This is a genomic window from Pseudolysinimonas sp., from assembly GCF_044239695.1.
GTDB lineage: Bacteria > Actinomycetota > Actinomycetes > Actinomycetales > Microbacteriaceae > Pseudolysinimonas_A.
The window spans coordinates 1-55,144 of the sequence record NZ_JBIIAW010000005.1 but is presented as its reverse complement, the minus strand read 5'-3'; the positions used below and the strand labels follow the sequence as shown (position 1 = coordinate 55,144).

At 70.2% G+C, this 55,144-nt stretch carries 54 protein-coding genes (1 of these 54 cut by a window edge); 29 read left to right on the top strand and 25 right to left on the bottom strand.

Features of this window, described 5'->3' with window-relative positions; all coding sequences use genetic code 11:
- Positions 1-545, bottom strand: partial view of an ABC transporter substrate-binding protein gene (locus ACILQS_RS01835; protein WP_395638392.1) — the start only. The gene continues 784 nt to the left of window position 1, outside the view; the window shows 545 of its 1,329 coding nt (coding positions 1-545); the start codon lies at positions 543-545; its stop codon lies off the left edge, out of view.
- A gap of 134 nt (positions 546-679) precedes the next feature.
- Positions 680-1,684: a LacI family DNA-binding transcriptional regulator gene (locus tag ACILQS_RS01830; protein WP_395638391.1), complete on the bottom strand. Its 1,005-nt coding sequence runs from the start codon at positions 1,682-1,684 to the stop codon at positions 680-682.
- Positions 1,685-1,827: 143 nt separating this feature from the next.
- Here ACILQS_RS01830 and ACILQS_RS01825 point away from each other — a divergent pair, with 143 nt between their 5' ends.
- The 7 genes from ACILQS_RS01825 to ACILQS_RS01795 are packed head-to-tail and all read left to right on the top strand — an operon-like array spanning position 1,828 to position 9,333.
- Positions 1,828-2,784, top strand: coding sequence for a carbohydrate ABC transporter permease (locus ACILQS_RS01825; RefSeq protein ID WP_395638390.1), 957 nt, complete (start codon positions 1,828-1,830; stop codon positions 2,782-2,784).
- The gene (locus ACILQS_RS01820) at positions 2,774-3,673 is read left to right on the top strand and encodes a carbohydrate ABC transporter permease (RefSeq protein WP_395638389.1); all 900 of its coding nucleotides are present in this window, start codon (positions 2,774-2,776) and stop codon (positions 3,671-3,673) included. The genes ACILQS_RS01825 and ACILQS_RS01820 overlap by 11 nt, the downstream gene beginning before the upstream one ends.
- Positions 3,674-3,683: 10 nt before the next feature.
- The gene (locus ACILQS_RS01815) at positions 3,684-5,030 is read left to right on the top strand and encodes a Gfo/Idh/MocA family protein (protein ID WP_395638388.1); all 1,347 of its coding nucleotides are present in this window, start codon (positions 3,684-3,686) and stop codon (positions 5,028-5,030) included.
- Positions 5,027-5,926 carry an NAD-dependent epimerase/dehydratase family protein gene (locus tag ACILQS_RS01810; RefSeq protein ID WP_395638387.1) on the top strand — a complete coding sequence of 300 codons (900 nt, stop codon included), beginning with the start codon at positions 5,027-5,029 and terminating at the stop codon, positions 5,924-5,926. The genes ACILQS_RS01815 and ACILQS_RS01810 overlap by 4 nt, the downstream gene beginning before the upstream one ends.
- Positions 5,919-6,854 (top strand): 5-dehydro-4-deoxyglucarate dehydratase, encoded by a 936-nt coding sequence (locus ACILQS_RS01805; RefSeq protein ID WP_395638386.1) that lies wholly within the window; start codon positions 5,919-5,921, stop codon positions 6,852-6,854. The genes ACILQS_RS01810 and ACILQS_RS01805 overlap by 8 nt, the downstream gene beginning before the upstream one ends.
- Complete coding sequence (locus tag ACILQS_RS01800) at positions 6,851-7,921, top strand: mandelate racemase/muconate lactonizing enzyme family protein (RefSeq protein ID WP_395638385.1); 1,071 nt, start codon at positions 6,851-6,853, stop codon at positions 7,919-7,921. Before ACILQS_RS01805 ends, ACILQS_RS01800 begins: the two co-directional genes overlap by 4 nt.
- The gene (locus ACILQS_RS01795) at positions 7,918-9,333 is read left to right on the top strand and encodes an aldehyde dehydrogenase (NADP(+)) (protein WP_395638384.1); all 1,416 of its coding nucleotides are present in this window, start codon (positions 7,918-7,920) and stop codon (positions 9,331-9,333) included. The genes ACILQS_RS01800 and ACILQS_RS01795 overlap by 4 nt, the downstream gene beginning before the upstream one ends.
- Positions 9,334-9,418: 85 nt before the next feature.
- Here ACILQS_RS01795 and ACILQS_RS01790 read toward each other — a convergent pair whose 3' ends face one another.
- From ACILQS_RS01790 to ACILQS_RS01780, 3 genes are read right to left on the bottom strand one after another with little or no spacing between them, the layout of a single operon-like run.
- Positions 9,419-10,588 carry a GDSL-type esterase/lipase family protein gene (locus ACILQS_RS01790; RefSeq protein ID WP_395638383.1) on the bottom strand — a complete coding sequence of 390 codons (1,170 nt, stop codon included), beginning with the start codon at positions 10,586-10,588 and terminating at the stop codon, positions 9,419-9,421.
- A gap of 36 nt (positions 10,589-10,624) precedes the next feature.
- Positions 10,625-11,947 carry an MFS transporter gene (locus tag ACILQS_RS01785; RefSeq protein ID WP_395638382.1) on the bottom strand — a complete coding sequence of 441 codons (1,323 nt, stop codon included), beginning with the start codon at positions 11,945-11,947 and terminating at the stop codon, positions 10,625-10,627.
- Positions 11,944-12,363: a MarR family winged helix-turn-helix transcriptional regulator gene (locus tag ACILQS_RS01780; protein WP_395638381.1), complete on the bottom strand. Its 420-nt coding sequence runs from the start codon at positions 12,361-12,363 to the stop codon at positions 11,944-11,946. The genes ACILQS_RS01785 and ACILQS_RS01780 overlap by 4 nt, the downstream gene beginning before the upstream one ends.
- Before the next feature lie 81 nt (positions 12,364-12,444).
- Here ACILQS_RS01780 and ACILQS_RS01775 point away from each other — a divergent pair, with 81 nt between their 5' ends.
- Positions 12,445-13,317: an alpha/beta hydrolase gene (locus ACILQS_RS01775; RefSeq protein ID WP_395638380.1), complete on the top strand. Its 873-nt coding sequence runs from the start codon at positions 12,445-12,447 to the stop codon at positions 13,315-13,317.
- Positions 13,318-13,368: 51 nt separating this feature from the next.
- On the opposite strand, the gene helR is transcribed toward ACILQS_RS01775, so the two are convergent.
- Positions 13,369-15,483 (bottom strand): RNA polymerase recycling motor ATPase HelR, encoded by a 2,115-nt coding sequence (gene helR / locus ACILQS_RS01770; RefSeq protein WP_395638379.1) that lies wholly within the window; start codon positions 15,481-15,483, stop codon positions 13,369-13,371.
- A gap of 113 nt (positions 15,484-15,596) precedes the next feature.
- Here helR and ACILQS_RS01765 point away from each other — a divergent pair, with 113 nt between their 5' ends.
- The 3 genes from ACILQS_RS01765 to ACILQS_RS01755 are packed head-to-tail and all read left to right on the top strand — an operon-like array spanning position 15,597 to position 18,443.
- Positions 15,597-16,646, top strand: a complete 1,050-nt coding sequence (locus tag ACILQS_RS01765) for a biotin/lipoate A/B protein ligase family protein (RefSeq protein ID WP_395638378.1) — start codon at positions 15,597-15,599, stop codon at positions 16,644-16,646.
- A 4-nt stretch (positions 16,647-16,650) separates the two neighbouring features.
- On the top strand, positions 16,651-17,679 hold the full coding sequence (locus tag ACILQS_RS01760; RefSeq protein ID WP_395638377.1) for a FecCD family ABC transporter permease: 1,029 nt from the start codon (positions 16,651-16,653) through the stop codon (positions 17,677-17,679).
- A complete protein-coding gene (locus ACILQS_RS01755) occupies positions 17,676-18,443 on the top strand; it encodes a heme ABC transporter ATP-binding protein (protein WP_395638376.1) in 768 nt (255 codons plus the stop codon). The genes ACILQS_RS01760 and ACILQS_RS01755 overlap by 4 nt, the downstream gene beginning before the upstream one ends.
- A gap of 50 nt (positions 18,444-18,493) precedes the next feature.
- Here ACILQS_RS01755 and ACILQS_RS01750 read toward each other — a convergent pair whose 3' ends face one another.
- Entirely contained in the window at positions 18,494-19,798 is a 1,305-nt protein-coding gene (locus ACILQS_RS01750) for an MFS transporter (RefSeq protein WP_395638375.1), read from the bottom strand.
- 302 nt (positions 19,799-20,100) lie between these two features.
- On the opposite strand from ACILQS_RS01750, the gene ACILQS_RS01745 reads away from it, so the two are divergent.
- From ACILQS_RS01745 to ACILQS_RS01730, 4 genes are all read left to right on the top strand, one after another.
- Positions 20,101-20,400: a hypothetical protein gene (locus ACILQS_RS01745; RefSeq protein WP_395638374.1), complete on the top strand. Its 300-nt coding sequence runs from the start codon at positions 20,101-20,103 to the stop codon at positions 20,398-20,400.
- Between the two features lie 91 nt (positions 20,401-20,491).
- Positions 20,492-21,415 carry a hypothetical protein gene (locus ACILQS_RS01740; RefSeq protein WP_395638373.1) on the top strand — a complete coding sequence of 308 codons (924 nt, stop codon included), beginning with the start codon at positions 20,492-20,494 and terminating at the stop codon, positions 21,413-21,415.
- The gene (locus tag ACILQS_RS01735) at positions 21,412-22,305 is read left to right on the top strand and encodes a hypothetical protein (protein ID WP_395638372.1); all 894 of its coding nucleotides are present in this window, start codon (positions 21,412-21,414) and stop codon (positions 22,303-22,305) included. The genes ACILQS_RS01740 and ACILQS_RS01735 overlap by 4 nt, the downstream gene beginning before the upstream one ends.
- 478 nt (positions 22,306-22,783) lie before the next feature.
- Complete coding sequence (locus ACILQS_RS01730; protein WP_395638371.1) at positions 22,784-23,437, top strand: hypothetical protein; 654 nt, start codon at positions 22,784-22,786, stop codon at positions 23,435-23,437.
- Positions 23,438-23,482: 45 nt separating this feature from the next.
- Here ACILQS_RS01730 and ACILQS_RS01725 read toward each other — a convergent pair whose 3' ends face one another.
- Both ACILQS_RS01725 and ACILQS_RS01720 read right to left on the bottom strand, forming a co-directional pair.
- Positions 23,483-23,770, bottom strand: a complete 288-nt coding sequence (locus ACILQS_RS01725) for a GNAT family N-acetyltransferase (RefSeq protein WP_395638370.1) — start codon at positions 23,768-23,770, stop codon at positions 23,483-23,485.
- A gap of 96 nt (positions 23,771-23,866) precedes the next feature.
- A complete protein-coding gene (locus ACILQS_RS01720) occupies positions 23,867-24,910 on the bottom strand; it encodes a LacI family DNA-binding transcriptional regulator (protein WP_395638369.1) in 1,044 nt (347 codons plus the stop codon).
- Positions 24,911-25,102: 192 nt separating this feature from the next.
- Here ACILQS_RS01720 and ACILQS_RS01715 point away from each other — a divergent pair, with 192 nt between their 5' ends.
- The 5 genes from ACILQS_RS01715 (at position 25,103) to ACILQS_RS01695 (ending at position 30,425) form a co-directional block, all read left to right on the top strand.
- A complete protein-coding gene (locus ACILQS_RS01715) occupies positions 25,103-26,452 on the top strand; it encodes an ABC transporter substrate-binding protein (RefSeq protein WP_395638368.1) in 1,350 nt (449 codons plus the stop codon).
- A gap of 140 nt (positions 26,453-26,592) precedes the next feature.
- Positions 26,593-27,429: a carbohydrate ABC transporter permease gene (locus ACILQS_RS01710; protein WP_395638394.1), complete on the top strand. Its 837-nt coding sequence runs from the start codon at positions 26,593-26,595 to the stop codon at positions 27,427-27,429.
- Positions 27,426-28,250, top strand: coding sequence for a carbohydrate ABC transporter permease (locus ACILQS_RS01705; protein ID WP_395638367.1), 825 nt, complete (start codon positions 27,426-27,428; stop codon positions 28,248-28,250). Before ACILQS_RS01710 ends, ACILQS_RS01705 begins: the two co-directional genes overlap by 4 nt.
- Before the next feature lie 49 nt (positions 28,251-28,299).
- Positions 28,300-29,259, top strand: a complete 960-nt coding sequence (locus tag ACILQS_RS01700) for a glycosyl hydrolase family 32 (RefSeq protein ID WP_395638366.1) — start codon at positions 28,300-28,302, stop codon at positions 29,257-29,259.
- A complete protein-coding gene (locus ACILQS_RS01695; RefSeq protein WP_395638365.1) occupies positions 29,256-30,425 on the top strand; it encodes a serine hydrolase domain-containing protein in 1,170 nt (389 codons plus the stop codon). Before ACILQS_RS01700 ends, ACILQS_RS01695 begins: the two co-directional genes overlap by 4 nt.
- Before the next feature lie 10 nt (positions 30,426-30,435).
- On the opposite strand, the gene nhaA is transcribed toward ACILQS_RS01695, so the two are convergent.
- The 5 genes from nhaA to ACILQS_RS01670 form a co-directional block, all read right to left on the bottom strand.
- A complete protein-coding gene (gene nhaA / locus ACILQS_RS01690) occupies positions 30,436-31,740 on the bottom strand; it encodes a Na+/H+ antiporter NhaA (protein ID WP_395638364.1) in 1,305 nt (434 codons plus the stop codon).
- Positions 31,741-31,841: 101 nt separating this feature from the next.
- Positions 31,842-32,252 (bottom strand): arsenate reductase ArsC, encoded by a 411-nt coding sequence (locus tag ACILQS_RS01685; protein ID WP_395638363.1) that lies wholly within the window; start codon positions 32,250-32,252, stop codon positions 31,842-31,844.
- The gene (locus ACILQS_RS01680; RefSeq protein WP_395638362.1) at positions 32,249-32,911 is read right to left on the bottom strand and encodes an arsenate reductase ArsC; all 663 of its coding nucleotides are present in this window, start codon (positions 32,909-32,911) and stop codon (positions 32,249-32,251) included. The genes ACILQS_RS01685 and ACILQS_RS01680 overlap by 4 nt, the downstream gene beginning before the upstream one ends.
- Before the next feature lie 10 nt (positions 32,912-32,921).
- The gene (locus ACILQS_RS01675; RefSeq protein WP_395638361.1) at positions 32,922-33,593 is read right to left on the bottom strand and encodes a helix-turn-helix domain-containing protein; all 672 of its coding nucleotides are present in this window, start codon (positions 33,591-33,593) and stop codon (positions 32,922-32,924) included.
- 32 nt (positions 33,594-33,625) lie between these two features.
- Positions 33,626-34,474, bottom strand: coding sequence for a universal stress protein (locus ACILQS_RS01670; protein WP_395638360.1), 849 nt, complete (start codon positions 34,472-34,474; stop codon positions 33,626-33,628).
- A 112-nt stretch (positions 34,475-34,586) separates the two neighbouring features.
- On the opposite strand from ACILQS_RS01670, the gene ACILQS_RS01665 reads away from it, so the two are divergent.
- Positions 34,587-35,474: a pyridoxamine 5'-phosphate oxidase family protein gene (locus ACILQS_RS01665; RefSeq protein ID WP_395638359.1), complete on the top strand. Its 888-nt coding sequence runs from the start codon at positions 34,587-34,589 to the stop codon at positions 35,472-35,474.
- 8 nt (positions 35,475-35,482) lie between these two features.
- Here the strand turns inward: ACILQS_RS01665 and ACILQS_RS01660 are convergent, their stop codons facing one another.
- Positions 35,483-36,271 carry a universal stress protein gene (locus tag ACILQS_RS01660; protein WP_395638358.1) on the bottom strand — a complete coding sequence of 263 codons (789 nt, stop codon included), beginning with the start codon at positions 36,269-36,271 and terminating at the stop codon, positions 35,483-35,485.
- 114 nt (positions 36,272-36,385) lie between these two features.
- On the opposite strand from ACILQS_RS01660, the gene ACILQS_RS01655 reads away from it, so the two are divergent.
- From ACILQS_RS01655 to ACILQS_RS01640, 4 genes are all read left to right on the top strand, one after another.
- Entirely contained in the window at positions 36,386-38,083 is a 1,698-nt protein-coding gene (locus tag ACILQS_RS01655; protein WP_395638357.1) for a GAF domain-containing protein, read from the top strand.
- Positions 38,080-38,724: a response regulator gene (locus tag ACILQS_RS01650; protein ID WP_395638356.1), complete on the top strand. Its 645-nt coding sequence runs from the start codon at positions 38,080-38,082 to the stop codon at positions 38,722-38,724. The genes ACILQS_RS01655 and ACILQS_RS01650 overlap by 4 nt, the downstream gene beginning before the upstream one ends.
- A 61-nt stretch (positions 38,725-38,785) precedes the next feature.
- Positions 38,786-39,346 (top strand): flavodoxin family protein, encoded by a 561-nt coding sequence (locus ACILQS_RS01645; RefSeq protein WP_395638355.1) that lies wholly within the window; start codon positions 38,786-38,788, stop codon positions 39,344-39,346.
- Positions 39,333-39,767: a DUF1003 domain-containing protein gene (locus ACILQS_RS01640; protein ID WP_395638354.1), complete on the top strand. Its 435-nt coding sequence runs from the start codon at positions 39,333-39,335 to the stop codon at positions 39,765-39,767. The genes ACILQS_RS01645 and ACILQS_RS01640 overlap by 14 nt, the downstream gene beginning before the upstream one ends.
- Here the strand turns inward: ACILQS_RS01640 and ACILQS_RS01635 are convergent.
- On the bottom strand, positions 39,758-40,216 hold the full coding sequence (locus ACILQS_RS01635; protein WP_395638353.1) for a pyridoxamine 5'-phosphate oxidase family protein: 459 nt from the start codon (positions 40,214-40,216) through the stop codon (positions 39,758-39,760). The two genes, ACILQS_RS01640 and ACILQS_RS01635, sit on opposite strands and share 10 nt — an antisense overlap.
- Positions 40,217-40,347: 131 nt before the next feature.
- Here ACILQS_RS01635 and ACILQS_RS01630 point away from each other — a divergent pair, with 131 nt between their 5' ends.
- On the top strand, positions 40,348-41,244 hold the full coding sequence (locus ACILQS_RS01630; protein ID WP_395638352.1) for a universal stress protein: 897 nt from the start codon (positions 40,348-40,350) through the stop codon (positions 41,242-41,244).
- On the opposite strand, the gene ACILQS_RS01625 is transcribed toward ACILQS_RS01630, so the two are convergent.
- Positions 41,182-41,610, bottom strand: a complete 429-nt coding sequence (locus ACILQS_RS01625) for a conjugal transfer protein TrbL (RefSeq protein ID WP_395638351.1) — start codon at positions 41,608-41,610, stop codon at positions 41,182-41,184. The two genes, ACILQS_RS01630 and ACILQS_RS01625, sit on opposite strands and share 63 nt — an antisense overlap.
- 55 nt (positions 41,611-41,665) lie before the next feature.
- Positions 41,666-43,513, bottom strand: coding sequence for a heavy metal translocating P-type ATPase (locus ACILQS_RS01620; RefSeq protein ID WP_395638350.1), 1,848 nt, complete (start codon positions 43,511-43,513; stop codon positions 41,666-41,668).
- A 97-nt stretch (positions 43,514-43,610) separates the two neighbouring features.
- On the opposite strand from ACILQS_RS01620, the gene ACILQS_RS01615 reads away from it, so the two are divergent.
- Both ACILQS_RS01615 and ACILQS_RS01610 read left to right on the top strand, forming a co-directional pair.
- Complete coding sequence (locus ACILQS_RS01615; protein WP_395638349.1) at positions 43,611-44,411, top strand: SDR family NAD(P)-dependent oxidoreductase; 801 nt, start codon at positions 43,611-43,613, stop codon at positions 44,409-44,411.
- Between the two features lie 50 nt (positions 44,412-44,461).
- On the top strand, positions 44,462-45,181 hold the full coding sequence (locus ACILQS_RS01610; protein WP_395638348.1) for an aquaporin: 720 nt from the start codon (positions 44,462-44,464) through the stop codon (positions 45,179-45,181).
- On the opposite strand, the gene ACILQS_RS01605 is transcribed toward ACILQS_RS01610, so the two are convergent.
- From ACILQS_RS01605 to ACILQS_RS01580, 6 genes are all read right to left on the bottom strand, one after another.
- Positions 45,138-46,163 carry a LacI family DNA-binding transcriptional regulator gene (locus tag ACILQS_RS01605; RefSeq protein ID WP_395638347.1) on the bottom strand — a complete coding sequence of 342 codons (1,026 nt, stop codon included), beginning with the start codon at positions 46,161-46,163 and terminating at the stop codon, positions 45,138-45,140. The genes ACILQS_RS01610 and ACILQS_RS01605 overlap by 44 nt on opposite strands.
- Positions 46,160-47,626 (bottom strand): glycoside hydrolase family 1 protein, encoded by a 1,467-nt coding sequence (locus tag ACILQS_RS01600; protein ID WP_395638346.1) that lies wholly within the window; start codon positions 47,624-47,626, stop codon positions 46,160-46,162. The genes ACILQS_RS01605 and ACILQS_RS01600 overlap by 4 nt, the downstream gene beginning before the upstream one ends.
- Positions 47,626-48,531 carry a carbohydrate ABC transporter permease gene (locus tag ACILQS_RS01595; protein ID WP_395638345.1) on the bottom strand — a complete coding sequence of 302 codons (906 nt, stop codon included), beginning with the start codon at positions 48,529-48,531 and terminating at the stop codon, positions 47,626-47,628. The genes ACILQS_RS01600 and ACILQS_RS01595 overlap by 1 nt, the downstream gene beginning before the upstream one ends.
- A complete protein-coding gene (locus tag ACILQS_RS01590; protein WP_395638344.1) occupies positions 48,528-49,523 on the bottom strand; it encodes a carbohydrate ABC transporter permease in 996 nt (331 codons plus the stop codon). Before ACILQS_RS01590 ends, ACILQS_RS01595 begins: the two co-directional genes overlap by 4 nt.
- A 92-nt stretch (positions 49,524-49,615) precedes the next feature.
- Entirely contained in the window at positions 49,616-50,896 is a 1,281-nt protein-coding gene (locus tag ACILQS_RS01585) for an ABC transporter substrate-binding protein (protein ID WP_395638343.1), read from the bottom strand.
- A gap of 153 nt (positions 50,897-51,049) precedes the next feature.
- Entirely contained in the window at positions 51,050-52,981 is a 1,932-nt protein-coding gene (locus tag ACILQS_RS01580) for an MDR family MFS transporter (protein ID WP_395638342.1), read from the bottom strand.
- Between the two features lie 103 nt (positions 52,982-53,084).
- On the opposite strand from ACILQS_RS01580, the gene ACILQS_RS01575 reads away from it, so the two are divergent.
- The gene (locus ACILQS_RS01575; RefSeq protein WP_395638341.1) at positions 53,085-53,906 is read left to right on the top strand and encodes a D-alanyl-D-alanine carboxypeptidase family protein; all 822 of its coding nucleotides are present in this window, start codon (positions 53,085-53,087) and stop codon (positions 53,904-53,906) included.
- Here the strand turns inward: ACILQS_RS01575 and ACILQS_RS01570 are convergent.
- The coding region (locus ACILQS_RS01570; RefSeq protein ID WP_395638340.1) for a phosphoglucomutase, alpha-D-glucose phosphate-specific at positions 53,903-55,144 on the bottom strand (1,242 nt) is incomplete at its 5' end. The genes ACILQS_RS01575 and ACILQS_RS01570 overlap by 4 nt on opposite strands.

Here is a 55,144-nt window from a genome sequence, read left to right as displayed (position 1 = left end):
CCGTTCTCCGGGATGTCGACGCCCGCCTGCTCGAGGATGTCGACGTTCACGAAGGCCGCGGTCGCGTTGCCGCCGGTGGGCAGGCCGTACACGGTCCCGTCGACGGTCGCGCTGGTGAGGGAGAACTCCGGGTAGTCGGCGACGTGCGCGTACTCCTCGACCTCGGAGAGGTCGTAGAGCGCGCCGGCCGAGCCGTACTCCTGCGGCTTCGCGCCGCCGAGCGCGAACAGGTCGGGCGCGGTCGTGCCGCCGCCGCCGAAGTCGGTCGCGAGGCGGTTGAAGAGGTCGTCGGGGCTGCCGACGGGGGTCTGGGTCACCGAGACGTTGGGGTACTCGGCCTCGAAGGCGGTGATCACCTCGTCGAAGAGCGCGGCACGGTTGTCGTCACCCCACCACGACATCTCGAGGGTGATCTCCTCGTCGGGGTCGAACGTGGGGCCGCTGGGGGCGTCGGTCTGGCTGGTGCATCCGGCCAGGACGATCGTCCCCGCCAGGGCGGCTCCGAACGCCGCCTTGGCGGCCGTGGAGCGTGCTGTACGCGTCATTGCGCCTCTTGTTTCTCTCGTGGTGGCGGGCCACCGGGGATGTGGGTTCGGTGTCCGACGCGTGCGGGACCTCGTCGTGAAACCGCTTTCACGGAAAGTAGCAGCGAGTTCCGCGACTGTCAATCGCGGCACGCTCAGGCTCGCGGGGCCGCGGTGGAGGCCCGCAGCTCGAGCCGCGGCTGGAAGACGACATCCGCGTCGGGCTCCTCGCCGTCGAGCAGCGCGCGCATCCGCTGCCAGGCTTCGGCGCCGAGTTCGGTGTGCGGAACGGACGCCGTCGTGAGGGTCGGCGTCGTGTAGCGGGCGAACGGGATGTCGTCGAAGCCGGCGACCGAGACGTCGTCCGGCACGCGGACGCCGAGTTCGAGCAGGCCGTTCATCAGCCCGATCGCGACCAGGTCGTTGTAGGCCAGCGCCGCCGTCGCCCCCGAGTCGCGCACGCGTTCCGCGGCCGCGACGCCGTCCTCGCTCGTGAAGCCGCCGGGGATGCGATCGATCGTCACGCCCGGAGTCGAGCGCTCGAACTCGTCGAGGGCGCGCAGCCGGTAGCGGTTCGAGACGCTCCGCTCCGGACCGCCGAGGTAGATCAGGTGACGGTGGCCGAGGTCGTGCAGGTGCTCCGCGAGATTGCGCACGCCCGACTGGTAGTCGACCGACAGCGACGGGACGTCGATCTGCGGCATGGCCCGGTTGATCAGCACGAGCGGGCGGATGCCGGCGGCGTGCACGATGAGCTCGTCGTCGGGCATGCGGGGGGCGCAGAGCACGACGGCGTCGCAGCGGCGCCGCACCTCGTCGACGAGGAGGGGCTCGTCGTCGGGCGACTCGACCGAGTCGGCGACGAGCACGCGATAGCCGTCGCGGGCCGCCGACTTGCTGAGGCTCGAGAGGATCGCCTGAAAGGCCGGGTTCGCGAGATCGGGCACGACGAACGCGATCGCGCGGGTGCGTCCGAGCGCGAGACTGCGGGCGTGGTGGTTGGGCGTGTAGGCCAGGGCGACCGCCGACGCGCGGACGCGATCCGCGACCGCGGGATCGCCCACGAACCGGTTGTTGAACACCCGCGAGACGGTCGCCGGGGAGACCCCCGCGTGCTCGGCGACCTCGGCGATCGTCGCCGTGTCGGATCGGCGTGCCACCCGAGCCCCTTCCGTCGACGCTGAAGGCCCAGGATAGTGGGGGCGCGGGCCGCGTTTGACGATCCCGGTCTCGCGGGTCATAATCGTTCGACGTTCGAGAAACCGCTTTCTCGAACATTCCGTACGCCGACGAGGAGGTTGACGTGAGCAGTCTCGGTGAACTGCGGTCGCTCGCCCTCGGGCGACGTGGACGCGGCCCCAAGCTCAAAGAGAAGACACCCGACAACAAGGCCGCCTACCTGTTCCTGGCTCCGTGGATCCTGGGCATCGCGACCTTCACCATCGGCCCGATGCTGGCGTCGCTGTACCTGTCGTTCACCGACTACAACCTGCTGAAGTCGCCGATCGACGACCCGCCGCCGTTCGTCGGTCTCGACAACTACGCCTTCATGCTGCAGGACCCGTCGTTCTGGAACGCGTTCCGGGTGACCGTGACCTACGTCATCGTCTCGGTTCCGCTCCAGCTCGCCGTGGCCCTCGGTCTCGCCCTGCTGCTGGACAAGGGCATGCGCGGTCTGCCGCTCTACCGTTCGATCTTCTACCTGCCGAGCCTGCTCGGCGGCTCGGTCGCGATCGCCATCCTCTGGCGCCAGGTCTTCGGCAAGGACGGCATCTTCAACGGCTTCCTCGCCATCTTCGGCATCGACGGCCCCGGCTGGATCGGGCATCCGGACTACGCGCTCGGGACGATCATCATCCTGCACGTCTGGACCTTCGGGTCGCCGATGGTGATCTTCCTCGCCGGGCTCCGGCAGGTGCCGGAGATGTTCTACGAGGCGGCGGCGATGGACGGCGCGGGGCGCATCCGCCGCTTCGTCAACATCACGCTGCCGCTGCTGACGCCGATCATCTTCTTCAACCTGGTGCTCCAGATCATCTTCGCGTTCCAGACCTTCACGCAGGCCTACGTCGTCTCCGGCGGAACCGGCGGGCCGGCGGACTCGACGATGTTCTACACGCTGTTCCTCTACCGGACCGGCTTCCTCCAGTACGACATGGGTTACGCCTCGGCGATGGCCTGGTTCCTGCTGATCGTGATCGCCGCCTTCACGGCGTTCAACTTCTGGCTCTCGAAGTTCTGGGTGTTCTATGACGACTGAAACCGCGCTCCCGCCCCTCGCGACCCGCCCGACCGCGCGCTCCAGCGCGTCGTACCGGCGCCGCCGCATCGGATCCTCGATCGCCAAGCACGCGGGCCTCATCCTGCTCTCGGTCGTGATGATCTATCCGCTGCTGTGGCTCGTCGTGTCGAGTTTCAAGCCGAACGATCAGATCTTCCGCGACCTCAGCCTGTTCACGACCGACCTGACGATCGAGAACTACGTCAACGGCTGGAACGACCTCCAGTTGCCGTTCGGCGCGTTCCTGGCGAACTCGAGCATCATCGCCATCGGCGCGATCCTCGGCAACCTGATCTCGTGCTCGCTCGCGGCCTATGCGTTCGCACGGCTGAAGTTCACCGGCAAGCCGATCCTGTTCGCGGTCATGCTGATGACGATCATGCTGCCGTTCCAGGTGGTGCTCGTGCCGCAGTTCACGATCTTCAAGGAGCTGGGCTGGCTCAACACCTTCCTGCCGCTGATCGTGCCGAAGTTCCTCGCGACCGACGCCTTCTTCGTCTTCCTCATGGTGCAGTTCATCCGCGGCATCCCGAAGGAGATCTTCGAGGCGGCGCGGATCGACGGCGCCGGCCACTTCCGCAGCTTCGTGCAGATCACGCTGCCGCTGATGGTGCCCGCACTCGCGACGACCGCGATCTTCACCTTCATCTGGACGTGGTCGGACTTCTTCGGCCCGCTCATCTACCTCCGCATTCCGGAGACGTTCCCGGCATCCGTCGCCCTCAAGGGGTTCCTCGACGTGCAGTCGAGCTCCGACTTCGGGTCGATGTTCGCGATGTCGGTCGTCTCGCTCATCCCTCTGTTCATCGTCTTCCTGGTCGGTCAGCGCTACCTCATCAAGGGCATCGCAACCACCGGGATCAAGTAGTCGGACTCCCATGACCCGCCACCGCTACGCCCTCGTCGGCGTGGGCTCCCGTGCCCAGATGTACCTCGACGCGATCGCCGGCGACCACGCCGACGTCGCCGAACTGGTCGCCTGGTCGGACCCGAATCCCGGCCGCCTCGACTGGTCGCTGGCCCGCGTCCCCGCCCTCGGCGACCCGGTGCGGTTCGACGCCGCGCGGCTCGCCGATGTGGTGCGCGAGCAGGCGATCGACCGGGTGATCGTGACCTCGCCCGACTTCACCCACGCGGAGTACCTCGTCGCCGCACTCGACGCGGGGGCGGACGTGGTGGTCGAGAAGCCGCTCACGACGAATGACGAGGGGGTGCGCGCGATCGCCGAGGCGGTGGCCCGCACGGGCCGTTCGGTGACGGTCACGTTCAACTACCGCTACGCGCCGCGCAACACCGCGCTCAAGCAGCTCATCGCGTCGGGCGAGATCGGCACGCCGACCTCGGTGCACTTCGAGTGGGTGCTCGACACCGCGCACGGCGCCGACTACTTCCGTCGCTGGCACCGCGACAAGGCGAACTCCGGCGGGCTGCTCGTGCACAAGTCGACGCACCACTTCGATCTCGTGAACTGGTGGCTCGACTCGCTCCCGACCCGGGTGTTCGCCAGCGGCGGCCTCCGGTTCTACGGCGCCCAGGCCGCCGCGGAGCGCGGACTCGGGGAACGGCCCGAGCGCGGCACGACCGACTCGCCGCTGCGCGACGGGTTCAGCCTCGACCTGCGCCGTGACGAGCTGCTGCGCGGCCTCTACTACGAGCAGGAGTCGCACGACGGCTACCTCCGCGATCGCGACGTCTTCGATCCGGGCATCACGATCGAAGACAACCTGTCGCTCGTCGTCGACTACGCCGCCGGAGCGACGATGTCGTACTCGCTCAACGCGCACGCGCCGTGGGAGGGCTACACGGTCGCGGTGAACGGCACGAAGGGCCGCGCGGAACTCACCGTCGTCGAGCGCGGCGCCGTGCTGCTGGATGCCGACGGCCACGCGGTCGTCGACCCGTCGGCCCGACCCGACGACGTGATCGCCGAGGACACCCGCCCCGTGGGCGAGCGCCTCGTGCTGCAGAAGCACTTCGGCTCCGCGGTCGAGGTGGAGATCCCCGTCGGCGACGGCGGCCACGGGGGCGGCGACTCGCTGCTGCTCGCCGAGGTGTTCGCCGGCCCGACCGGCGATCCGCTCGGCCGCGCCGCGACCTGGACCGACGGCATCCGCTCGGTCGTCGTCGGTCTCTCCGGCAACCGCTCGCTCGAGACCGGGCAGGCCGTGCGGCCGCGCGATCTCGACCTCGGGCCCGCCCTGGCCGAGCTGGAGGAGCGGTCGTGAAGTACCTCGTCACCGGGGGTGCCGGGCGGCTCGGCCGCAGCGTCGTCGCCGTGCTCGCGGCCGCCGGTCATGAGGTGACGTCGGTGGATGTCGCCACCGTCGACGGGCTCCCCGCGCAGCAGGTCGTCGCCGACCTCGCCGCCGACGGGGTCGCCGCGGCTCTCGTCGCCGAGCACCGACCCGACGGCATCGTGCACCTCGCCGCCATCCCGTATCCGGGACTGCTGCCCGATGCCGAGACGTTCGCGATCAACACCGGCCTCGCCTTCGCGGTGCTCGAGGCCGCGGCAGCCTCCGCGGTCGGCGGCGTGCTGCTCGCGTCGAGCCCGACGGTGATGGGCTACGGCGCTCCGTCGGGGTGGCGGCCCGACTATCTGCCGCTCGACGAGAAGCACCCGGTCGCGCCGTGGAACGGCTACGCCGCCTCGAAGGTCGCCGTCGAGCAGCTCGGGGCGATGTTCGCCCGCCGCGACCCCTCCGGCCCGCGGATCGGATCGTTCCGCCCGTGCTACGTCATCGCGCCCGAGGAATGGGCCGGCGCGCCGACCCAGCAGGGGCACACCATCCTCGAGCGGCTGGACCACCCGGCGCTCTCCGCGGTGGCGTTGTTCAACTACGTCGATGCCCGGGATGTCGGCGACTTCGTGCTGCGCTGGTTCGAGCGCGCGGCCGAGCTGCCCAACGGCGGGGTGTTCTTCGTCGGCGCCCCCGATTCGCTCGTGCGCGGCCCCGTCGGGCCCGCCCTCGCCGAGTTCGTCCCCGCGGCGGCCGACGCCGCCCGGGCGCTCGACGCGGAGTCGGCGGTGTTCTCGAGTGCTCTCGCCGAGCAGCTTCTCGGCTGGCGGGCGACGCGCACCTGGCGCACCGAGCTGAACAGGATGGTCGAGAATGCCTGAGTCGTCGAACGTGCCGAGCCTGACCTTCGCCGACGGCGTGCTGTTCTTCCCGGTCACCGCTTTCGGTGCCGAGGGCGCGGTCGACCCGGTCGTCACCGCCGCCCACGTGAGCGCGGGCGTCGACGCCGGCCCGGGCGGCGTGTTCGCCGTCTGCGGCACGGGGGAGTTCCACGCGCTCGGGATCGACGAGTACGAGGTCGCGCTCGCCGCCGGCATCGCCGGCACGGCGGGACGCGTCCCGGTCGTCGCCGGCGCCGGAGGCGCCCTCGGACACGCGCTCGCCTGCGTGCGCACCGCCGAGCGGCTCGGGGCCGACGGCATCCTGCTCATGCCGCCGTACCTCGTCGCCGGGCCGCAGCACGGCCTCGTCGCCTATGTCGAGGCCGTGCTCGCCGCCACGTCGCTGCCCGTGGTCGTCTACCACCGCGGCTCCGCGAGCCTGAGCGTGCCCACGGCCGCGAAGCTCATCGCGAACCCGCAGGTCGTCGGCATCAAGGACGGTGTCGGGGATGTCGCGCTCGCGCAGGCGTTCGTGCTCGAGGCCGAGCGGGCGGGACGCGGCGACCTGCTGTTCTTCAACGGGCTGCTCACCGCGGAGCTGAGCCAGGCGGCGTACCGCGCGATCGGGGTCCCCCTCTACTCCTCGGCGGTGTTCGCGATGGCCCCGCAGATCGCGAACGCGTTCTACCGCGCGTACGTCGCCGACGACCTGACCGCCCAGCGACGGCTGCTCGACGGGTTCTACGCGCCGCTCGTGCGGCTGCGCGACGAGACCCCGGGATTCGCGGTCGCGCTCATCAAGGCCGGGCTGCGCCTCGCCGGACGCGAGGTCGGTCCCGTGCGTCCGCCGCTCGCGGATCCCGACGAGCGGCAGACCGCGCGGCTGCGCGAACTGCTCGCGATCGGGCACGACCTCGCCGCCTCGTGAGCACCCTCGTCCGGGTCGACACCCGGCTGCGCCGCATCCCGCTCACCCGCCCGTGGGGGCCCGACGTCACGGAGATCCACGTCGTCGCCGTCGACGTGCACGACTCGGACGGCGGCGTCGGGCACGGGTTCTCGTGGACGCCGTCGATCGGCGCCCGCGCGGTGCAGGCGATGCTCGACGACCACCTCGCTCCCGCCGCCCTCGGCCGTCCCGCGGACCCCGCGATCTGGCCGGGCCTCTGGGAGCACGTGCACGAGGCGGGCGGGGGCGGCGTCACGACGATCGCGCTCGCCGGGATCGACCTCGCGCTCTGGGATCTGCGCGCGCGGCGGGCGGGGGTCGGCATCCCGGAGCTTCTCGGTCGGCGGCACGATCGCCAGCCGGCCTACGGCTCGGGGGTGAATCTGCACTACCCGCTCGACGACCTCGTCGCGCAGGTGCGGCGCTGGGTCGACGCCGGGTTCTCGGCCGTGAAGATCAAGGTCGGCAAGCCCGACCCGCTCGAGGACCTCGACCGGCTTCAGGCGGTGCGCGCGGTGCTCGGCGACCGCGGCCTGATGATCGACGCCAACCAGCGCTGGGACGTCGACCGGGCGGCGACCGCGCTCGAACTCTTCGCGCCCGTCGATCCGCTCTGGATCGAGGAGCCGCTCCGCGCCGACGACCTCGCCGCCCACCGCGAGTTGCGGCAGCGCACCGGCGTCCCGATCGCGCTCGGCGAGAACGTGCACACCCTCCACCGCTTCCGCGACTTCCTGGATGCCGGGGTGGTCGACGTCGTGCAACCGAACGTCGTCCGCGTGGGCGGCATCACCCCGTTCCTGACGATCGCCGACCTCGCGCGCGAGCGCGGCGTCGAGCTGGCGCCGCACCTGCTGCCCGAACTGTCGGCCCAGCTCGCGTTCGCGCTACCCGAACGCACCTGGGTCGAAGACGTCGAGGAGGCCGGCTTCGGCGACCTCGGGGTGCTCGTGGCGCCGTCGGGCGTCGTCGTCGAGGACGGCTGGGCCTCGGGAGGACCGGCGCTCGGGCTCGGGCTGCAATTCACCGAAGGAGACCCCTCATGACCGACGTCGACACCGCCGCCACCTCCGCGGCCCGGGCTTTCGAGGCCACCCGCTCCGCGAGCGACGCCGCGCGCGCCGGCTGGCTCACCGCGATCGCCGACCGCCTCGACGCCGCCGCCGACGAACTCGTGGCGATCGCCGACGAGGAGACCGGGCTCGGCGAGACCCGCCTGCGCGGCGAGGTCGCCCGCACCACGGGACAGTTGAGGATGTTCGCGGCCGTCGTCACCGAGGGCTCCTACCTCGAGGCGACGATCGACCACGCCGTGCCCGACGCCACCCCGCCGCGCCCCGACCTGCGGCGCATGCTCCGGCCGACCGGGCCGGTCGCGGTCTTCTCGGCCTCCAACTTCCCGTTCGCGTTCTCGGTGGCGGGGGGCGACACCGCCTCCGCGCTCGCCGTCGGGTGTCCGGTGATCGTCAAGGCGCATCCGGGGCATCCTCGGCTGTCGCGGCGCACGGCGGATCTGGTCACGGAGGCGCTCGCCGCCGCCGGAGCGCCCGCCGGGGCCTTCGCCCTCGTGGACGGGTTCGAGGCCGGGCTGGAGCTCGTCGACCATCCCGCGATCACGGCCGTCGCGTTCACCGGGTCGCTCGGCGGGGGTCGCGCCCTGCACGACCGCGCGGCGGCGCGCCCCGCGCCGATCCCGTTCTTCGGTGAACTCGGCAGCATCAACCCCGTCGTCGTCACCGCGGAGGCCGACGCCGCCCGGGGTGCCGAGCTCGCGGCCGGGTTCGCCGGCTCGTTCCAACTCGGCGCGGGCCAGTTCTGCACGAAACCCGGCGTCGTCTTCCTGCCCGAGGGCTCCGCGCTCGAGGCGGCGCTCGCTCCGCTCGTCGGCGCCGACACCCCGCGGATGCTCACTCCCTCGATCGCCGACGGATTCCAGTCGGGCAGCGAGCGGGTCGAGTCGGTGCCCGGTGTCTCCCTCGTGGCGGGCTCGACGGGTGGGCCGGCCGTCGCGGTCACCGATGTCGCGACCCTCCGCGCCCATGCCGACGAGCTGCTCGCCGAGGTCTTCGGGCCGTTCGCGCTGCTCGTGCGCTACGCCTCGCGCGCCGAGCTCGCCGACGCGCTCGACGAGCTCGAGGGCAGCCTCACCGCGACCCTCCACGCCGCCCCCGACGAGCCGGTCGACGACCTGCTGCCGCGGCTCGAGGCGATCGCCGGACGGGTGCTGTTCGCCGGCTGGCCGACGGGGGTCGCGGTCACCTGGTCGCAGCACCACGGCGGGCCGTGGCCGGCGACGACCTCCCAGCACACCTCCGTCGGGGCGACCGCGGTGCGGCGCTTCCTGCGTCCGATCGTCTATCAGGATGCGCCCGACGCGGTCCTGCCCCCCGCCCTGCGCGACGCCAACCCCCTCCGCATCCCCCGCCGCATCGACGGAGTCCTTTCCCCCGCGGGTTGAGTGCCCGCGCGCAGCGCGGGTGTATCGAAACCGCCCCCGGGTTCCTCGGCGGTGGGTTTCGATACACCGCGCTGACGCGCGGCACTCAACCCGCGGGGGTGGCGGCGAGGAACGCGCGGCCGAGGGGATGCCCGGGGTCGCGCGCGAGGGCGACGAAGCGGCGCGCCATGAGGTCGTACCCCGCCGGGTCGGGATGCAGGCCGTCGTAGAGGTGGTGCACGTCGTCGGGGCCGAGCAGGTCGCGCCCGTCCATCCCGAACAGCCGCGGGTCGTCGGTGCGGGCGGCGAGCACTTCGGCGATCGCGTCCCGGGTGGCCGAGAGCGAGAGGGCGCCGGCATCCCCCGGTCGTGAGGTGCCGGTGAGTCGTCCGTTCTCGTCGAGACGCCGCGGCCCGGGGAGGTCTTCGAACCCGGGGCAGGAGATCGCCGAGATGACGACGATCGGCACCTCGGGATGCGCGTCGCGCACCGTGTCGAGGAAGCCGTGCAGCGCGGGCCCGAAGACGCGGCGCCGCATCGCATCCCCGGTGACGATGTTGATGCCGAAGCTCAGGGTGATGACGTCGGCGTCGAGGCGCGCGATCGCGCGCGCGACAGGCGGGTCGATCATCGCGTTGCCGCCGAAGCCGAGGTTGGTGCCGGCGAGCCCGAGGGCGCGCGCCGCCTGCGCGGGCCAGGTGGAGCGGGCGTCGGCGGCATCCCCACCGTGGCTGATCGACGATCCGTGGTGCACCCAGCGGGGAAGGGTGAGCGTCGGAGCCGCGACGACCTCGGCGGTCGCCTCGAGGGCGAGGATGCGCACGCCGGCGTCGGCCGGCAGCCAGAGCACCACCTCCCGGGGCTCCGACGCGGAGCCGAGCGTGAGTTCGAGCATGGACTCGACCGCGGCGCCACGTTCGAGCGGGGCGTCCTTGCGTTCGGCGACGAGGGCGGTCGGGTCGGCCACGGCGCGGTCGACGACGACCCCGTCGATCTCGGCGAGCACTTCGGCGCGGGAGACCGCGTGGTCGAGGTGTGCCATCACGTACCGCGTGAAGACGGCGGTCAGCCGCAGTCGGTCGGCCGCGGTGACGAGCCGAAGCCGCACTCCGCTGGTGAACTCGGCCATGAGCGCGAGCCCGTCGGGTGACCGGCGCAGGAGGTCGGGATGCAGGCGCAGCGGCGTGATCCCCTCGGGCGCGGTCTGCACGGCGGCGACGCCGGTGAAACCGCTTTCCAGCACGGCCGTCGACACAGGAACCCACGCATCCGCCATGGCTCCATCCAACCAGGCGCCCGCGCGCCGGTCGCGTTAGACCTTCGTGGTCTCGGCCTCCACGATCGCGATCTCGGTGGTCGCGAGCTCGCGGCCGAACGAGCTGTTGCCGTACTCCACCCGTAGCGGCCAGACGCGCCGCACGAATCGCAGGCGCACCTGCCGGGTGCGCACGAAGAAGGCGGCAGCGATCACCGCGGCGAGCAGGCAGCCGGCCGCGCCGACCAGCAGGGCCCAGCGCGGTCCGGCGACGTTGGCGATCGCGCCGAGCAGCGGCGCGCCGATCGGGGTGCCGCCGAAGAGCACCGCGAGGTAGACCGCCATCACCCGGCCGCGGAACGCGGGGCTGGTCATCGTCTGCACGTAGCCGTTCGCCGTGGTGAGCATCGTGAGCGACGCGAAGCCGGTGACGACGGCGGCGGCGGCGAACGTGACGAGGTTCGGCGCGGCGGCGCAGGCGACCAGGCCGAGCGCCAGCCCGGCACCCGCGATCGTCACGGTGCGCAGGCGGGGGCGTTCCCGGCGGGCGGAGAGCAGTGCGCCGATCACCGACCCGACCGCCATGATCGACGACACGATGCCGAGGGCTTCCGGCCCCGCCTCGAATTCGATGCGCACCATCGTCGCCAGGAAGAGCGCGAAGTTGAGTCCGAAGATGCCGATGAGGAACACCACGACGAGAACCAGACGGATGTCGGGTCGTTTGCGCAGATAGCGCAAGCCGTCGCGGAATCCGCTCGCCGAGCGCGGCGACCGCCGTCGCTCCGTGAAGTCGTCGCGGCGGAGCAGGCCGAGCACGAGGATCACCGCGAGGTAGGTGGCGGCGTTGATGAAGAACACCCACCCGGTGCCGATCGCGGCCACGAGCAGCCCGGCGAGCGCGGGGCCGATCAGCCGCGCGCTGTTGAAGGCCGTGGCACCGAGGGCGACGGCGTTGCCGAGCCGGTCGACGGGTACGAGATCGCTGACGAAGGCCTGCCGCGCGGGGGCGTCGAAGGCCGACGCGATGCCGAGGGCGAGGGCGAAGCCGAACACCATCCAGAGTTCGACGACCCCGGTGACGGTGAGCACGCCGAGGCCGACCGCGAGCACCGCCATCGCGATCTGCGTGACGACGAGCAGCGCCCGACGGCTGACCCGGTCGGTGATCACGCCCGCGAACGGGGCGAGCAGCAGTTGGGGCCCGAAGTTGAGGGCCATCGTCAGCCCGACGGCGCTCGCGTCGTCGTCGGTGAGCTCGGTCAGAACGAGCCAGTCCTGCGCGATGCGCTGCATCCACAGTCCGACGCTCGAGACGAGGGTGCCGGCGAACCACAGTCGGTAGTTGCGCACGCCGAGGGCGCGGAACATCGCGCTCATGCGCCGGCGAGTTTTCGCAGAGCAGGCAGGGCGGTCTCCAGCGCCGCGCGCTCGTCGGCGGTGAGGGCGGCGAGTTCGTCGGAGAACCAGGCCGAGCGCAGCCGCCGCGTCTCGGCGAGCAGTGCCTGGCCGGCGGGGGTCAGGGTGACGCGCACCTTGCGGGCGTCGTCGGTCGCGCGCTCGCGCACGGCGAAGCCGGCTTCTTCGAGCCAGTTGACGGTGCGGTTCATCGACGGCGGCGTGATGTGCTCGAGGGCGGCGAGTTCGGTCGGCGTGAGCGGACCCCGCATCTCGACGTGGAACAGCACCGAGAGCTGGGAGTCGCCGAGGTCGCCGTCGGCCCGGTTGCTGCGGATGCGCCGGGCGACGCGCTGGAGCACGATCCGCAGCTCGTCGTCGTTCTCTCGGCGTGCCACGATCGTTAGCCTAACTCATTAGCAACGCTAACTGCTTGGCGCTCGGGGAGGTCTTACGATGGGCCTCACGAGGAGGCACCGATGCCGAAGTTCACCGCCGCGCGGGGCGACTACACGTTCCAGGATGCCGAAGGCGTCAGCATCCATTACTACGTCTGGCGGGCGGGCGCGCCGAAGGGCGTCGTGCAGATCGTGCACGGGGTGGGCGAATACGCGACGCGCTACGAAGACCTCGCGCAGGCTCTCGTCACCGCCGGGTACACCGTCTACGCCGGCGATCTCCGCGGGCACGGCCAGACCGGTCTCGAACAGCACGGGTCGGACCTCACGAAGATGGGCAAGCTCGGCCCGGGCGGGGTGAAGGCGATGATCGCCGGCATCCGGCAGCTCTCGGGCATCGCGCACGACGAGCATCCGAAGCTGCCGCTCGTGCTGCTCGGTCACAGCCTCGGCTCGCTGCTCGCCCAGCGGATGCTCAACGACGACGCGAGCCCGTACACCGCGGTCGTGCTCTCCGGCACCGCCTACCGCACGCTCATCCACATGAACGGCGGCGACCTCTCCAAGCGGCACCGTCCGCCCGGCGGCGGCGTCGGCACCGAGTGGCTGAGCCGCGACCCCGACGTGTGGACGCGCTTCGACGCCGACCCGCTCACCTTCGACGCGAAGGTCGCGAAGCTGTTCGGCGTGCGCGAGGCGCTCGGCCTGATGGGGCGTCCGACGAAGCTCAGCCGCGACCTGCCGATCCTCATCCTCATCGGCGAGGAGGACCCGCTCGGCGGACCGCGCAGCGTCGAACTTCTCGCGCGGGCGTACCGCCGGCAGGGACTCTCGGATGTCGTGGTGAAGATCTACGAGGACGGCCGCCACGAGATGTTCAACGAGATCAACCGCGACGAGGTGATCGCCGACCTCGTCGCCTGGCTCGACGCCCACCTCGCGCCCGCCGCGTAGCCGCCCACCTCGCGGGTTGAGTGCCGCCGCAGGCGGTGTATCGAAACCCCGCTAGCTGAGCACCACCAGGCGCTCGGTCGTGCGGGTCATCGCGACGTAGCGGTCGACCGCCCCGAACTGCTCGGGGTCGACGAGCACGACGAGGTCGAACTCGAGCCCCTTCGCGCCCGCGGGGGTGAGCGAGCGCACCCGCGTCGTGGCCTCGAACGCCGGGTCGCCGATGACCACCGCGACACCCTCGTCGTGGGTTTCCTCCCACCGACTCAGGATGCTGGCGAGCTCCGCACGCGTCCCGTGGTGCACCGGAACCCCGTTCGACCGGATCGACGTGGGCACGTTGGCATCCGGCAGCGCCGCGCGGATCACCGGTTCGGCCTCGGCCATCACCTCTTCGGGCGTGCGGTAGTTGACGGTGAGCGAGGCGACCTCGACGTTCGGGATGCCGACCCGCGCCAGCCGTTCGGCCCACGACTCGGGGAACCCCGCGCGTGCCTGCGCGCGGTCGCCGACGATCGTGAAACTGCGCGACGGGCAGCGCCGCAGCAACATCGCCCACTCGGCATCCGTGAGCTCCTGCGCCTCGTCGACGACGATGTGCGCGAACGGTCCGGCGAGCAGGTCGGGGGCATCTCCCGCGAGTTCGGCCTCGTCGATCAGCGACTCCCGGGCGTCGGTGCCGGTGAGGATCGACATGAGCCCTTCGCCGTCGTCGAGGTCCATCGAGGCGACGAGCTGGTCGACGACGCGGTCCATCCGGTCGCTCGCCGCGGCGAGGGCGGCTTCGCGCTGACGGCGCCGGCGGGGTTCGTCGGGGTCGCCGATGCGGTGACGCGCGGCGTCGAGCAGCGGCAGGTCGGCGGTCGTCCAGGCACGGGCGTCGGCCCGCTGGAGGTCGGCGATCTTGGCCTCGCTCAGCCAGGGCGCGCACGCCCGCAGGTACGACGGCACCGAGAGCAGGTCGGCGACGACGCCCACCGGGTCGAGCAGCGGCCAGGCGCGGTTGAACGCCGCACGCAGGTCGCGACTCTGCTGCAGGGAGGCCCGCGCGCGCACATCCTCCTCGCCGAGGTCGCGGTGCACGATCTCGAGCAGCGCGTCCCAGACCTGCCGCCGCGCCTGGTTGTGCGAGACGCCGGGCTCGGCCGACTCGAACGCGTCGGCCCAGTCGTCGCGCGTGATCTCGACCCGCGCCCAGTCGGTCTCGACGAGCAGCCCGGTCGCCGGCGGCCGCTCGTAGCCGCGCACCGCGTTCTCGAGCGCCCGGCCCAGGTCGCCCGACGCCTTGAGCCGCGCGGCCGCGGGGGTGTCGTCGCCGGCCGCGACCCCTTCGGGAACGAGGTCGCGCAGGGTGGAGATCTGCACCCCGTCTTCGCCGAGACTCGGCAGCACGTCATCCACGTAGGAGAGGTAGGCGGCGCTCGGCCCGACGAACAGCACGCCGCCGTGCCGCCGCGACAGCCGGGCGTCGGAGTAGAGCAGGTACGCGGTGCGGTGCAGCGCGACGACGGTCTTGCCGGTGCCCGGTCCGCCGTCGACGACGAGGGCCCCGCGGGATCCGGCGCGGATGATGGCATCCTGATCCGCCTGGATGGTGCCGAGCACGTCGCGCATGCGGCTCGACCGTCCCGCGCCGAGGCTCGCGATGAACGCCGACTGGTCGTCGAGCGCCGCCGCGTGCGACAGGCCTTCGTCGGTGAACACCTCATCCCAGTAGTCGGTGATGCGGCCCTGGGTCCAGCGGTAGCGGCGGCGGCTGGCGAGGCCGCGCGGGTCGGCGTGGGTGGCGCCGAAGAACGGTTCGGATGCCGGCGAGCGCCAGTCGATCAGCAGGCGTTCGCCGTCGGGTCCGTTGAGTCCGAGGCGTCCGATGTACACCGGAGCGCCCTCGGCCGGCACCATCCGCCCGAGGCAGAGGTCGAGCCCGAACCGGTGGAGGGTGCGCAGCCGCGACGACAGTCGGTGCACCTCCTGGTCGCGGTCGAGGGCCTTCTGCCCGTCGCCGGCCTCCATCCGCAGGGTCTCTTCCAGGCGCGACGTGAGGTCGGCGATCTGCTGCTCGAGGGTGGCGGCGATCCGGGCGAAGTGCTGCTCGTCGTCGCCGATGAGCGCCGGGTCGGATTTGGCGACGAGGCGGTCGGGCAGGGCGAAAGCGGATGTCACGAGCATCGAGTCTGTGCCATCGGAGGGCTCTCGCGCCCTTTCCGGCGCAAAACCCTTGCGCGGGTTGAGGGCCGGCGCAGCCGGTGTATCGAAACCCCCACCTCGTTAGGCTTACCTTCGTGCACGGCGAGTTCAAGGTCCCAGGCGGCAAGCTCGTCGTCGTCGACCTCTCGGTCACGGGCGGCCGCCTCACCGACGTGCGCGTGTCGGGCGACTTCTTCCTCGAGCCCGACGAGGCCCTCGCCGCGATCGATGCCGCGCTGACCGGCCTGCCGGTGGAATCCGACGCGAAGACCATCGCCGCCGCCGTGACGGCCGCACTGCCCGAGGGCGCGACGATGTTCGGCTTCTCGGCCGAGGCCGTCGCGACGACCGTGCGCCGCGCCTTGCAGCGTGCGACGTCGTGGTCCGACTACGAGTGGCAGATCGTGCAGCCGGGTCCGCTCGACCCGCTCATGCACCTCGCGCTCGACCAGGTGCTCGCCGAGGAGGTCGGCGACGGCCGGCGCACGCCGATGCTGCGCTTCTGGGAGTGGGCGTCCCCGGCGGTGATCATCGGCAGCTTCCAGTCGGTGCAGAACGAGGTCGACCCCGTGAACGCCGAGAAGTACGGCTTCCCGGTGGCCCGCCGCATCTCCGGCGGCGGGGCGATGTTCATCGAACCCGCGAACGCCGTCACCTACTCGATCTACGCCCCGGCCGACCTCGTGCAGGGCATGTCGTTCGCCGACTCCTATGCCTTCTTCGACGAGTTCGCCGTGCAGGCGCTGCGCGACCTCGGCATCGAGGCCTCGTACGTTCCGCTCAACGACATCGCCAGCCCGCAGGGCAAGATCGGCGGCGCCGCCCAGAAGCGTCTCGGCAACGGCGGGGTGCTGCACCACGTCACGATGGCCTACGACATCGACGGCGACCGCATGGCCGAGGTGCTGCGCATCGGGCGCGAGAAGCTCAGCGACAAGGGCACGAAGTCGGCGGCGAAGCGCGTCGACCCGCTCCGCAGCCAGACCGGGCTGTCGCGCGCGGAGATCATCGACAAGATGATCGACACCTTCCGCGGACTGCACGGGCTCACCGAGAGCACTCTCACCGACTTCGAACTCTCCCGCGCGCAGGAACTCGTCGAGACCAAGTTCGGCACCGACGAGTGGCTGTACCGGGTTCCGTGATCTGGTGAAACGTGTCGTCGTCGGCCTGAGTCTGGCCGCCCTGCTGATCGCGGGCATCCTCGGTTCCGCCCTGCTGGGGCAGTTGCCGGTGCAGCCGACCGAGGTGATCGGGTCTCTGCTGCGGGCGGTCGGCATCCCGAACGACTGGGCGCCGGATGACCCGATCATCGAGTCGGCGCTGTGGATCGTGCGGTTCCCGCGCATTCTGATGGCGATCGTCGTCGGGGCGGCGCTCGCCGCGGCGGGTGCCGTGATGCAGGCGATCTTCGGCAACCCGCTCGCCGAGCCGGGCGTCGTCGGCGTCTCGTCGGGGGCGGCCCTCGGTGCCGCGACGGCGATCGTGCTCGGACTCAGCGCGTTCGGCGATTACGCGATCGCGCTTTTCGCGTTCGTCGGCGGACTGCTGGCGACTCTGCTCGTCTACTTCGTCTCACGCGCGAACGGGCGCACCGAGGTCGTGACCCTGCTGCTCACCGGTATCGCCGTGAACGCGTTCGCGAGCGCCGGCCTTGCCTTCGCCCTCTTCGCCGCGAGCACCGCCAGCCGCGAGCAGATCATCTTCTGGCAGCTCGGTTCACTCAACGGCGCCCTCTGGAACGAGGTGCTCGTCGTCGCGGTCGTCGCCGTGATCGGGGTGGCCGTCGCGGTGCTGCTCGGTCGCCGCTACGACCTGCTGTCGCTCGGCGAACGCAACGCCCGCCACCTCGGCCTCGACGTCGAGCGCCTGCGCCTCGTCTCGATCGTCGTCGTCGCCCTGCTCACCGGAGTCGCGGTCGCGTTCGTCGGCATCATCGCCTTCGTCGGACTCGTCGTGCCCCACGTCGTGCGCATGCTGCTCGGCCCGCAGCACCGGTCGCTCATCGTCTACTCCGCGTTCGGCGGCGCGGTGCTGATGCTCGCCGCCGACCTCCTCGCGCGCACCATCGTCCCCGGCGCGGAACTCCCCATCGGGATGCTGACCTCCCTCGTCGGCGGACCGTTCTTCTTCTTCCTCCTCTGGCGGCAGCGTCGCCGGTCGGGAGGGTGGGCATGATCTCCGCGACCTCCCTGTCGGTCGAGCTGGATCGCCGCGTCGTGCTGTCCGACGTCTCCCTCGACGTGCTCCCCGGCGAGGTGCTCGCGCTCGTCGGCCCGAACGGCGCCGGCAAGTCGACGCTGCTCTCCGTGCTGTCGGGGGAGCGGGTGCCCACCTCCGGTCTCGTCGAGGTCTCCGTCGACGGAGTGGGCCGCGACATCCAGACGTTCTCGGCGTCGGAGCTGTCGCGCATCCGCTCGGTGCTCACGCAAGACAACGCGCTGTCGTTCCCGTTCCGCGTGGGCGACGTGATCGCGATGGGCCGCGCGCCGTGGACGCGCACGTCGGAGATCGCGCAGGACGCGCTCATGATCCAGTCGGCGGCGACGCAGGCGGATGTCGCGCACCTCGCGCATCGGCGGTTCACCGAGCTGTCGGGCGGGGAGCGCGCGCGGGTGTCGCTCGCGCGGGTGCTCGCGCAGGACACCCCCGTCGTGTTCCTCGACGAGCCGACCGCCGCGCTCGACCTGCGGCATCAAGAGGATGTTCTGCGCATCGCGCGTTCGTTGGCTGCGGCCGGTCGGGCCGTGGTGCTCGTCGTGCACGACCTGTCGCTCGCGGGTGCGGTGGCCGATCGGGTGGCGTTGCTGTCGGCCGGGCGGCTCGTCGCGGTCGGATCGCCGGCGTCGGTGCTGACGGCGTCCGCGATCTCGGAGGTCTACGGGTTGTCGGTGCGGGTCGTGGATGTCGACGGGCGACCGCTCATCGTTCCCGAAAGGTAGAGGTTCGGCGCGGTCGGAGCTCGCCCCCAGCCTGGGTCGGCAACCGGCCGTTACCCGTTGATCGGCGCGACGGGCCCGAGCGTCTCCTGGCTCGACGGGTCGATCTCGCGCTGCTCCGGGTCGAGAGGGTTCTCGATTTCGTCGCGCGGGAGTCGCCCGACGAGGATCGCGATCGCCGCGAGCACGACCGGGATCGCGCCCGCGAGGAGGAACGTCGGGGCCGTGCCGATGGCCTCGCCCACCGGTCCGGCGATTGCCATCGAGACGGGCATGAAGAGCAGCGAGACGAAGAAGTCGAGGCTCGAGACGCGGCCGAGCAGGTGCGGCGGCACCCGGCGCTGCAGCAGCGTGCCCCAGATCACGGTCGCCCCCGAGAACGTGAAGCCGACGACGAAGACGGCGATCGCCATCACCCACAACTGGTCGGTGATGCCGATCACGACGAGGGGAAGGCATCCTGCACCCCACATCAGGTTCATCCAGGTGAGGTAGCGCCGCGGCAGCTTGAAGGATGCGATCACGACCGATCCGACCGCGCCGCCGATGCCGAACGCGGCGAGGACGAGGGCGAACGAGCCCGCGTCACCGCCGGTTTGGTCGAACACCGCGAAGGGCAGCAGCACTTCGATGGGTCCCATGACGAGCAGCACGAGGAGGCTCGCCAGGAGCAGCGTCGTGAGCAGCCACGGGGTGCGGAACATGTAGCCGAATCCGCCCCCGATGTCGGAGAACAGGGCGCGGATCGGGTCGCCGCGCTGTGCGTCGAAGTCGCGGCGAACCGGGGTGGTGCGCAGCGCGAGCAAAACGGCGATCGCGACCACCTGTGACCCCACGATGATGGCGAACGCCAGCCCCGGCGACGCCAGACCCACCGCGAGGGCTGCGACCGCGGGGCCGGCCGCCTGCATGACGGCCGGCCGCAGCACTCCTTCGAACCCGTTCGCGGCGAGCAGGTCGTCGGCCGGCAGTACCGAGGGCAGCAGCGCGGAATAGGCAGGGTAGAAGAACCCTTCGGCGATGCCGATCACGAAGGCGGCGACGGCGAGGTGCCAGAGCTCGAGGTTGCCGGTGAGCGCGAGCGCAGCGATTGCGCCGATCAGGAGCGTCTTGGTGACTTCGACGCCGATCAGGATGAGCTTCTGCGGCACGCGGTCGGCGAGGACCCCGCCGAACAGGACGGCGATCAGCATGCCGATCGCCCCGCCGGTCGCGGCGTAGGACAGTTGGATCGGGCCGCCGCCGAGGTCGCGCACCTGCAGGACGAGCGCGATCACCCAAACGCCGGCTCCGAACAGTGACATCGAGAGCGCAGTCGCGAGGATGCGGTACTGACCCGTGCGGAACGGGCGCAGCACGCGGGGCAACCTGGTCTGGCTCAACGTAGTTCTCCGGTGTTGGTGGCGACGGAGTCCACAGTGCCATAGCCGACCGACGGCGGGCGCGACCTCTCGCCTTTCCTCCACGACCTGTCGTTCGCCGGGGCGGTCGCCGACCGGGCGGCGTTGCTGTCAGCGGGTCGGCTGGTCGCGATGGGGTCGCCGCGGCCTTTGCTGACGCCGTCCGCGATCCCTTCGGTTGACGGGCTGGCGGTGCGGGCAGTTGAGGTCGACGGACGGCCGCTCGTCGTTTCCGAAAGCTAGGGACGTATCCTGTGCCGGTGGAACTGGTGGTGATCGTCGGCGTCGTGGTGGCGGTCACCGTGGTCTGCATCCTCGGGCAGATCTTCGGGTTCATGAACTTTAAGAGCGACAAGGATTGGCGCCGCACGTCCGGGAATCTGCTCGCACCGGTGGATGGGTTGTTCGCGCCGAATCGGCAAGAGGCGATGCAGGAGCAGGAGCGGCAGACGGAACTTCCGGCGCCAGCACCCTCGCCGGGGGATCCGTTGGTGGATCTTGAGAAAGGGGTCGCGAAGATCGACGTTTCCTCGCATGGCTCTCGCGAGATCCACAACTGACGAGCAGATAACGACGGCTTCCTGCAACGAAAAGGCAAGCCACGACCGTCCACTTGCTACACATCGAGTCCCCTCCCGGTAGCGTCTGGGCATGGCCCGAGCGCAAGACCCGCTACCCGACAAGAACTCCGACGAGACCAGTCAATGGGAGAGTGCGGTGACCCTGGAGCGGGCGATCAGAAAGGCACTTGAAGCCAGCGAGAGCCTGCGTGAACAAGAGCGACGTGAGCAGAAGCGCGAAGAGGCGATGAGGCTTCGGATCATCTGGCGGGACTCGGCTGAATACAAGCGAATGACTAGGTGGCAGATCGGCGTCTTCGTGCCAGTCGGACTAGCTGTTGCGGTGCTTGGGATCCTCGCTGGTCAGTTTCAATGGATCTTTCCCGACGATGAGTCCATGCTTTCGCAGGAGCGGTGGCGGTGGCCAGTGATCGCGGCTACTTGGGTGTTCGTTTACCTTTACGGCGGGATGGCGGTCTGGGCTTACAGACAAGGTCGACAAAGACAGTTTGCCGCGCGACAACGCCTTGGCCTCGCGACGGAGCTCGAAGAACAAGAGAGGGAGATCGCGGAATCCGGGCAGGAGTTGGATCTGGCCTCGTTGTGGGCAATCACCCAGAAGCGCATCGAGTATTACCACCAGATCGCGATTGGGCAGTCGGAATCGAGCTTCCGAAACGGGACCATCGCGGGCTTCGCGGGCTTCGTGCTTCTGCTGATTGTCGGGGTCGTTGGGGCCTTCACTACTAGCTTGAACGCCTCGATCGCAGTTGGAGCCGTAGGAGCGGCTGGTGCGGCGATGACCGCGTACTTGGGCTCCACATTCATGAAGACGCAGGCCGCATCGACGGAGCAGCTTCGCCAGTTCTTCGTCCAGCCGGTCGAGTTCTCGCGGGTGTTGGCAGCGGAGCGGCTCATCGAGTCTCTACCGGAATCAGATCGGGCCTATGCGGTGAAATTGGTTCTTGCATCGATGCTGGCGATAGGCGACCAGAAGCGAGACGCAACCGCATGAGCCCTTGGATTCCATGGGACGCCGATGCAGAAGAGATAGCTGCGCTTCACGTCATCCGAGATGACATTCCTTCAAGCGCACGACCCGCGATTCTCGCGTGGGTGTGGGATCGCCTCGACGCGCCGGGGTACTCGCGCGGATACACGTCGCCCGGCATGGTCCATCTCCTGCAGACGAATCTCAATCTCAACTTCGGCTACGAGCCCAAGGCCGCGCCACTCGTCGACGCCGTGATCTTGGAAGTGCAGTCACGGGGCGACAAGATCCTCCTTCGAATCATCGACTTCATGGCGTCTTGGTACGAGCCTGATCCGCCTTACGGGAGGATGCCCCAGGAGCTCCAGACGCTCGAGTACCACCTCGACAACTCCTTGTCGGCGGTCGAGCTGTACTTGACCGACGAACGCGTCTACCGACTCAGGCGTCGGCTTCCCCAGGGCGTCGAAGAAGCCGTCCAGGCCGCTGTCGACGCCAATGCCGGGTCTGGGAAACATCTAGCGGAGGCCTGGTCGTCAGCAACCGCGATGGAGCCGAATACAAGCCACGCGATGGTCGAGGCCATTCGCGCTGTGGATGTTGCGAGCGGCGCCGTTGTCATCCCGAAGGACAAGAAGCCCACGTTGTACAAGGCCGTCCAAGTAATGAGGGATCAAGGCGACTGGGGTTTGGTGCTTCAGGACAGCGACGGATATCCCGACCACCGCGAGGTCTTGATCGGGATGATGGAAACGCTGGCGAAGGCTCAGCCAGATCGTCACGGTGGTGAGAAGCCCTCGCCACTTGAAGCCCAAACCCATGTCCAACTGGCTGCCACCCTGGTTCATTGGTTCGCCTCTGGGGCGATCCGTCGAACCGGCAAAAAGGTACCAACCCCGGATAGAATCTCGTGACGGCTCTCAAGCGTCACAGGCCCGGAGTGCCCCGCCAGGCCTACTAGCCGGGGCACTTCTTGTCCGAGAGGGCCCTCCTATAACTAGGCGTGTCGCGTCTCTCGCATGCGGTCCTGTAGCTATCCCGCCACGATGTCGCTATTTCTTGCCGTCGGCGTGGCCGGGCGCCGTCGGGTGAAAGCGTGGCTCTCTCAACCCGAGACGCGTCACTGCTCAGAGCGCGGGATCCGCAGCTCCCGTAGAGAGAAATTCACTCCGGGTCGTGCTCCTCCGCCCAGGCCCGACCCTCGCGCTTTTGACGCTCGACGGCGACGCTCAACCGTCGCTCTTGGCCTCTGAGATCCGGCAATAGATGACTGCGACCTGGCTCATGATGTGTTCCTTCGAGGACTGATACACGTGAGAAGGCGGCAGACACAGCCTCGGATTACTTCACCGTAAGAGAATGATCGGAATCGGTTCTGCGGTATCTTTCCTCATGCCCTTCCTGGTCGCAAATGGCGCGGATGAGTCAGCAATCGTCGGCGCGACATGGGGCCTGGTGGTGGTCACAGCCCTACTCGTCGTCGCGACAGTGATTCCTTTCGTCGGAGAGCTCCTGCGGCGCCGCGCCGAGCGAGCAGTAGTTGCGTCGAGGGCTGTCCCGGACATGAACATCTTGCGCAGCCGCATCGTGGGTGCAGTCGATCGCCTGGGCAGCTCTGATGCGACTCTTCAAAGAGCCATTGAGCACCAGGAAGTTCTGTGCGACAAGGAACTTCACATGCTCGCACCGATCATCGAAGTTCGGGACGCAAGTTTGAAATTTACGAACGAACTCTTTCTCGTAAGACACCTGCTGACTTTTTCCCGCCAGAACCTAGAAAAGGCGGCGAAGGTCCCAGACACCTCTCCCGCGGCCGACATTCGCAAACGGGACGCGTTAGTCGGGGACGCGCGCCGCAGTTACATGGCCGCGCTCCTATCCTTAGACGCTGCAGAAGAGCTCCTGCCCAGACGAGAGCGTCTCGTCGACGGTGAGCGATTCTGGGACCGTTTCGCGCGAGTGTCTGACGAGCGCGAGAATGATGCGGCGGCAGCGCTCGCGGCGGCGAGACCGGTCAGCCGGACCTCGAAGCCGAGAGCTTCCTAGCGCGGCGCTCACGACCTCGGCGACCAACTGAAGTCGGCTTAACACCTAGCGGTTGGTCAGATCCCCGTACTCCGGGTGCTCCTCGAGGTAGCGCCGCACGAACGGGCAGGTCGCACCGATGCGCACATCCGTCGACGTCCGCAACTGGTCGAGCGCACTGCCGACGAGGGTCGACCCGAGGCCGCGTTCCTGCAGCTCCTGATCGACTTCGGTGTGGGTGAAGACGATGCCGCCGTCTTCGCGGGTCTCGTAGCCCGCCTCGCCGATCTGCTGGTCGCCTCGCATCAGCACGAAGCGGGATCCGGATTCGTCGTGGATAACCGTGTCAGCCATGCTTCGACCCTACGGATCCGTGCGCGAGAGCGTCGGGGCGTTGACAACCCAGGAAGTTGCTCGGGGTGGGTTTCGATACACCGCCTTCGGCGGCACTCAACCCGCGGTGGGGGAGGGAGCGGAGGGGGGAGCGATCGAGGAGCGCTCGACCACGGGCATCGGGATCAGGTGCTCCTCCTCCGTGCCTTCGGTGAGTAGCAGCTCCACGGCACGCCGCCCCATCGCCTCGTGCGGCAGCGCCACGGTCGTCAGCCCGGGCCGCAGGTAGGCGGCGATCTCGTCGTTGTCGAACGAGACGATCGACAGGTCGCCCGGGATCGACAGCCCCGCCTCGGCGGCCGCCTGGTAGGCGCCGAAGGCGAGCCGGTCGTTCATGCAGATCAGCGCCCGAACGTCGTCGCGGGAGGCGAGCAGCCGCCGGGTGGCGTCGTAGCCGTGCTCGGGTTCCCAGAGCCAGATCGACTCCTCCGCCACGAACGAGAGGCCATGCAAAGACATCGCCGAACGGATGCCGGCCACCCGGGCCGCGACGGTCGCCGAGCGGAAGGTGTCGCGCTCGGCCTCGTCGCTCTGGCCGATGAGGGCGATGCCGCCGCGGTGCCCCTGCGCCACGAGCAGCTCGACGGCCGCGCGACCACCTTCATCCTCTGCCGGTAGCACCGACGTGGGGTAGAGGGCGTTCGTGCCGTTGAGGATCACCGCGTGGGTGCCCTTCGGCAGTTGCGGGATGAAGAGTTCGCGCGCGCGCATCGTCCCGAAGATGACGCCGTCGACCTGACGGTCGAGCAGGGCGGCGATCGCCTCCTCCTCGCGGCGGGGGTCGCCGCCGGTCTCCATGACGAGCACGACGTGGCCGGCTTCTTCGGCCGCCTCGAGGGCGCCCTTGATGAGACCGCTCGCGAAACGGGTGGTGGCGACGAGGTCGGAGACGAAGCCGATCGTGGCGGTCTTGTCGGTGCGCAAGCCCCGGGCGGCGACGTTCGGCCGGTAGCCGAGCTCGCGGGCGGCGGCGTTGACGCGGTCGTGCGCGTCCTGCGACAGCCGGGTGTCGGGGCGGCCGTTGAGGATCATCGAGGCCGCCGACGACGACAGTCCGGCGCGCTGCGCGACGTCGGCGAGCGTGACCCGCTTCTGCGCCATCAAGCCTCCCGCCTCACCTCATCGTCGCCCGCAGGCGTGGCCAGTTTGCCAGCTAATTCGATTCAGCTTGACAGCGTCGGGGCCGAGGACGAATGATGGGCCTTGCTAAATCCATTTAGCACCAAGAGCAGACTGAATCGCGCCCTACCCTGGCGGTTCGCCGTCTGCACCACAGAAGACAAAGGAGTCAGAATGGCAACCCTCCGCCGCGCCCGCATCGGGCGCTCGCCGGTCGCCGCCGCAGCACTTCTCGCGGTCGCCGGCCTCACCCTCGCCGGCTGCGCGCCGGGAGGAAGCACCGGCCCGAGTGAAGGCGTCGACGTGAGCACCGAGCTCACCGACGAAGAAGTGGTGCTCACGATCGCCGACGAGACCGGCTTCCCGGTCACCGACGCGCTCGCCGAGGAGTTCACCAAGCAGCACCCGAACATCACGTTCGAGGTGACCCGCGACACGTTCCAGAACCTCACCGCCAACGCGCCGCGTCTGCTCGCGAGCGACAACCCGCCCGACCTCATCCGCCTCCCCACCCTGGGCGACACGGTGAAGGACGGCCTCGTCGCCAACCTCGACCCGTACTTCGACGCCTACGGCTGGGACGCGTGGCCCGCCTCGCAGCTCGCCCCGCTCCGCATGACGGATGAAGGCGTGCGCGGCTCCGGCTCGCTCTACCAGCTCGGCCTCGGCTACTCGGTCACGGGTATCTACATGAACCTCGCGCACGCCGAGACGCTGGGCATCGACGCTCCGCCGGAGTCGATCGCGGAGCTCGAGGAGCAGATGCAGCTCGCCAAGGATGCCGGCATCACGCCGATCATGGCCGGCGACTCCGACGGCGTCGTCAACTTCGTCGTGCAGGCCGCGATGAACCAGTACGCCGACAAGGACGAGTTCCTCTCGTGGATGTTCAACGAGCCGGGCGCGACCTACAACACCCCCGGCAACGTCGAGGGCGCTGAGCTGATCAAGAAGTGGGCGGATGCCGGCTACTTCCCGTCGGACATCAACGCGATCGACTACTTCACCTTCGTGACGCGCTTCTCGGAGGGCGACGGCCTCTTCACCTTCAACGGCAACTGGGCCGCGCAGGGCTACCAGGACGCGCTCGGCGACGACGTGACGTTCTTCCTCGCGCCGCCGGCCGAAGAGGGTGGCGACCACGTCGCGATGGGTGCGGCGAACTCGTTCTCGGCGGCCGCAGGCTCCGACAACCTCAACGAGATCGTCTACTTCCTCAACTGGATCCACACCGACCCGGCCGCGCGACAGATCATCGTCGACGTGACCGGCGCCTCGCCCGGTGGCGACCCGTCGCTGCCGCTGCCCGAGGTCGAGCCCGGCTCGCTCATCGAGCGGGCGATCGCGATGAGCGCGCAGATCGGTGCCGAGAACGGTCAGGTCGACTTCATGGCCAACACGACCGCCGGTATCTACGCCGGATCCATCATCCCCGAGTCCCAGCTGCTGGTCACCGGCCAGATCACCGGCAAGGACTTCGTCGAGCGCGTCCAGGCGTTCTACGAGCAGGAGATCGGCGGCTGATGGCCGCCCGCAACCGCGGCGTCGCAGGAACGACGTCCACGCCGGGCGGCGTGACGGGCGACAGCCCTGTGACGTCCGCGGTTGCCCCTCGCCGGGTCGCTCGAAAGGCGACCCGGCGGGGCCCCCTCGCCGGCTGGCTGATGCTGGCCCCGGCGGCGGCGGCCTACGGCTTCTTCGTCATCTACCCGTTCCTCCTCGGCGTGCAGTACTCGTTCTACGACTGGAACGGCGTCGGCACCTCCACCTTCATCGGCATCGACAACTACCTGCGGGTCTTCACCGACGCCGAGATGCTCGGCTCGATCCGCAACGCCTTCGTGCTCATCATCTTCTTCACCGTCATCCCGGTGAGCACCGGTCTCGTGCTTGCGACCCTCATCCGCAACATCCGTGCGGGCGTCTTCTCGACGGTGTCGCAGACGATCCTGTTCCTGCCGCAGATCATCCCGCTCGCCGCCGCCGGCATCGCCTGGTCGTGGATGTACGCGCAGACCGGCACGGTCAACCAGATCCTCTCCGCGATCGGGCTCGGCGACTTCACCCGCCCGTGGCTGGCCGAATACGGCTTCGCCCTGCCGGCCGTCGGCCTCATCGGATCGTGGGTGCTCACCGGCCTGTGCACGGTGCTGCTGCTCACCGGCATCGGCAAGATCGACCCCGCCCTCTACGAGGCGATCCGACTGGATGGCGCGGGCTGGTTCCGCGAGTTCATCACGATCACGATCCCCGGCCTCCGGCAGCAGATCGCGATCCTCGTGACGCTCACCGTCATCGCGGCGCTCAGCAGCTTCGACATCATCTACACCTCCACCCGCGGCGGACCCGGACGCGAGACCCTCGTGCCCGGTCTCTCGATCTTCCGCATCGGGTTCACCCAGAGCGACGTCGGTCTCGCGTCCGCCTTCGGCATCGTGCTGATGGTGCTCGTGCTGCTCGTCGTCGTCCCGCTCCAGCGTCTGTCGAGGGAGAGCAAGTGATCGGCAGCCGCCGCGAAGCGATCGTCGGTCGCATCGTCCTCATCGTCGTCCTGATCGTCACGATCCTGCCGCTCGTCAGCATGCTGTCGGCGGCGCTGCAGCCGGCCGACCGCAACCCCATCGGACTGACCTGGCCGACCGACCCGCAGTGGATCAACTTCGTCACCGCATTCGAGACCGGCCACGTGCTCGAGCTGATGGTGTCGAGCCTCGGCATCGTGCTCATCGTCGTGCCGGCCAGTGTGCTCATCGCGACGATGGCGGGCTACGCGCTCGGCAACCTGCGCATCCCCGGCAACCGGTTCATCCTGCTCGCGTTCGTCGTCGGGCTCACGATCCCGTTCGAGTCGCTGATCATCCCGATCTACTACCAGATGCAGGGCCTCGGCCTGCTGAACACCCCCTGGTCGGTCGGCTTCGCGCTCATCGGACTGTTCATGCCGTTCAGCGTCGCCTGGATGCGCGCCCACTTCGTCGGGGTGCCGGTCGAGCTCTCCGAAGCCGCCCGGGTCGACGGGGCGACGGTGTGGCAGGAGTTCCGGCGGGTGCAGTTGCCGCTCGCCGTGCCCGCGATCTCGGCGCTGTCGATCCTGCTGTTCCTCTGGACGTGGAACCAGTTCATCCTGCCCGTCGTGCTGATCCAGGACCCGCTCGACCGCACGGTGGCCGGGGCGCTCACCTTCTTCCAGGGGCAGTACTACGCGAGCATCCCGCTGCTCAACGCGGGAGCGCTGATCATCATCACGCCCGCGATCATCGTGTTCCTGATCTTCCAGCGCCAGTTCATCCGGGCGCTCCTCCAGGGTGCGGTGAAGGGCTGACGCCCCTCTCCGCCGGCCCGACCTTCCTCACGAATCGAGACACGCCACCATGACGTTCGCCCGCGACGACCACTGGGTCTGGGACTTCTGGCTCGCCGACGACGGCGACCTGTTCCACCTCTACTACCTGCACGCGCCGCGCTCGCTCGGCGACCCCGACCTGCGGCACCGCAACGCCCGCATCGGGCACGCCACCTCGCTCGACCTGCGCAGCTGGGATGACCTCGGCGAGGTGCTCGCCCCCGGGGAGCCCGGGTCGTTCGACGCCTCCGCCACCTGGACCGGCAGCGTCGTGCGCGCCGACGACGGCACCTGGCGGATGTTCTACACGGGCGCCCGGTTCCTCGCCGCGGATTCGCTCGCCAACGTCGAGACCGTCGGCGTCGCGACCTCCACCGACCTGCACACCTGGGTGAAGAGCCCCGGCCCGATCGTCACCGCCGACCCCGAGTGGTACGAGACGCTCGCCGCCGGCACCTGGCGCGAAGAAGCCTGGCGCGACCCGTGGGTGTACCGCGTCGGCGACGAATGGCGGATGCTGGTCACCGCCCGCAGCGCGCACGGCGACCCGATCGACCGCGGCGTCATCGGCCTCGCGACCTCGCCCGACCTCGAGACCTGGACCGTGCGGCCGCCGGTGAGCGCGCCCGGCGCGGGGTTCATGCACGTCGAGGTGCCGCAGGTCGTCGAACTCGGCGGGGACAGCATCCTGCTCTTCTCCTGCGACTCGCCGCACCTCGCGGGTGCGCGCGCCGGGGAGGCGGGCGGGATCTGGTCGGTCGACCGCGACGCGTCGGGGGAGTATCCGATCGAGCGGGCCACCCGCCTGGTCGACGAGCGGTACTACAGCGGACGCGTCGCCCGCGACCGCGACGGCGCCCCGGTGCTGCTCGCGTTCGAGAACGTCGGCGAGCAGGGCGAATTCGTCGGCCGGCTGTCCGACCCGATGCCGATCCGCCGGGAGGGCGGCGTGCTCGTCGTCGACTCCGGCCTCGAGGTCGTTCGATGACGCCGCCGATCGAGGGCACGACCGCCCCGGGGTTCGAGAAGGTGGCGGATGCCTTCCGCCGCGCGTTCGACGGCAAGCCCGAGATGGGCGCGGCCCTGGCGGTGCGCCACCGCGGCGCGTCCGTCGTCGACCTGTGGGGCGGCGTCGCCGACGCCCGCACCGGGGCTCCGTGGACCACCGACACCGCGACCGTCGTCTTCTCGTGCACGAAGGGGCTCGTGTCGATCCTCGCCGCCGAACTCGTGCGCCGCGGCCGGCTCGACTACGACGCGCTCGTCACCGACTACTGGCCCGAGTTCGGGCAGGCCGGCAAGGCCGAGACGCGGGTCGGTGACCTGCTCGCGCACCGCGCCGGGCTCTCCGCTCCGCGCGTCGACGTCTCGGCATCCGATCTCGTCGACTGGGACGCGATGACCGGGATGCTGGCCGCCCAGGAGCCGCTCTGGCAGCCGGGATCGGGTTACACGTATCACGCGATCACCTTCGGCTGGCTGATCGGCGAGGTCATCCGCCGGGTCGCCGGGGAGTCGGTCGGGTCGTTCTTCGCCGAGGCCGTCACCGGTCCGCTCGGCGCCGACGTCTGGATCGGACTGCCGGAGGCGGAGCAGCAGCGGGTCGCCCTGTCACGGGTCGGAGCGAGCCTCCGCGAGCTCACCGAGATCCAGGAGCGCGACGCCCCCGCGGGCATCGACTGGAGCGGTCGCGCGATGACCCTCGGCGGCGCCCTGCCGCGCGAACTCGTCGCCGACGACGCCGGCTTCAACCTGCCGGCGGTGCGCGCCGCCGAGATCCCGGGCGCCGGCGGCATCGCCACCGCGCGCGGCCTCGCCGCGATCTGGTCGGCCACCGTCACCGAGACCGACGGGGTGCGCCTGCTCGACGACGCCACCCTCGACGTCGCGCTCGGCGTCGCCAGCGAGGGCGCCCCGGTGTTCGACGCGCCGCCGCCGTGGCCGCGCTGGGGCATGGGGTTCCAGCTCGATTCCGAAGCGCGCCGCTACCTCACGTCGTCGTCGTTCGGCCACGACGGCGCCGGCGGCCAGGTCGCCTTCGCCGATCCCGAGCACGGCATCGGGTTCGCCTTCGTGACGAACCAGATGGAAGCGATCGAGGATCACCGCGCGACGCACATCATCGACGCGCTGCGGGAGTCTCTGACGAACTAGCGCTCGCCGGTCAACGCTCCGGGGCGGTTCCCGACAGGGGTCCCGGTGTCTCGCCGGACGGCGTCACCTCGCCGATCGTCCCGGTGTCGGTGTCTTCCACGCCGTCCTCGTTCATGTCGCGCTTGCGAGCCCGCCGGGCGTCCCAGCGCAGCGTGCCGGCGGCGAGCACCGCGGCCAGCAGGGTCGCCACGAGGATCGCGACCTTCGCCCCTGCGGTGTGCACCGAGTCGGGGAACGAGAGTTCCGCGATGAGCAGCGACACCGTGAATCCGATTCCGGTGAGGAATCCGACCGGCAGCAGGTCGCGGAGGCCGATCGTGTCGGGCAGCCGGAGCGGACTCAGCCGGGTGACGAGGGCCGTCACGCCGAGCACGCCGACGAGCTTGCCGACGACGAGGCCGAGCGTGATCGCGAGCACGACCGGCTGACCGAGAACCGCCAACGGCCCGTCCCCGTCGACGAGGGAGACGCCGGCCGAGAAGAAGGCGAACAGCGGCAACGCGATCCCCGACGAGAACGGGCGCACGCGGTCGTCGAAGCGGTGGGTGCGCGATTCGGTCTCGCCGTGGACGAGGCGCGCGGGCACGCTGAGGCCGAGCAGAACTCCGGCGATGGTCGCGTGCACGCCGGACTCGTGCATGAAGCCCCAGGCGACGAGCGCCACCGGGATGAGCAGCCACCAGCGGGGGTGCCGCATCCGGGTGAGCACCGCAAAGACTGCGACCGCGACCACCGAGGCGCCGAGCATCAGCAGGTCGACGCCCGACGTGTAGAACAGCGCGATGACGATGATCGCCAGCAGGTCGTCGACGACCGCGAGGGTCAGCAGGAAGGTGCGGAGCGCGCGCGGAAGGCCGCGCCCGAAGATCGCGAGCACGGCGAGGGCGAACGCGATGTCGGTCGCGGTGGGGATCGCCCAGCCGTGCACCGCCTCGCGGTCGCCGAACCCGATGACGACGACCAGGTAGAGCGCGGCCGGCACGATCATCCCGCCGATGGCGGCGAGCACCGGAACGGCGGCCTCCTTCGGGCGACGCAGGCTGCCGGCGACCAGCTCGTGCTTGAGCTCGACCCCCACCACGAAGAAGAAGATCGCGAGCAGGCCGTCAGCTGCCCACGTCGCCAGGGTCAGGTCGAGGTGCAGCGCCTCGGGGCCGATGCGGAACTCGGCCAGAGCTCGGTACGCCTCGCGCCAGGGGGAGTTCGCCCAGATCAGGGCGACGGCGGCGGCGCCGAGAAGGAGGAAGCCGCCGGTGGTCTCGGCGGTCACCCAGGTGCGCAGGCGCATCCGGCGGGTGGGAGGGGTGACGGTCATCGCGTTCCGTTTCGATCGGTTTCACGCGGCGGGTCGCCGACGCGGCCGTCGACCAGGCTTCCCGACACTCCACCTGAAGCTTACCCGGGCCGGCCCGGGACTCAGGCGGCCTGGACGCCGAGTTCGGCGAGCAGACCCTGCACGCGCTGCTTGATGTCGTCGCGGATGACGCGCACCTCCTCGAGCGGCTTGCCCTTCGGGTCGGTGAGCTCCCAGTCCTCGTACCGCTTGCCGGGGAAGATCGGGCAGACGTCGCCGCATCCCATGGTGATCACGGCATCCGACTCGCGCACCTGCTCGGTGGTCATCAGCGTCGGCACGGCCTGCGAGATGTCGATGCCCTCTTCGGCCATCGCGGCGACGGCCATCGGGTTGATCTGGTCGCCGGGTTCGGATCCGCCGGAGAGCACCTCGACGGCACCGCCGGACAGCGCGCGGGCGTATCCGGCGGCCATCTGCGAGCGTCCCGCGTTGTGGATGCAGACGAAAAGGATGGTGGGCTTCTCGGTCATTCGTTTCTCTCTCTGGTGGGAACGCCCAGCTCGTCGAGCAGGGTCAGCACGCGCCGTTCGATCTCGTCGCGCACGGGGCGGATGCCGGGGACATCCCAGCCGGCCGGGTCGTCGAGCACCCACTCTTCGTACCGCTTGCCGGGAAACACCGGGCACGCATCACCACACCCCATGGTGATCACGACGTCCGCGGCGCGCACGACCTCGTCGGTCCACGGCTTCGGATACTCGGCCGAGATGTCGATCCCGCGTTCGCGCATCGCCTCGATCGCGGCGCGGTTGACCTCGTCGCCGGGCTCGGAGCCGCCGGACCAGCCGACCGCCCCGTCACCGGCGTAGTGCTGGAAGAAGCCGAGCGCCATCTGCGACCGCCCGGCGTTGTGCACGCAGAGGAACAGCACCGCCGGGGTGCCGTCGTTCGACTTCCCCTCGACGCGGGCGAGCGCCCCGAGGCGCTGCTTCGCGAAGCGCTCGGCGAGCAGCGGCAGGTAGTTCAGCACCGTCGCGCGGCCGGCGAACTGGTCGTACGAGGTGTACAGGAAGCGCTCGATCGTCTCGACGCCGTAGACGCCCTCGAAGTCGCGGGCGAGACGCGTCGCGGCGACGGACAGGGCGTACTCCTGGTCGAGCGGAACGGCGGTGCGGATGTAGTCGGACATCATCGTCCTTTCAGACGGCGGTGAGTCGCGGGGCGAGGTCGCCCACGCGGCGGGTCAGGTCGGCGACGGCCGCCTCGAAGGCGGAGTCGGTGCCGGAGCGCACCGGGTCGGGGATCGACCAGTGCAGCGCCGGACGGGAGGCGAGTTCCTCGTGCGCGTTGTCGCACACGGTGATGACGAAGTCGCCGTCGGCGAGAACGTCGTCGAGGGCGCGGGGTGCGGCCTCGAGCATCGGGATGCCGTGGCGGTCGGCCGCGGCGAGAGCGCCGGCCGCGACCCGGTCGGCGGGGTGGGTGCCGGCGGATGCGGTGGGGATGTCGCTCGCGAGCCGCCAGAGGGCGGCGGCGAGCTGCGAGCGCGCCGAGTTCGCCGAGCAGACGAACACGACGCGGCGGGCCGTGGCGGTGGCGCCGGGGACGAGCCCGTCGAGCGCGTGCGGCGCGAGGTGGATGTAGGTGCGCCGACCGTCGCCCTCGGAGCGGTGACGCTCGATCATCCCTTCGCCCTCGAGCACCTTGAGGTGGTGGGCGAGGAGGTTCGAGGTGAGGCCGAGCGTCTGCTGCAGTTCGGTCGGCGAGAGGTCGCCGAGGCTCAGCCGGTCGACGATCTGCAGGCGCGCGGGGTCGCCGAGGGCGGCGTGCCGGGCCGCGCGACGATCGAGGGAATTCCGCTCAGTACTCATTGCCTCAATAATGACTGAGGCAAATCAGGATGTCAATCCTCGAGGGTGAGATCCCCGTCGGACGGCACGACGCACAGCGGGGCCGAGCAGTGGTGCAGCAACTCCCGACCGACCGACCCGAGCAGGAATCCGGCGACGGCGCCGCGCCGGTGCGATCCGATGACGACGAGTTCCGCCGACTCGGCCACGGCCATGAGACCGTTCACCACGCTCCCCTCGTAGAGATCCGCGCGGATGGTGAGCTCGGGGAACCGCTCCTGCACCCCCCGCACCGCCACATCCAGGTGACGGCGATGCGCGTCCTGGAGCTCCTTCGGGACCTTGACGTAGAAGTTCACCGGGTCGCTGGGCGGATCGGGGCGCATCCACGCGTGCAGGATGCGCAGCTCGCTCCCCGACTCGGCGGCGAACCGGGCGGCGGAGAGCAGCGCCGCGTCGCTGCTCGCATCGTCCTCCAGACCCACCAGGACGGCGCCGTCCCGCGGTGTCCAGTCGTCGGGCACGACGACGACCGGACACGTCGCGTCGCGGACGACCCGCGCCGGCAGGTCGCCGGAGAGCACCGAGCGGTAGTGCCGCGTGCGGTGCGACCCGATCACCAGGAGGTCGGCATCCTTCTCATACCGGGAGAGGATCTCGGTGATCGACCCCTCGGCCACGAGCGTCTCGACCGGTGTGCCCGGGGCGGCCGCGAGAACACGTGCCCGCTCGCGCTCGAGGTGCTCCTCCTCGTCGAGCGGCGACACCAGGATCAGGTCGAAGGCCGTGAGCAGGGTGAGGCGCACCGGCCGGCTCATCGCCTGCCGGATCGCCCAGTCGACGGCGAGGCGGCTCGCGCCCTCCGCGTCGACGCCGACGGTGATGTCCAGAGTCCCGACCATGACGCGAGCCTCGCCGCTGAGCCTGAGAGCGGGCAGGGCCGAAGGTCCCTCGGGCCCGAGGGTGGGACCTTCGGCCCTGCCCTCGGGCGTTCCTGGGCGCTGGACTGGAACGATGACGACCTCGACCGAGAATCGGATGCTGACCGGCTCGCCCCTGCAGAAGCTGTCGGAGAGCGAGTGCTGGCAGGAACTCGCCACCACCGACGTCGGGCGGCTCGCGCTGGTCGCGCCCGACGGGATCGACATCTACCCCGTCAACTTCCTCCTCGACGGGGAGACCATCGTGTTCCGCTCCGCCCCGGGGACGAAGCTCGAGTCCGTCGACGGCGGTGCCGACGTCGCCTTCGAGGCCGATGGGACGAACCCGCCCTTCCGCTGGAGCGTCGTCGTGCGCGGCCGGGCCCGCCGGCTCGACGCCGACGACGAGATCGAGGCGTCGGGCATCCTCGCCTTCCGGCCCGAACCGCCTCGCACGATGAACAACTTCGTGCGCATCACCCCGACTCGCCTCACCGGGCGCCGGTTCCGCTCCGACCAGCCGGCGCCGGCTCCGACCACCGTGGGCGACCCCGACCTGGTCGCCGCCGTGCGGGAGCACCTGGACCGCAGTCCGCGCCTCGACGCGTACGACATCCACGTGGAGGTCGTCGACGGGATGGTGACCTTGAGCGGCGAGACCGGCAGCTTCTCCGAACGGCTGGCGGCCCGCCAGATCGCCCTCGGCGTCGCCGGGGTGCGCGGCGTGCGGGACGCGACCGCATGCGTCCTCGACGACGCCTGGGCTCTGGAGGACGAGGCGGTCGCGGACGCGGTGCGAGAACGCGTCGCGAAGCTGGCGCTGCCCAGACCTGTCGAGGTCGAGGTCGAGGCCCACACCGTGAGGCTCGCCGGCGTCGTTCCGACCCAGGCCGCCCGCCGCGCGGTCCACCACGCGACCCGCCTCACGCCCGGCGTGCACTTCGTGCGCGACGAACTCGTCGTCGAAGCCGGGTCGGTCTGAGCCCGACCTCAGGCGGCCGGCCGGGTCACCAGCGTCGGCGCGGTGATGTTGAGCAGGAGGTCGTGCAGCACCGACCCGATCGGCGACCGCGAGCGATCCCCCGAGCCGACGCCGACCACGAGGAGGGCGCGGTCGCGGGCGGCGTCGAGCAGCAGTTCGGCCGTGTGCCGATTCGAGGCGCGGGTTCGGATGACGAGCCGCGGGGCGACCTCGCGGGCGATCGAGTTCGCGCGCGCGACGAGCTCGCGGTTCGACTCCGGACTCCCGTCCTCGGTGCTGTGCAGCAACAGCAACTCCTCGTCCCGCGCCAGGGCAGCGCGTGCCGCCGCGTCCACGACATCGTGAAGACCCGGGTCGTCGGCGATGCCCGCGACGATGCCCGAGCGGAACCGCAGGTCGATCGTCGGCACCACCAGGACGTCGCAGGGTGCGAGCAGGGCGACCTCGATGCTCCGCGAGCCGAGAACCCGGCCGTGCAGGAAGCCGGTCTTGTGCGTGCCGATGATCAGGATGTCGTCGGGCCGCGCGATCCGCGCGAGCGCCCAGGCGACCGGGCCTTCGAGGAGCACCCCCTCGATCTCGGCGTCCGGATAGCGCGCACCGATCTCGGCGAGCGCCCGTTCGAGCAGACCGTGCGCCCGCTCCTCGGCCTCTCGGCGATAGTCGGGGCCGATGAGGCCGGCGTCGGAATCGGCGACATGGGCGATCAGCACCGGGTCGCCCCGCCGCACCGCGACATCGAGCGCAGCCCAGCTCGGCTCGGTGGCGTCGAAACCGACGATCGAACGTGTGCTCACGGAATCGCTCCTCCTCTCTGGCTACACAGCGTGCCGGGTGCGCCCGGGCGGCGGCAGGGCCCAAGGTCCCGCCCGTCATGCGGCGGGCCTAGACTCTGCACACCAGGAGGACCTGTGGCGGATCCCGCACTCTTCGGCTTCCCCGATGGCCCGCGCTCCGAACTGGAGCGCACGATCGGGGAGCTCATGGAGCGCGCCCAAGAGGTGCTGAGCACCCAGGGCCGCTTGCGCAGTCTCGTTCGGGCCAATTCGCTCGTCACCGCGAATCTCGATCTCGGCCAGGTGCTCCGCCGGATCGCCGAGGCGGCGGTCGAACTCGTCGACGCCGAGTACGGGGCGCTCGGCGTCGTCGCGCCCGACGGTCGGTTGGAGCAATTCATCCATGTGGGCATCCCGGACGCCGACGCCGGTGCCATCGGCCACCTCCCCGAAGGTCACGGCCTCCTGGGGGCGGTCGTCGACACCGGCGAGAACATCCGGATCCCGCTGATCTCGTCGGACCCGCGGTCGGCCGGGTTCCCCGAGCACCACCCGCACATGGGTTCCTTCCTCGGGGTGCCGATCCGCGTGCGAGACGAGGTGTACGGCAACCTCTACCTCACCAACGGCCGCCGCGGCGAGTTCACCGCCGAAGACGAGGAACTCGTCGCCGCGCTCGCCGCCACGGCCGGCATCGCGATCGAGCACGCGCGGCTCTTCGACGAGAGCACGCGACGCCAGCGCTGGACGGCGGCCCTCGCCGAGGTGACCTCGGCGCTGTTGTCGGGATCGGCCGATGTGCTCGCCGTGATCGCCGACAAGGTCGGCTCGGTCGTCGATGCCGACCTCGTCTGCGTCATCGTGCCCGCCCAGGAGGACGGCGCGCTCGTCGTGCGCCTCGCGCGCGGCGCGGATGCCGAGAAGCTCGAAGGTCGCGTCTTCTCCGCGTCGGGCACACTCGCCGGGCGCGCCCTCGCCGATGACGCGATCGTCTCCGCCGAGTGGGAGACGGCGCCGACGGAGTGGCAGCCGACCCTCGGCCCGTCGATCGCCCTGCCGCTCAAGGCCGCCGGACAGGCGCTCGGGGTGCTGACCCTGTCGCGCCACCCGGGCAGCGGTCGGTTCATCCCGGGCGACCTCGACATGGCGGCGGACTTCGCGGCGCAGGCCGGGGTCGCGATCGAGCTGGGGCGCGCCCGCGAAGACCGTCAGCGCTTGGAACTCGTCGGCGAGCGCGGCCGGATCGCGCGTGACCTGCACGACCACGTCATCCAGCGGCTCTTCGCGGCCGGTCTCTCGCTCCAGGTGCTGGCCGCCGCGGCACCCGACCAGTCGGACGCGATCATCGAGCAGGTCACGGCGATCGACGCCGCGATCGCCGACATCCGCACCGCGATCTTCGCCCTCTCCAGCGACCGCGGCACGACCACCCGGCACCGGATCCTCGACATCGCCACCGAGGCGGCGCCCGCGCTCGGATTCTCGCCCCGGGTCGTCTTCACGGGGGCGGTCGACCTCATGGTGACCGGGCCGCTCGCCGACGACGTCGTCGCCGTCGTGCGCGAGAGTCTCGCCAACGTCGCACGTCACGCCGCGGCCCGCAGCGCGAGCGTCGAGATCGCGGCCGACGACGACGGGGTGTCGGTCATCGTCGAGGACGACGGGGTCGGGCCGCCGACCGCCATCGCCCGGCGGAGTGGAACGTCGAATCTCGCCGAACGGGCGTCGTCGCGTGCCGGTGCGTACTCGCTCGCACCGCGCGTCGGGGGCGGGGCGCGAGCCGCGTGGTCGGCACCCTGGAATCCCGCATCACCACCGGAGGCCTCATCATGACCCGCGTCTTCCTCGTCGACGACCACGAGATCGTGCGGCGCGGGATCGCCGAACTGATCGACCGCGAAAGCGACCTCGAGGTCGTCGGCGAGGCCGGCACCGTGCGCGAGGCCATGGGGCGCATCGACGCGACGCATCCCGACGTCGTCGTCCTCGACGTGCGGCTGCCCGACGGCAGCGGGGTCGACCTCTGCCGCGCGATCCGCTCCGCGCATCCCGATCTTCCCTGCCTCATGCTCACCGCCTACGACGACGACGAGGCGAGCGTCGCCGCCGTGCTCGCCGGCGCAGCGGGCTACGTGCTGAAGGACATCCGCGGGCAGAGTCTCGTCGCGGGCATCCGCAAGGTGGCTGCGGGCGGGACCCTCATCAGCGCGGCGGTGAGCGATCGCGTGCGGGCCGGGGTGACGAAGCCCGTGGTTCGTGGCGAGGACGCGCCCGACCTGACCCTGCGCGAACGACAGGTGCTCGAGCTGATCGCCGACGGGCTCACCAACCGGCAGATCGGCGAGCGTCTGGGACTGGCGGAGAAGACCGTCAAGAACTACGTCTCGGAGCTGCTGGCCAAACTCGGCATGGAGCGCCGCACACAGGCCGCCGTCTACGCCGCCGACCGCCGCCGGGGAGACCGCGAGGACTGAGCGCGGCGTCCGGGACCTTCGGCCCTGCCCGCGGGCCGAGCCGCAGGCGACGCTGGGCGACATGACTGAGGAATCCTTTCGCGCGCTCGTCGCGTACGAATCGCTGTTCGGCGCCTCCCGGCGGATCGCGGAGGCGATCAGCGCCGGCCTGGCACAGTCCGGCGCCCGCGTCGAGTGCCGGAGCATCCGTGACGTCGACGTGGGCGACCTCGACATCGCCCGGCTCGTGGTGTTGGGCGCGCCCACCCACGCCCGCTCGCTGCCGACGCCCGCGACCCGCCGCGAAGGGGAGCGGTGGCTCGACTACCGACTGCAGGGGAGGGCCCTGGAGCCGCGGGCGCTCGAGCCGGGCCTGCGCGAATGGATCGCCGAGGCGCCGCTCGCCGGTCGACCCGTGGCGGCGTTCACCACGCGGGCCGAACTGCCACGGATCCTCTCCGGGTCGGCCGGGCGCACGATCGCCCGCCTGGTCCGACTCCGCGGAGCCGTCCCGGTCGCCACGGTCTTCGAGGCGCTCGTCACGGAGCGCGGCCGGCTGCTGCCCGAGGAGACGGACCGGGCTCGACAGTGGGGCGAGCACCTCATCGCCGACACCCGGGAGGTGGCGGATGTCCACGCCTGACCTCTCCTCCACGACCTCCGACCGCCCGTTGTCGAACTGGCATCGCGACGAGCGGCGTACCCTGACGCGCGGCGAGCGGGCGGCGGACTGGCTGCGCAACGGGATGGGGTCGTGGACGTTCGTCGCCGCGTTCGGGGTCGTGATGGTGGTGTGGGCGACGATCAACGGGGTCGTCGACGGATGGGATCCCTACCCCTTCATCCTGCTCAACCTCTTTCTCAGCATGCTCGCCGGGCTGCAGGGCGCCATCCTGCTCATCGCCGCCAAACGCCAGGATGCGATCGCGGCGGCCCTCGCGCAGCACGACTACGAGACCAACGTCGCCGCGAAGCGCGAGATCGAGGAGCTGATGGAACTCAACCGCACGCAGCTCGCGATCCTCCGCGAGCTGCGCGCCGAGCTGCGCCTCGCTCAGACGTAGCGGTCGGGCTCCCGGTCGCGCCGGAAGACGCGCCCGGTGATCTCGGTGGGGATGATGCGCACCCAGCGGTACTTCAGCGTCGGGATCCACGGTGCCAGGGGCAGGAGGTCGGCGGCGTCCATCTCCTGCTGGGACTCGATCCGTTCCGCCCGACCCTTCACCACGATGCTGAACGCGGCGGCGTCGTCGAACCCGTCGATCTCGAAGGTGACCGTCGGGTGCGCCGTCAGGGCGAGCAGCTTCGACCCCGGCGCGGTGCGGAACAGGATCCGGCCGCCGTCGGTCGTGTAGTTGACGGGGAAGACCTCGACGTCCTCCCCGATCGCGATCGCGATCCGACCCACGGGCGTGGCCTCGAGCGCGCGCCAGCAGGCGCTCTCTGCGAGCACCGCGACGGGGTCGTCCGTCGGCGCGGCGTTGGTCCACAAGCGACTCGCCAGGTCGGTCATCATCGGCTCCCATCGTCGGTGCCTCGATCGTCGACCCGTTCCCGTGAACCCTCCAGGGTCGTTGGTCCCCCCGCGGCGTCGCGGGACCAACGACTCTGGGCCACCCCGACCGTCCCGGCAACGCTGCTCAGATGACGTCGCCCCGCATCCTGCTCGCTGTCGACGATCGCCCGACGAGTCTCGCGGCGATCCGCTGGACGGCCCATCGCGCGCGGCGTCTCGGGGCGGCGGTCGAGGTCGTGTCGGTCGCGACCGACGGCGACGTCCTCCTCGCGGCCGCTCGGGCAGCGGTGGGGGCCGCGAGGGACGAGCTCCGGCTCCTCGCCCCGCAGTGCGCGGTCACGACCTCGGTGCCGCGGGGCAACGTGCTCGACGTGCTGGTCGACCTGTCGCGGGATGCGGACCTGCTGGTCGTCGGCAGCGACCGGCCGAGTGCACTGCGCGCCTTCCTGCACGTCGGCCTGCCGATGCGTCTGAGCGGTCTCGTGCACTGCACCCTGGCCGTCGTGCCGAGTACCTGGTCAGGCACGGACGGCTCGCGCATCGCCGTCGGCTGGGACGACGAGCGGGCCGCCGGACCCGCGCTCGACGTCGCCGCGCTCGAGGCCGCGGCGACGGGTCTGCCGCTGCACATCCATCGCGTCTGGCGGCCCGGTCCGGTGGCCCACTACGACCCGGCGGGCGGCGCCGCGCTCGTCGAGGCGATCGAGGAGAGCGAGCGGCTCGCGCTGGATCGTGCCGTGCGCGAGACGGTCGCCCGGCATCCGCGCGTCGCGGTGATCGGCGAACTGCACCTCGGCTCGGGCGGGGCGGGAATCCTCGGCTACGCCGCCGACTCGGCGCTGATCGTCGTCGGCAGCCACCGTCGATCGATGGTCGGCGAGATCATCGCGGGATCGACCGGCGACGACCTGATCGGCTGGAGCGGCAGCATCCCGGTCATGATCACCGCCCCCGAGAGCGGCTCAGCCGGGTCGCACGATCATCAGGATGACGACCACGACCATGAGGATCGCGACCAGGCCTGAGGTCGTGGCGACGAGCGCGTACCCGAACGTCCCGGCACCGGGCTCGCGGGCGGCGCGGTAGAGCCCGGGTACGACGACGCCGAGATGCACGCCGGCGGCGACCGCGGCGGAGACGATCGAGCCCAGGATCCACGGCGTCGTGAGCGTCCAGCCGCGCTCCGGGTCGGCCATCGCCAGCACCCCGAAGCCGATCGCCGCGACGACGACGGCGGCGATGCCGAAGCCGAGCGCAGACCCGGCGAACCGGCGTACCTGGGCGCCGTCGCCGGCGCGCAGAGCGCGGAGCGCGAACATCGGCAGAAGGACCATGGGACCGACGACGAACACGGCGCCGGCGATGTGAAGGACTTCGAGGAGGTCGGACATGGAGCTCAGCCTGTCCGGCGACGCCGGTCGCGAGAAGGGACCAACGTCCCACGTCTCATCGCGAGCGTCGCCGACCGATCGCCCGCAGCGCGTTGAGGATGGTCACCAGGTCGACCAGCTCCTGCAGGCCCGCACCCACGGTCGCCGGGATGACCCCCGTGGTCGCCACGAGCATCAGCCCGAGACTCAGGCCGATCCCGAGCCAGATGCTCTGGAGGGCGATCCGCACCGTGTCGCGGCCGATCGCGACGACGTCGGGGACGGCCATCAGATCCTCGACGAGGATCACCGCTCCCGCCGCCTCGCTCGCCGCCGTCGCCCCCCGCGCCCCCATCGCGATACCGACCTCGGCCGCGGCGAGCGCCGGAGCGTCGTTGACGCCGTCGCCGATCATCACCACGGGCCGGGCGGTGAGCGCCCGCACGGCGGCGACCTTGTCGCCCGGGAGGCAGTCGGCCTGGATCCGGGTGATCCCCGCCAGCCCGGCGACGTGCTGGGCGGTCGGACGCGCGTCGCCCGTGAGCATCAGCACCTCGGCGACCCCGAGGCGGCCGAGGGCCTCGACGACGGCGCGGGCCTCGGGGCGGATCGGATCCGCCGCGCGGATGCTGCCCGCGAACCGGCCGTCGACGGCGACGTAGATCGCGAGTTCGCCGGGTCCGACGTCGACCGCCGCGGCGCTCGCGTCCCGCCGCCGGATGAAGGCCAGCGTGCCGACCTCGACGCTCGTGCCCTCGAGCTGCGCCGAGACCCCCTCCGCCGCGTGCTCCCGGGACGAGCTCACGGGGTGCAGGGCGAGACCGCGCGCTCGCGCCTCGTCGACGATCGAAGCCGCCAGCACGTGCGAGGAGGCCTGCTCCGCCGAGGCGACGAGCGCGAGCAGCTCCTCGCCCCGGCCGTCCCGGGCCGCGATGCCGGTGATCCGCGGACGGCCGAGGGTGAGGGTGCCGGTCTTGTCGAGCACGACGATGCGCGCTCGGGAGAGCACCTCGAGCACGCCGCCGTTCTTGACCACGACTCCGCGCCGCGCCGCCCGGCTGATCCCGCCGAGGAACGCGATGGGTGCGGCGAGCAGGAGCGGGCACGGGGTCGCCAGCACGAGCACCTCGGCGAACCGCGTCGGATCGCCGGACACCGCCCACGCCACCGCCGCCACCGCGAGCGAGACGATCGTGAACGGCACGGCGTAGCGATCCGCGAGCCGCACCACCGGAGCGCGCTCGGCCCGCGCCTGCTTCACGAGCGCCACGATCGCCTGGTACTGGCTGTCACGGGCGAGTGCGGTGGCTTCGACGGTCGCCGACGCGTTGCCGACGACCGACCCGCTCAGCAGCCGGTCGCCGCTGCGCTTCTCCACCGGCAGGCTCTCCCCGGTGAGCGACGACTCGTCGACGACGCACCCGGCCGAGACCAGGATGCCGTCGACAGGCACGATCTCGCCGGACCGCACGAGCAGCCGGTCGCCGACGGCGACGTCTTCGGCCGCGATGTCATGCGGCGTGCCGTCCGCGTCGAGTCGATGCGCCTCGCGCGGCTCGCGGTCGAGCAGCTTCGTGAGCTCGCGCTCGGCCGCCCCCTCGGCGAAGTCCTCCAGGGCCTGCCCCCCGGTCAGCATGAGCACGATGATCAGGCTCGCCACATACTCGCCGACGACCACGGTGGCGACGATCGCGATGATGGCGAGCACGTCGATGCCGAGCACGCCGCCGCGCAGCCGGGCGATCATCCGCGCCAGCTGGATGCCGGCGATCACGAGGGCGTAGCCGCTGGCCACCCACTGCGGCGCGGGGTCGAGACCCGTGAGAGCGAGCACGGCGACGACCGCCCCGACGGCGAAGGTCACCGGCACCAGGACGTAACGCCGCAGCAGCGTCGACGGGCGCGATCGAGGATGGGCCGGCATCGTCCGAGCATGACTCGTCCGACGCCCATCGCATAGGCCCAACGTCCCGGGACCAAAGACTCTCACCCCGGAGCGACGACGCGAGGACGGTGGGGTCATGGACATCACCGGGAAGGTCTTCGTCGTCACCGGCGGCGGCGGCAACGGCATCGGGCGCGAGGTCGTGCTCGCGCTGCTCGCCAAGGGCGCCGAGGTCGCGGCTCTCGACCTCAGCGAGGAGGGGCTCGCCGCGACCGCGGGCCTCGCCGACGTCGGCGACCGACTCACGACCCACGCGATCGACATCACGGATCGCGGCGTCATCGAGAAGCTGCCCGAGCGGGTGGCGTCCGTGCACGGGGCGGTCGACGGGCTCGTCAACGTCGCCGGGATCATCCACACCTTCACGCCGATCAACGAGCTCTCCTTCGCGGCGATCGAACGCGTCATGAACGTGAACTTCTGGGGCACCGTCAACACGGTGAAGGCGTTCCTGCCCGGCTTCCTCACCCGCCCGGCCGCGAGCATCGTCAACGTCTCGAGCATGGGCGCCCTCGTGCCCTTCCCGGGGCAGAGCGCGTACGGGGCGTCGAAGGCGGCCGTGAAGCTGTTCACCGAGGGTCTTTACGCCGAGCTACGGGGCACCGCGGTCGCCGTGACCTTGGTGTTCCCCGGCGCCGTGGGAACCGACATCGCCGGCAACTCGGGCGTCGACATGGGAGCCGCGGTCGGGTCCGCCGGTGCGATGAAGATGACGGCGGCGGTCAGTGCCGGTGCCCAGATCGTCGCGGCGATCGAGAAGGGCAGCTACAAGGTGCGGATCGGCAGCGATGCGAAGATGCTCGATCGACTGTCGCGGCTCATGCCGCAACGCGCCACCGGCATCATCGCCGACCAGATGAAGAAGATGATGGGGTAGTTCCCGACCGGCGGACATAGACGGATGTCGATCCCCGCTACGCTCGCGTCGTGACCCGATTCGAGCCCGTGCCGGCATCCCTTCGGCGGGTGGCCGCCGAGTTCGTCGGCAGCGCCCTCCTTGCGACCGTCGTCATCGGGTCGGGGATCGCCGCGCACCAGCTCTCCGCCGACGTCGGGTTGCAGCTGCTCGAGAACGCGCTCGTCACGGCCCTCGGGCTGACCGTGCTGATCCTCGTGTTCGCATCGGTCTCGGGCGCCCAGTTCAATCCGGCGGTGACCCTCGTCGACGTCCTCCTCGGCCACCGTCGGCGGGGAGATCTCGCGCTCTACCTCCCGGCTCAGATCGCCGGGTGCATCGCCGGAGCGGTTCTCGCCAACGCGATGTTCGGGCTGACCGCGGTGTCCTGGAGCACGACCGACCGGCTGACCGTGCCGCACCTCCTCGCCGAGGTCGTTGCGACCGCAGGTCTCGTGCTGGTCATCTTCGCGCTCGTGCGCACCGGCCGCGGCGCCCTCGTCGGCCCGGCCGTCGGCGCCTACATCGGCGCGGCCTACTTCTTCACGTCGTCGACGAGCTTCGCCAACCCGGCGATCACGATCGGCCGCATGTTCAGCGACACCTTCGCGGGCATCGCGCCCTCGTCGGCACCGGGATACGTCGCCGCCCAGCTGGTCGGCGCGATCGTCGGCTGGCTCGCGGTGCGGGCGTTCTTTCCCGAGACGACTACTGCGACGACCGGTCGATCAGGCGCGTCGGCATCATCGTGACGCGGGGGACGTCCTCCCCCTCGATCAGGCGCATCAGCAGCTCCGCCATCGTCACGCCCACCTCGCTCTCCTCCTGATCGACGGTCGTCAGCGGCGGCGTCGCGCGCTGAGCGAAGTAGTCGTCGTCGAAGGTGACGATGCCGAGGTCGCGGGGCGCGACGAGCCCCCGGGCGCGGAGCACCGACAGGGCGCCGTCGGCCATCTGCGCGGAGGCCGCGAACAGGCCGTCGATCGGTTCGCCCCGGTCGAGCAGACGCTCCATCGCGGAGGCCCCGGAGGCCGGCGTGAAGTCGCCGTGCTCGACGAGATCGGTCGGCAGCCCGGCATCCGACAGCGCGGAGCGCCAGCCCGAGAGACGGTCGAGACCGGCGGTCATGTTCGCCGGGCCGGCGATGGTGGCGATACGCCGCCGGCCCGACGCGATCAGGAGCTCGGTGACCGAGCGGGCCGCGGAGGTGTTGTCGACATCCACGTAGACGGGGGCGACCCCGCCGTCGGCGTTCGCCGGCCGCCCGCCGAAGACCACGGGCAGGGTGCGGGAGAGCGCGACGTAGGAGCGGTCGTCGGAGTGGTGGGAGAGGATGAGCGCGCCGTCGACGTTGCCCGCCTGGAGGTAGCGGCGCGTCTTCTCGGGGTCGATCTCCGACGCGATCAGCAGCGTGAGCGTGTAGTCGGTCTCGGCGAGTCGCATCGCGGCGCCCTGGATCACCGAGGCGAAGTAGGGGTCGGCGAAGAACTTGGCCGTGTTCTCGGGGATGACCAGGGCGAGTGCCTGGGTGCGTCGCGAGGCGAGGGATCGGGCGGCGCGGTTGGGGACGTAACCGAGCTGCTCGATCGCGGCGTTCACCGCGGCGAGGGCCTCGGGGGTCACCTTCGGGGAGTCGTTGACGACGCGCGAGACCGTCGATCGCGACACCCCCGCGAGGGCGGCGACCATCTCCAAGGTCGGCGCAGAGGCCGACACTGGTGCGTCGGTCGTCACGGGGTGATCTTAGGCTCAGGCCCGTCGGCGGCGTGCGCCGCGGCGATCACGGACGCGTAGGTCAGACCGGAGTCCTTCACCGTGCGCACCTGGGTGTCGTAGTCGACGTGCACGATGCCGAACCGCTTGTCGTAGCCCCAGGCCCACTCGAAGTTGTCGAGCAGCGACCAGGCGAAGTAGCCGCGCACGTCGACCCCGGCCTCGATCGCGGCGGCGATCGCGGCGAGGTGCGACACCAGGTAGTCGACCCGCTGCGGATCCGCCACGCGGCCGTCGACCGGCTCGGGGTCGTCGTAGGAGGAACCGTTCTCGGTGACGTACAGCGGCGGCAGGTTCGGGTACTCCGCGGTCAGTCGCTCGAGCAGCACGCGCAGGCCGTCGGGGTTGACCTCCCAGCCCATCGCCGTGCGCGGCAGGTCGCGGGCGGGGAAGGTGAGCATCCCGGAGCCGACGAACGGCGACGACAACGGCTTCTCGACGGGCTTGATCGACGGCGGCTGCGGGGTCGTGACCGGCCGCCCCGACACCTGATCGTCGTGGTAGTGGTTGACGCCGAGGAAGTCGATCGGCTGCGCGATCTGCGCCAGGTCGCCGTCGTGGATGAGCGACTCGAAGTCGTACGCGCGCACGTCCTCGACGAAGTCGGCGGGGTAGGCCCCCAGCAGCATCGGCTCGAGGAAGGCGCGGTTCCACAGCGCGTCGACCCGGCGCGCGGCGTCGAGGTCCGCCGCGTTCGACGGGTCGAGCGGAACGGCGTTGGTGAGGTTCAGCGTGATGCCGAGCCGGGCGGCCCCCGCCCCACGCAACGCCTCGACCACGAGTCCGTGGGCGAGATGCTGGTGATGGAGCGCTCCGAGGGCCGCCCGGGGTTCTTGACGGCCCGGGGCGTGCTCGCCGCCCGCGTAGCCGATGAAGGACGAGCAGAACGGCTCGTTGAACGTGGTCCAGTCCGCGACCCGGTCGCCGAGCACCTGGTGCACGCCGAGGGCGTAGTCGAGGAACCGCTGCGCGGTGTCGCGGTTCGCCCATCCGCCGGTCTCCTCCACTGCCTGGGGCATATCCCAGTGGTAGAGCGTGAGCCACGGCAGGATGCCGGCATCCAGCAGTTCGTCGACGAGCCGCGAGTAGAAGTCGAGACCCTTCTTGCTGAACTCGCGGTCGCCCGGCTTCACGCGGGCCCACGACACCGAGAAGCGGTAGGAGTCGAGACCGAGCTGCCGCATGAGGGCGACGTCCTGCGGGTACCGGTGGTAGTGGTCGACGGCGACGGCGGGCGAGTCGCCGCGCGCGATGTTGCCGGGGACGCGGGCGAAGGCATCCCAGATGGAATCCTCCTTGCCGTCCTCGTGGGCGGCGCCCTCGATCTGCGCGGCAGCCGTCGCGGCACCCCAGACGAAACCGGTCGGCCAGGTCACGCCTTCGAGTGCGGGCACAGCTGAGCTACGAGCCTGTTCGAGGGTCATCAGCCCTTCACCGCCCCGGACATGATGCCGCTGATCAGCTGACGTCCCGCGAAGAGGAAGAGCACGAGCAGCGGGAGGATCGAGATGACGGCGCCGGCGAGCACCATCGAGTGATCGGGCGTGTGGCCGCCCGACGCGTTGAGTGAGGCGAGTGCGGTCTGCACGCTCGGATTCTTCGGACCGAGCACCAACAGGGGCCAGAGGAAGTCGGTCCACGCCGCCATGAAGATGAACAGGCCGAGCACCGCCATCGCGGGTCGGGCGGCCGGGATCGCGACGTTCCAGAACGTGCCCCAGGCCGACGCGCCGTCCATGCGGGCGGCCTCGATGAGCTCGTCGGGGATCGTGTCGACCAGGTACTGCCGCATGAAGAACACCCCGAACGCGCTCACCAGGCCGGGGATGATGACGGCGCCGAGGGTATTGGTCAGTTTGAACTCCGACACGAGCATGAACAGCGGGATGATCCCGAGCTGCGTGGGGATCGCCATCGTCGCGATGACGGCGATCATCAGGCCGTTGCGGCCGCGGAAGTTGAGCTTGGCGAAGGCGTAGCCGGCCAGCGTCGAGAAGAAGACGACCGACACGGCGATGGTGCCCGAGATGATCAGGCTGTTGACGAGGGCTTTGGCGAAGTCGACGGTCTCGAACGCCTTCATCACGTTGGCGATGAAGTTCGGTCCGGGGATGACGACCGGCGGAACAGCGTTGATGTCGGACGCCTGGCGGCTGCCCATCACGAACGACCACCAGAGCGGGAACGCCGCCCCGAGGAAGAACGCGGTGAGCAGTCCGTAGGTGAGGAATCCCGGCTTGTCGTACATCCGGAAGCGCCGCTTCGAGGGGCGCTCCGGCTCGACGACGGTCACCGGGCCGATCGGCGGGCGGCTGATCGTCGAGGTCATCGGCGGGCTCCGTTCGGGTCGAGCGCGGCGTCTTTCGGGGCGCGGACGCGTCGGACGTCTTGCGAGGCGATCGCCCGCGAGATGGCGTAGTTGATCAAACCGATCAGGATGATGATGAGGAACAGGATCCAGGCCGTTGCCGCCGCCCGGCCGAAGTCGCGGCGCGGGAAGGCCATCTCGTAGAGGTAGAGCACGATCGTCTGGAACTGACGGTTCGATCCGCCGTTCGACTGTCCGTCGAAGAGCTTCGGCTCGGTGAAGATCTGGAGCCCGCCGATGGTGGAGGTGATGATGACGAAGATCATCGTGGGCCGGATCATCGGGATCGTGATCGACCAGAAGCGGCGGATGCGGCCGGCGCCGTCGAGGGCCGCCGACTCGTAGACGTCGCGCGGCACCGCCTGCATGGCGGCGAGAAGGATGAGGGCGTTGTAGCCGGTCCAGCGCCAGTTGACCATGCTCGCGATCGCGATGTGCGACGGGAAGACGTCGTAGCCCCAGCGGATGGGGTCGAGCCCGAAGAGTTCCAGCGCTCCGGTGATCGGCCCGCCGAATTGGTTGAAGACCTGGGTGAAGATCACGGCGACCGCGACCGGGGCGGCGATATAGGGGAGCAAGATGCTCATCCGCCAGAACGTGCTCGCGCGGATGGCCTGGTCGAGCAGGGCGGCGATGATCGTCGCGAAGATGAGCTGGGGGACGGCGGACAGCAGGAAGATGCTGAACGTGTTGAAGGTGGCGTTCCAGAACAGGGGATCCGTCAGCGTGATCAGGTAGTTCTCGAAGCCGATGAAGTCGCCCTGCCCCTTGAGCAGGTCCCATTCGTACAGGGACACGTTGACCGTGTAGATGAGCGGGAAGAGCCCGAGCAGTCCGAAGAGGATGAAGAACGGCGAGATATAGAGGTACGGCGAGGCCTTGAAGTCGAAGTTCGAGAGCTTCTGCCGGAACGTCAGGCTGCTTCGCCGACCTTCGGTCTGGAGTGTGCTCATCGCCGTGCCTATCTGGGAGTGCCGTGGAGGGGAAGCGGCCCCCTGGATGGTGCGCCAGGGGGCCGCTCGGTGGGGGTGGGGGAAAGCGAGCCTTAGCTGATGCCGAGGTTCTTCAGGTTGGTGAGCGCGGCCTCCCAGGCCGCGTCACCGCTGGTGATCTCACCCTGGCTGATCGAGTCCAGCACCGGTCCGAAGACGTTGTCCTGGATGTTCGAGTCCTCCGGGCCCTTCACCTGGGCGACGACGCCCTGCGAACGGTTGGTGAAGATCTCACCGACGGGCGCGTCGTTGAAGAACGCGCTGGTGGAGTCGGCGACGAGGTCCTGGCCCGCAGCCCGCGAGGGGAACGGTCCGGCAGCCTCGAACGCGGCAGCCTGCTGCTCGGGGGCGGCGAGCCAGAGCGCGAGCTCGGCGGCGGCTTCCTTGTGCTCCGACGACTCGGAAACACCGAGGAACGCGCCACCCCAGTTGGCGGCACCACCCGGGAGGACGTCAGCGAAGTCCCATCCGGTACCGGTCGTGCCGGCGTCGTAGTAGCCGCTCACGACACCGAGCATCCACGACGGGCAGACGTAGACGGCGAACTCGTCGGCCTTGGCCTGCTCGCCGACGCCCCACGCGGGGAGTCCGGCACCGATGTTGGCGTTCTCGACGATCAGGTCGAGCTGAGCCTTCAGCACGTCGTTGCCCTCGATGTTGAGGGTCTCACCGTCGGAGAGGTAGTAGCCCTCCTCCTGCTGGTTGACGAAGGAGTTCCACATGAACGACGGGTTGTGGAAGAACGGCTTGCCCGAGGCGGCCGTGTACTCCTGGCCGAACTCGAAGAACGACTCCCAGGTCGCGTTGTCGCCGCCGAGGGCCTCCGCGAAGCCTTCGCGGTCGCCCGGCAGGCCGGCGGCTTCGAGCAGGTCACCGCGGAAGCACAGCCCCTGCGGTCCGATGTCGAGGCCGGCGCCGAAGACGCGTCCCTCGGCGTCGGTGCCCTGGGCGAACTTCCAGTCGAGCCAGTCGGACTCTTCGATGCCGTAGTCGCGGAGGTCGACGAACGCGTCGGAGACCTCGCGGATCGTGGAGAGCCAGCCCTCCTCGATCGCGACGACGTCGCTCAGGCCGGTGCCGGCAGCGATCTTCGCGTAGGCGTCGTCACGAGCGGCGCCACCGTTCTCGAGGTTGGTGGCCTCGATGGTGACGTTGGGGTGGGCCTCCATGTAGGCGTCGTAGTTCACATCGATCCCCATGGTGCCGAACGTGGTGATGGTGAGGGTGATGGGTTCGTCCTCGTCGGACGGGCCGGTGGTGCAGCCCGTCAAGACGAGGGAGAGGGCAGCGGCGCTCGCGATTGCGGTCGCCGCGATGGGACGTGAGATTCTCACGGTCACTCCTTTGTGTGCGCGGTGGATTCCTGAGGGACGTCGTGGGAGCGCTCTCACGAACGAGGCCCACAGTAGGCAGCTCTCGCGCGTGCTGTCAACAACGAAGTAGCCCCCGACCAGAAAAAACCTGGTCGGGGGCTACTTATCGGCGAGCTAAGCGCGCGTCGTCGGGGCCGGTTCCGAGTGCTCCTCAAGGTCGGCGGCGAGCCCGGGGCTCGCGTACGCGCCGACCGTGTTGGCGGCCTGCTGGGCATCCATCGCGAACTCGTCGGCGAGTTCATCCGCCTCCTGGGCGTCCCGCGCAACGCGTGCGTCGTGGGCCTCCTGCACCGCCGACTTCTCGCGCAGCGGCTGCGCGCGGAGGAAGAACGACAGCACGAAGGCGACCGCGACGACGGCCGCCGCGACCCAGAACACGGTGACCGTCGCGTTCGCGAATCCGTCGAGGAACGGCGCCGAGAGGGCCTGATCGGCGGAGTTCAAGAACGACGTGTCGCCGTCGAGCGAGGTACCGAGCGAACCCCCTCCCGCACCGGCGGCGGGGTCGAAGTTCGCGAGCACCTGGTCGACGACGCCGCCCCGCACGGCGTCGTCGGCGAGGTCGGCTTCCGCCGGGAGGTTCGCCGTGATCTGGTCGACGATTGGGTCGTAGACGGCCTCCATGATCCCTGCGTTCTGCGGCGCGGACGCGACGGCCGGGTCGAGCGCGGCATCGAGGGCGGTGCGGATGAGGTCGGTCCGGCCGAACGCCGCCGCGATCGTGTCGGGCAGTCGGCTGAACAGCACCGAGAAGATCACCGCGACGCCGATCGTGCCGCCCATCTGGCGGAAGAACGTCGACGCGGAGGTCGCCACGCCCATGTCGCGCGGACCCACCGAGTTCTGGCTCGCGAGGGTGAGGGTCTGCATGAGCTGCCCGAGCCCGAGGCCCGCGACCAGCATCCCGACCATGATCACGATCACCGGCGTGTCGAAGTCGCCGGCCACGAGCGCGAGGAAGGCGAACGAGGCCGCGAGCATCCCGGAACCGATGATCGGGAAGATGCGGTAGTTGCCGGTGCGCGAGATGATCTGCCCGCTCGCGATCGACGAGATCATCAGGCCGAGCACGAGCGGGATCATGAAGAGACCCGCCTCGGTGGGCGTGGCGCCGTTCACCAGCTGCAGGTAGAGCGGCAGCGACATCATCGCGCCGAACATCCCGAAGCCGACGAGGATGCCGAGCACCGTCGCCATCGAGAAGGTCGACGAGCGGAAGAGCTTGAGGGGCAGCAGCGCGTCCTCGCCCATCGCCCGCTCGACGAGGATGAACGCGGCGATGCCGAGGACGCCCACGATGTAGCAGGCGAACGCGGCCGGAGAATCCCAGCCCCACTCGCGGCCCTGCTCGGCGATCAGCAGCAGCGGCACGAGGCCGATGACGATGGTGGCCGCGCCCCACCAGTCGATGCGCACGGTGTCGCGCTTGTGGTGCGGAACGTGCAGGAAAGCGAGCACGAGCAGCAGGGCGCCGATGCCGATCGGCAGGTTGATGAAGAACACCCAGCGCCAGCCGTCGAGGAACAGCAGCTCGTCCTGACCGGCGAACAGGCCGCCGATCAGCGGGCCGAGAACGCTCGAGACGCCGAAGACGGCGAGGAAGTAGCCCTGGTACTTCGCCCGTTCGCGCGGCGCGAGGATGTCGCCCATGATCGTCAGCGGCAGCGCCATGAGCCCGCCGGCTCCGAGCCCCTGAACGGCGCGGAAGATCGCGAGCTCGTACATCGAGTTGGCCAGCCCGCAGAGCAGGGAGCCGGCGAGGAACAGCACGATCGCGAGGATGAAGAGCGGGCGACGGCCGAACAGGTCGCTGAGTTTTCCGTAGATCGGCGTGGTGATCGTCGACACGATCAGGAACGCCGTCGTGGCCCACGCCTGCAGCGCCTGCCCGCCGAGGTCGTCGGCGATGGTGCGCATCGACGTGCCGACGACGGTCTGGTTGAGCGACGAGAGGAACATCGCGGCCATCAGGCCCACGATGATGAGGAGGATCTGCCGGTGCGTGAGCAGCGGTTCGCCCGTGGGCGCAGCGGTCTGACTGGACATGGGTCCTTCGGTGATGAGGAGAGTTCTCCAAGATTTTGCGGAGACTGCAAATTTATACCTCCGGCAGAGATCCGGCAACCGGCCGGGCCCGTAAGCTGTCGCGGTGACCGACCAGCCGATGCTCCGCGTGCGGCACCGCGGCCCGTCGCCGCGGGTACGGCGCAATCGCCGCATCGCGACGGTGATCGTGATCGTCGTCGTGGCGGCGCTCGTCGTCGGCGCCTTCTTCGTCTTCGCCCCGAAGGACGGCACGCCCGCGGCCGAGCCCTCCGACTCGCCCACCCCCAGCAGCACCCCCACCCCCACGCCGACCCCCACCCCGACCTTCCCGCTCGACCAGTTCTCGATCGACGACCCGACGAGCCCGTGGCTCGTGGTCAACAAGCAGCGACCGCTCAACCCCCAGGACTACGCCCCGGCCGACCTCGTCGCGATCGACATCGCCGGCGGCGGGCAGCTGCGCGCCGAGGCGGCGGGCCAGATGCAGGCGTTGCTGGCCGCTTACACGGCGGAGACCGGCGAGACGATGCAGTCGCTCTCCACCTATCGGAGCTACAGCCGCCAGGTGGATGTCTACAACGGCTGGGTCAGCCAGCTCGGCCAGGAGGCCGCCGATCTGACGAGCGCGCGCCCGGGTTACAGCGAGCACCAGACGGGCTGGACGATGGACCTCGGCGCCGTTCCCAACTCGTGCGCGCTCGACCAGTGCTTCGGCCAGACGTCGCAGGGGCTGTGGCTCGCGGCCCACTCCTGGGAGTACGGCTTCATCATCCGATACCCCGACGGCTACACGCCGATCACCGGGTACGAGTACGAGCCGTGGCACGTCCGCTACGTCGGCGTCGCCCTCGCGACCGAGATGCACAACACGGGGGTCATGACGCTCGAGGAGATGTTCGGCCTTCCGGCGGCGCCCACGTACTAGGCGCCGAGAGCCGCGTCGACGATCTCCTTCGCCTCGGCCTGCACCTCGGCGAGGTGCTCCGGCCCGCGGAACGACTCGGCGTAGATCTTGTACACGTCCTCGGTGCCCGACGGCCTCGCCGCGAACCAGGCGTTCTCGGTGACGACTTTCACTCCGCCGATGGCCGCCCCGTTGCCCGGAGCCGCGGAGAGCCGGTCGACGATCTTCTCGCCGGCCAGGGTGTCGGCCGCGATGTCGGAGCCCGACAGCTTGCCCAGCCGGGCCTTCTGCGCGGGAGTCGCCGCGGCATCCACCCGGGCGTACGCGGGGTCGCCGAACTGCTCCGTCAGCTCCCGGTAGAGCGCCGACGGCGACTTCCCGGTGACGGCGCGGATCTCGGCGGCGAGCAGCGCGAGGATGATGCCGTCCTTGTCGGTCGTCCAGGTGGAGCCGTCGAGCTCGAGGAACGACGCCCCTGCACTCTCCTCTCCGCCGAACGCCACCGAGCCGTCGATGAGTCCGGGCACGAACCACTTGAAGCCGACGGGAACCTCCCACAGCTTCTTGCCGAGCGACCCCACGACGCGGTCGATGATCGACGACGACACGAGGGTCTTGCCGATCGCGGCGTCGGGCGACCAGCCGTCGCGGTGGGTGGACAGGTACTGGATGGCGACCGCGAGGTAGTGGTTGGGGTTCATCAACCCGCCGTCGGGCGTGACGATCCCGTGGCGGTCGGCGTCGGCGTCGTTGCCGGTGAGCACGTCGAAGTCGGCCCGGCGGGCGACGACGGAGGCCATCGCCGACGGCGACGACGGATCCATGCGGATCTTCTCGTCCCAGTCCAGCGTCATGAACGCCCACCGCGGGTCGACCGACGGGTTGACGACGTCGAGCGGCAGCCAGTAGTGCGAGGCGATGAGCTTCCAGTACTCGACGCTCGCGCCGCCGAGCGGGTCGGCGCCGAGCCGCAGGCCGGACGAGCGGATCGCGCCGAGGTCGAGCACCGTCTCGAGGTCCCGCACGTATTCACCGCGGAAGTCGTAACCCTCGACGCGAGTGTCGGTGGAGCGACGAACCTCGCGATTGCCGCCCGCGATGATCTCGTTCGCCCGGCCGGCGATCCAGCCGGTGGCATCCGAATCGGCGGGTCCGCCGTGCGGCGGGTTGTACTTGAATCCGCCGTCGCGCGGCGGGTTGTGGCTCGGCGTGATGACGATGCCGTCGGCCTGCGCAGCTCCCGGCGTCAGCGCGCGATT

What these genes read in the sequence shown, in the direction of transcription:
- ACILQS_RS01820 (WP_395638389.1), top strand. Translation starts at nt 2,774, where the DNA reads ATGACGACTGAAACCGCGCTCCCGCCCCTCGCGACCCGCCCGACCGCG.
- ACILQS_RS01815 (WP_395638388.1), top strand. Translation starts at nt 3,684, where the DNA reads ATGACCCGCCACCGCTACGCCCTCGTCGGCGTGGGCTCCCGTGCCCAG.
- ACILQS_RS01805 (WP_395638386.1), top strand. Translation starts at nt 5,919, where the DNA reads ATGCCTGAGTCGTCGAACGTGCCGAGCCTGACCTTCGCCGACGGCGTG.
- ACILQS_RS01795 (WP_395638384.1), top strand. Translation starts at nt 7,918, where the DNA reads ATGACCGACGTCGACACCGCCGCCACCTCCGCGGCCCGGGCTTTCGAG.
- ACILQS_RS01790 (WP_395638383.1), bottom strand. Translation starts at nt 10,588, where the DNA reads ATGGCGGATGCGTGGGTTCCTGTGTCGACGGCCGTGCTGGAAAGCGGT.
- ACILQS_RS01785 (WP_395638382.1), bottom strand. Translation starts at nt 11,947, where the DNA reads ATGAGCGCGATGTTCCGCGCCCTCGGCGTGCGCAACTACCGACTGTGG.
- ACILQS_RS01775 (WP_395638380.1), top strand. Translation starts at nt 12,445, where the DNA reads ATGCCGAAGTTCACCGCCGCGCGGGGCGACTACACGTTCCAGGATGCC.
- helR (WP_395638379.1), bottom strand. Translation starts at nt 15,483, where the DNA reads ATGCTCGTGACATCCGCTTTCGCCCTGCCCGACCGCCTCGTCGCCAAA.
- ACILQS_RS01755 (WP_395638376.1), top strand. Translation starts at nt 17,676, where the DNA reads ATGATCTCCGCGACCTCCCTGTCGGTCGAGCTGGATCGCCGCGTCGTG.
- ACILQS_RS01740 (WP_395638373.1), top strand. Translation starts at nt 20,492, where the DNA reads ATGGCCCGAGCGCAAGACCCGCTACCCGACAAGAACTCCGACGAGACC.
- ACILQS_RS01735 (WP_395638372.1), top strand. Translation starts at nt 21,412, where the DNA reads ATGAGCCCTTGGATTCCATGGGACGCCGATGCAGAAGAGATAGCTGCG.
- ACILQS_RS01730 (WP_395638371.1), top strand. Translation starts at nt 22,784, where the DNA reads ATGCCCTTCCTGGTCGCAAATGGCGCGGATGAGTCAGCAATCGTCGGC.
- ACILQS_RS01725 (WP_395638370.1), bottom strand. Translation starts at nt 23,770, where the DNA reads ATGGCTGACACGGTTATCCACGACGAATCCGGATCCCGCTTCGTGCTG.
- ACILQS_RS01720 (WP_395638369.1), bottom strand. Translation starts at nt 24,910, where the DNA reads ATGGCGCAGAAGCGGGTCACGCTCGCCGACGTCGCGCAGCGCGCCGGA.
- ACILQS_RS01715 (WP_395638368.1), top strand. Translation starts at nt 25,103, where the DNA reads ATGGCAACCCTCCGCCGCGCCCGCATCGGGCGCTCGCCGGTCGCCGCC.
- ACILQS_RS01710 (WP_395638394.1), top strand. Translation starts at nt 26,593, where the DNA reads ATGCTGGCCCCGGCGGCGGCGGCCTACGGCTTCTTCGTCATCTACCCG.
- ACILQS_RS01700 (WP_395638366.1), top strand. Translation starts at nt 28,300, where the DNA reads ATGACGTTCGCCCGCGACGACCACTGGGTCTGGGACTTCTGGCTCGCC.
- ACILQS_RS01695 (WP_395638365.1), top strand. Translation starts at nt 29,256, where the DNA reads ATGACGCCGCCGATCGAGGGCACGACCGCCCCGGGGTTCGAGAAGGTG.
- nhaA (WP_395638364.1), bottom strand. Translation starts at nt 31,740, where the DNA reads ATGACCGTCACCCCTCCCACCCGCCGGATGCGCCTGCGCACCTGGGTG.
- ACILQS_RS01685 (WP_395638363.1), bottom strand. Translation starts at nt 32,252, where the DNA reads ATGACCGAGAAGCCCACCATCCTTTTCGTCTGCATCCACAACGCGGGA.
- ACILQS_RS01680 (WP_395638362.1), bottom strand. Translation starts at nt 32,911, where the DNA reads ATGTCCGACTACATCCGCACCGCCGTTCCGCTCGACCAGGAGTACGCC.
- ACILQS_RS01675 (WP_395638361.1), bottom strand. Translation starts at nt 33,593, where the DNA reads ATGAGTACTGAGCGGAATTCCCTCGATCGTCGCGCGGCCCGGCACGCC.
- ACILQS_RS01670 (WP_395638360.1), bottom strand. Translation starts at nt 34,474, where the DNA reads ATGGTCGGGACTCTGGACATCACCGTCGGCGTCGACGCGGAGGGCGCG.
- ACILQS_RS01665 (WP_395638359.1), top strand. Translation starts at nt 34,587, where the DNA reads ATGACGACCTCGACCGAGAATCGGATGCTGACCGGCTCGCCCCTGCAG.
- ACILQS_RS01650 (WP_395638356.1), top strand. Translation starts at nt 38,080, where the DNA reads ATGACCCGCGTCTTCCTCGTCGACGACCACGAGATCGTGCGGCGCGGG.
- ACILQS_RS01645 (WP_395638355.1), top strand. Translation starts at nt 38,786, where the DNA reads ATGACTGAGGAATCCTTTCGCGCGCTCGTCGCGTACGAATCGCTGTTC.
- ACILQS_RS01640 (WP_395638354.1), top strand. Translation starts at nt 39,333, where the DNA reads ATGTCCACGCCTGACCTCTCCTCCACGACCTCCGACCGCCCGTTGTCG.
- ACILQS_RS01635 (WP_395638353.1), bottom strand. Translation starts at nt 40,216, where the DNA reads ATGACCGACCTGGCGAGTCGCTTGTGGACCAACGCCGCGCCGACGGAC.
- ACILQS_RS01630 (WP_395638352.1), top strand. Translation starts at nt 40,348, where the DNA reads ATGACGTCGCCCCGCATCCTGCTCGCTGTCGACGATCGCCCGACGAGT.
- ACILQS_RS01625 (WP_395638351.1), bottom strand. Translation starts at nt 41,610, where the DNA reads ATGTCCGACCTCCTCGAAGTCCTTCACATCGCCGGCGCCGTGTTCGTC.
- ACILQS_RS01620 (WP_395638350.1), bottom strand. Translation starts at nt 43,513, where the DNA reads ATGCCGGCCCATCCTCGATCGCGCCCGTCGACGCTGCTGCGGCGTTAC.
- ACILQS_RS01615 (WP_395638349.1), top strand. Translation starts at nt 43,611, where the DNA reads ATGGACATCACCGGGAAGGTCTTCGTCGTCACCGGCGGCGGCGGCAAC.
- ACILQS_RS01600 (WP_395638346.1), bottom strand. Translation starts at nt 47,626, where the DNA reads ATGACCCTCGAACAGGCTCGTAGCTCAGCTGTGCCCGCACTCGAAGGC.
- ACILQS_RS01595 (WP_395638345.1), bottom strand. Translation starts at nt 48,531, where the DNA reads ATGACCTCGACGATCAGCCGCCCGCCGATCGGCCCGGTGACCGTCGTC.
- ACILQS_RS01590 (WP_395638344.1), bottom strand. Translation starts at nt 49,523, where the DNA reads ATGAGCACACTCCAGACCGAAGGTCGGCGAAGCAGCCTGACGTTCCGG.
- ACILQS_RS01580 (WP_395638342.1), bottom strand. Translation starts at nt 52,981, where the DNA reads ATGTCCAGTCAGACCGCTGCGCCCACGGGCGAACCGCTGCTCACGCAC.